Source organism: Nocardioides nematodiphilus, assembly GCF_020216525.1.
Lineage (GTDB): Bacteria > Actinomycetota > Actinomycetes > Propionibacteriales > Nocardioidaceae > Nocardioides > Nocardioides nematodiphilus.
This window is the reverse complement of sequence record NZ_JAIWOY010000011.1, coordinates 1-57,671: the sequence shown is the minus strand read 5'-3', so window position 1 is coordinate 57,671 and position 57,671 is coordinate 1. Positions and strand designations below refer to the sequence as shown.

Here is a 57,671-nt window from a genome sequence, read left to right as displayed (position 1 = left end):
TGGTCACCCTGGTCCTCTCCCCCGAGAACGGGTGGTCCTGGGTGCTCGCGATCGTCGGCCTCACGGTCACGATCCGCGCCCTGCTGATCCCGCTCTTCGTCAAGCAGATCAAGTCCTCGCGCAACATGCAGCTCATCCAGCCCAAGGTGAAGGAGCTGCAGAAGAAGTACGGCCACGACCGTGAGCGTCTCGCCCAGGAGACGATGAAGCTGTACAAGGACACGGGTACCAACCCGTTCGCCTCGTGCCTGCCGCTCCTGATCCAGATGCCGATCTTCCTGGTGCTCTTCCGCCTGGTGAACAAGGCCGCGCACAACGAGGCCAAGGGCTTCCTCTCGGTCGCCGACGTGCACCACTTCGCCGACGCGAAGATCTTCGGCGCCCGCCTGGCCGACACCTTCAACGGCACCCACGACACCTCGGTCCGCGTCCTCGCGGCCGTCCTCGTCGTGGCGATGTGTGCCACCACCTTCTTCACCCAGCGTCAGCTGATGGCGAAGAACATGCCCGCCGAGGCCATGCAGGGCCAGTACGCGCAGCAGCAGAAGATCCTGCTCTACGTCCTCCCCTTCGTCTTCGCGATCTCCGGCATCGCCTTCCCGATCGCCGCGATGCTCTACTGGACCACCTCCAACGTGTGGACCATGGGCCAGCAGTTCTACGTCATCCGCAACAGCCCGGCTCCCGGCACGCCGGCGGAGAAGGCGAAGCTGGAGCGCGACCGTGAGAAGGCGGCCCGCAAGGCCGCCCGCCACGGTGGCACCGTCGCCAGCGTCGATTCCGCGGACGTGGCGGAGGCGCCCGCCGCGGACGACCGACGCCCGGCTGCTCGTCAGCAGCCGAAGAAGCAGACCCGCAGCCAGCGCAAGAGCAAGTAGCGCTGACCGACCCCCGAGAAGGGATGCATGGATATGACTGAGGAGAAGGTGGCCGCCACCGAGGGCGACCGCGTCAAGCAGCTCGAGCGTGAGGGCGACATCGCCGCCGATTACCTCGAGGAGCTGCTCGACATCGCCGACCTTGACGGCGACCTCGACATGGACGTGGAGGGCGACCGCGCGGCCGTCTCCATCGTCGGTGCCGATCTGTCCCAGCTCGTCGGCCAGCACGGTGAGGTCCTGGACGCGCTCCAGGAGCTCACCCGTCTCGCGGTCTACCGCGAGACCGGCGAGCGCTCACGCCTGATGCTCGACGTCTCGGGCTTCCGGGCCAACCGCCGCTCGACGCTCGAGGCGCTCGCCGCCGAGACCGTCGCCACGGTGAAGGCGTCTGGCGAGCCGGTCTCGCTGAAGCCGATGTCGCCGTTCGAGCGCAAGGTCGTCCACGACGCCGTCGCGGCCGCCGGTCTCACCTCGGAGTCCGAGGGCGCGGAGCCCCGTCGCTACGTCGTGGTGCTCCCCGCCTGATCGACTGAACCACGTTTCACGTGAAACACCCTCCGTGCCTGACGCACGGAGGGTGTTCCTTTGTGCCGGGACGTCATGCGGGCGGTGAGGCGGCTGGGGCCGGTCAGCCTGGGGTGCGCCTGTCGTCGTGGGCCCGATGGCGGTCGCGGAGGGCGGGGCTGGCTGCTCGTTTCGTTCTCGCGACAGATGGCGCCTGCTCCCCTGTCGGTGGTTTCACGTGAAACGGCGGCTGACTGCCGCGACAAACTCGATCCGTCGTCCAGTTCTGCGGCGTCTCCTCGTCGCAGCGGGTCGACGACTACGGCTCGTTTGAGCATTGAGGGCGGTACGGCAGCGTCACATTGGCCTCGGGTGTCTCCGAGCGCCGATGAGTCGGGCTCCCCTAGGCATCGTTTCAGGTGAAACCCAGGTGCCGCCTCATGGACCTCTGGCAACGCCCTCTCGTCGCCGCGACCTGCCGAGCCGCCGGTGGAGTCCGATTCCTACGCAGGTGGTCCCTCGCATCCGTCGTCTGTCGGCGCGGATCCCCGTACATCCGGTGCGCTCAGGCTCCAGCTGGCTGCGGCGTCGTTTCACGTGAAACGGCTGGGCGCTCCATGGGCTGCGCATTCTTCCGCCGCCTCCTCGCCCGGCGCCCGGAAGACACGGAAGGTCATGGCCCGGGAATCCTGCACCGATCGCCCGCGACGAATGCGCGACGGCGTGTCGAGGTGGCTTGCTTCGCGTGAAGACGCTCCACGTCCAGGGCACGCCGTCGCACGCGGAGAAGCCACGCCTCTGTGACGACGGCCGTGATGAGAGCCGCGTGTCGCCCGACGTCACCCTGCACCGAGGTGGCTGGGCGCAGTCCTATGGACGTTCGGCGCCCGACGAGTCGGCGTTCTCACATCTGCGCCTGACCGGCGCGGCCCCGTCTCGGCCGTACCGTGACGGCCACATAGTCTCTTCTCTATGAGCGACGTTTCACGTGAAACGCCCCCCATGCCCGACGTGGCACGGAAGGTGTTCCAGCCCGACCGGCTGCCCCTGGCGGAGGCCTACACCGAGTTGCTGGCGACGGAGGGCGTCGTGCGCGGGCTGATCGGTCCCCGCGAGGCTCCGCGGCTGTGGGACCGCCATATCCTCAACTGTGCGGTCCTGGGAGAGCTCCTTCCCGAGAACGCCACGGTGGCCGACATCGGCTCCGGTGCCGGCCTCCCCGGCCTGGTGCTGGCTATCCATCGCCCCGACCTGCGGATGACCCTCATCGAGCCGTTGCTGCGACGCACGACGTTCCTCACCGAGGTGGTCGAGCAGCTCGGCCTCGACAACGTCGAGGTCGTCCGCGGCCGCGCGGATCTGCTGCACGGCAAGCGCACCTTCGAGGTCGTCACCTCCCGCGCGGTGGCACCCCTGGGCCGCCTGCTCGAGTGGTCGATGCCGTTGGTCGCCGCCCCCGGAGCGCTGGTGGCGATGAAGGGCTCATCGATCACCACGGAGATCGAGGAGGTCCGTGAGGTGCTCGATGCGTTCGGCTGCGCGGAGCCCACGATCAGCACGCTCGGGGAAGGCCTGCTCGAGGAGACCACCCTCGCCGTACGAGTGGCGTGGGCTGATCCGACGAAGGTAGGTTTGACGTCTGTGCCTGCTGCGGTGCGGCGCCGGCAAGGGGCCAGCCAGGGCGGCAAGCAGAAGGCCCGTACGAAGCGGAGGAAGAACACGTGACCGAGGGCATCACCCACGACGACTCGGAGTCTCCAGTGTCGACGTCCCCAGAGTTTTCCACCGGTTCTGACCAGGTGTCTGAGCGTGACTATCCACAGGATGGCGCTGTTTCTCCACAGGACGGGACCCGCGCGGGGGAGGCCGATGTTTCACGTGAAACCGGCGCGGCCGCCTTCCGGGTACGCACCGCCGCGGACCTGGCCGACTACGCGGAGGTGATCGCCGACGAGGCGACGCCGCTCGCGCGCGCCACCGAGAACACGATCCTCGCGCGGCAGGCCTCCCAGGCGCGCCCGCCGATGCCCCGCCCGTCCGCGACCCGCGTGATGGTGGTGGCCAATCAGAAGGGCGGCGTCGGCAAGACGACCTCCACGGTGAACCTCGCCGTCGGCCTCGCGCAGCTCGGCCAGCGCGTCCTGGTCGTCGATCTCGACCCGCAGGGGAACGCCTCCACGGCACTGTCCGTCGAGCACTTCCAGGGCACCCCCGGGACGTACGAGCTCCTCGTCGAGGACGTCGCGCTGAACGACGTCGTCCGGCCCTGTCCCGAGGTCCCGATGGTCGAGGTCGTCCCGGCGACGATCGACCTCGCGGGGGCGGAGATCGAGCTCGTCAGCGTCGTCGCCCGTGAGGGCCGGTTGAAGAAGGCGCTGCTCGGCAGCGGTCGCGTCGGTGACGCATCGATCGGGGAGGAGCGGTGGGACTACGTGCTCATCGACTGCCCGCCGTCGCTCGGCCTGCTGACCCTCAACGCGCTCGTCGCGGGCGCGGAGATGCTGATCCCGATCCAGGCCGAGTACTACGCCCTGGAGGGACTCGGCCAGCTGCTGAAGACGGTCGACATGGTGCGTGCCCACCTCAACCCGGAGCTCGCCGTCTCGACGATCCTGATCACCATGTACGACGCGCGCACCCGCCTCGCCGCTGGTGTCGCCGAGGAGGTCCGCGGTCACTTCGGCGACCAGGTGCTGAAGACCTTCATCCCGCGCTCCGTGCGGGTCTCGGAGGCGCCGTCCTACGGGCAGACCGTGATGACCTACGACCCGGGCTCGCCGGGTGCGCTGAGCTACCTCGAGGCAGCTCGGGAGATCGCCAGGAAGGGGACCGACGCGTGAGCAAGCCGGCACCGAAGCGGGGTCTGGGACGTGGTCTCGGCTCGCTGATCCCGACCGCTGCACCCGAGGTCGACACCGAGTCGGGCGAGCACGCTCAGCGCAACCACACTGTCCGCGATGCGGACTTTGCTCCAGGATCGACGAACGGCACCTCGCCGGACCTGGGACCCACCTACCTCGCGCGAGGCTCTCAGATCGAAGATTCGGGTCTGAGGCCCGTGGAAGGGGCTTACTTCGCTGAGCTGCCGCTGACCTCGATCCGGCCCAATCACGTCCAGCCGCGCAGCGTCTTCGACGAGGAGGCGATGGACGAACTGGTCCATTCCGTCCGCGAGATCGGCGTCCTGCAGCCCGTGGTGGTGCGTGCGGTCGACGGTGGCGAGTTCGAGCTCGTCATGGGAGAGCGTCGTTTCCGCGCCAGTCAGCGTGCCGGCCTGTCGTCGATCCCTGCGATCGTCCGCGAGACCGAGGACACCGACATGCTCCGGGACGCGCTCCTGGAGAACCTGCACCGCAGTCAGCTCAATCCGCTGGAGGAGGCGTCGGCGTACAAGCAGCTGTTGGACGACTTCGGCTGCACCCACGACGAGCTCGCTGCCCGCATCGGTCGCTCGCGCCCGCAGATCAGCAACACGCTGCGGCTCCTCAAGCTGTCGCCGGCCGTGCAGCGACGGGTCGCCGCCGGTGTGCTCTCGGCCGGACACGCCCGGTCCCTGCTCGGCGTGGGCGATGCCGCGCTGCAGGACCAGCTCGCTCAGCGGGTCGTGGCCGAGGGGATCAGCGTCCGCGGCCTGGAGGAGATCGTCGCCCTGCGCGAGATCGACGGCGAGAAGCAGCCCAAGCGCCGCTCGGCCCGCCTCAAGGGCCCGGCCCCCGAGCTCAATACCTTCGCCGACCGACTCGCGGATCGCTTCGAGACCAGCGTCAAGGTCGACATGGGCCGGGCGAAGGGGAAGATCACCGTCGAGTTCGCCACCCTCGAGGACCTGCAGCGGATCGTGGAGATCATGGATCCGCGAAATCGCAGCGACAAAGTGATCTAACGATGAAGAGATAAGTCGACAAAGTATGGAGGCCGGGCGCAGCGCGCCCGGCCTTCGTCGTCTCTGCTGGTCCATGGCCGCGTAGCCGCCGAGGTGCGAGTCGGCGCATCGCGACGCCAGGACGTCAGGGCGTAGGACGTCATCCGATCCGCGTCCAGCCGCCCCCGGACGGACGGCAGCACCGGCGATGTGCCGGCCAAGCCCCGGAAAAGTTCTGTGAGAGCGATTTTGAGCGAGGTGCCGGAATCACGAAACGACCCCGATTCCTCAGAATCGCGGCCGTTTCGGGGCTTCAGCGCCCGTCGGACGTCAGGCGGGCGTGCCCCAGTGCGGAGCAAGGCGCAGGACGTCCCGGGTCACTGGGTGTCGGTGCTCGGGGTCTCGTTGCCCATCGGGAGGGTGTCGAGCCGCTCGGTGGCGCCGAAGGTGGCGCGCAGCTCCATCTCCTCCTCGATCACCCCGGCGAGACGGCGGACGCCCTCGCGGATCCGCTCGGGTGTGGGGTAGCAGAACGAGAGGCGCATGGCCGAGGAGCCGAAGCCGTCGGCGAAGAACGCGGTGCCCGGCACGTACGCGACGCGGGCGGTGACCGCGCGCGGGAGCATCGCCTTGGCGTTGATGCCCTGGGGGAGCGTCATCCAGACGTAGAAGCCGCCGGCCGGGACGTTCCAGTGGCAGCCCGCGGGCATCATGTCGTTGAGCGCGCTGATCATCGCGTCGCGGCGCTCGCGGTACATCTCGCGGAACTGCTTGATCTGGCCCTGCCAGTCGTGCTGCGCCAGGTACGCCCCGATGGCCATCTGGCTGAACTGCGGCGGGCACAGCGTCGCGCTCTCCTGGGCGAGCACCAGCTTCTCGCGGACGGTGTGCGGCGCGAGCGCCCACCCGACCCGGAAGCCCGGCGCGAACGTCTTGGAGAACGAGCCGAGATAGATGATGTTCTCGCTCGAGATCGAGCGCAGCGCCGGCATCGGGTCGGCGTCGAAGCCGAGCAGGCCGTACGGGTTGTCCTCGAGGATGAGGACGCCCTCCTCCTCACAGATCTGCACGATCTCGTGACGGCGCTCCAGCGACATCGTCACGCCGGCCGGGTTGTGGAAGTTGGGGATCGTGTAGAGGAACTTGATCTTCTTGCCGGCCGCGCGGGTGCCCGCGATCGCGGCGCGCAGCGCGTCCGGGATGAGGCCGTCGGCGTCCATCTCGGCGTGCACGACGTCGCACTGGTAGGAGCGGAAGACGCCCAGGGCGCCGACGTATGAGGGCGCCTCGCAGATGATCACGTCGCCCGGGTCGCAGAAGATGCGGGTCACCAGATCGACGGCCTGCTGGGAGCCGACGGTCACGACGACGTCGTCGGGGTGGGCGTCGATGTCCTCGAGGCGCATCACCTCGGTGATCTGCTCGCGCAGCTCGAGCATGCCCTGGCCGGAGCCGTACTGCATGGCGACGGTGCCGTGATCGCGGACCACGCCGTCGATGGCGCCACTGACGACGTCGAGGGGGAGACCCGAGATGTTGGGCATGCCACCGGCGAGGGAGACGACCTCAGGCCGGGACGCCACGGCGAAGAGAGCTCGGATCTCGGACTGGGTCATCCCGGCCGTGCGCGCGGCGTAGCGGTCGACATACGGGTCGAGTCGAGTGCTGCTGCTGCGCGTGGTGGGAGAAGTGTCCATGATCGTCCTAGCATGAAGGATGTCACACCTGTTCGCATCTCCACAGACCGACCCGGCGGAGTGAGATGTCACGCAAAGTCCTGCCCTTGACACTGGACCGGCTCGCCGAGCTGAGTGCCCCGTGCCGCTCCTGCCTGTTCTGGGAGCTCGATCCCGTACGGCGCGACCGGGTGCCGCCCGCCGAGCGCGCGGCGGTCAAGGAGGCGTGGGTCAGCGAGGTGCTGCGGGAGTGGGGCTCCTGCGGTCGGGTCGCGGTGGTCGACGACCGCGTCGTCGGCTACCTCATCTACGTCCCGGCCCGGTTCGCGCCGGGAGCCGAGTCCTTCCCGACGGCTCCGGTCTCCGAGGACGCCGTCCTGCTCACCACCGTGTGGCTGGAGCCGGCGTACGCGGGCGGTGGGCTCGGGCGGATGCTCGTCCAGGGGATGGCGCGTGACCTCATCCTGCGCGGCGGCGTGAAGGCAGTGGAGGCGTTCGGCGACGTGGGTCCGCTCAGTGGCCTGAACGGGTCACGGTGCGCGGCGCCGGCGGAGTTCCTCGCGCACGTCGGGTTCAAGACGCACCGCGCCCACCCCACCGCCCCGCGGCTGCGGATGGAGCTCTCCAGTGCCATCACGTGGCGGGACGCGGCCTTGGAGAAGGTGCTGGGCGTGGTCCGTCCACGTCGGCACGTGCCGCATCCGGCGCCGGCGAGACGGACCCACTGACATGCAGAAGCGGCCCCCACCGAAGTGAGGGCCGCTTCCGTCTCGAGCGGTGTGGAGATCAGCCGAGGAAGGCGGCCAGCTCGTTGAGCAGGGCGGCCTTCGGCTTCGCGCCGACGATCGACTTCACGACCTCGCCGTTCTGGTAGACGTTGATCGTCGGGATGCCCGTGACGCGGTAGTTGGACGGCGTCACCGGGTTCTCGTCGACGTTCATCTTCAGGAAGGTGACCTTGTCGCTGTGCTCGCTGGCGATCTCGTTGAGGATCGGAGCGACCTGGCGGCACGGGCCGCACCACTCTGCCCAGAAGTCGACCAGGACGGGCTTGTCGGACTTGAGGACCGTGGCGTCGAACTCGGCGTCGGTCACGGCGGAGATGTTGTCAGCCATGGGGTCACCTTTCATGTGATGAGTTGCTGAAGTCTGTTGGTAGAACAGGCGGCGTACGGGATCTGTTCCCGGCGCGTCACTGGATCAGGCGTTGGCGAGCGCCGCGACGTTGTGGTGCTCGAGGTCGCCGAGGAAGCGCTCCGCGTCGAGGGCCGCGGCGCAGCCGGAGCCGGCGGCGGTGATCGCCTGGCGGTACGTGTGGTCGACCAGGTCACCGCAGGCGAAGACACCCGGGATGTTGGTGGCCGTGCCCGCAGGAGCGCCACCGGAGACGTTCGGGCCGACGACGACGTAGCCCTCGGCGTCGAGCTCGACCTGGCCCTTGACGACCTCCGAGCGGGGGTCGTGGCCGATGGCGATGAAGACGCCGGCGGCCTCGAGCTCGCGCTTCTCACCGGTCACCGTGTCGACGACCGTCAGCGACTCGACGGAGTCGGTGCCGTTGAAGGACTCGATCGCGGAGTTCCACTGGATCTCTAGCTTCGGGTCGTTGAAGGCGCGCTCCTGCATGATCTTGGAGGCGCGCAGCTCCTCGCGGCGTACGAGCAGCGTCACCGACGAGCCGAAGCGGGTGAGGAAGGTGGCCTCCTCGACGGCGGAGTCGCCGCCGCCGACGACGACGATCGGCTTCTGGCGGAAGAAGAACCCGTCGCAGGTCGCGCACCAGGAGACGCCGCGACCCGACAGCTCGTCCTCACGGGGCAGGCCGAGCTTGCGGTAGCCCGAGCCCATCGCCAGGATCACGGACTTGGCGTAGTGGGTCTCGGTGGCGGTCTTGACGATCTTGATCTCGCCGGACAGGTCGACCTCGACGACGTCGTCGGGGATGAGCTCGGCGCCGAAGCGCTCGGCCTGGGCCCGCATGTTGTCCATCAGCTCGGGACCCATGATGCCGTCACGGAAGCCCGGGAAGTTCTCCACCTCGGTGGTGTTCATCAGCGCACCGCCGGCGGTCACCGACCCCTCGAAGATGAGCGGGTTGAGCTCCGCGCGCGCGGCGTAGACGGCTGCGGTGTAACCAGCCGGGCCGGAGCCGATGATGATGACGTTGCGGGGCTCGGTGGGCGAGCTGGTCATGGATGGACTCCCTGGATCGGTGACGCTTCGAGAACCGATCGTAGGCGACAAAGATTCCCGCCCCTGCCGGTTCAGTCGACCTGAGATCCGATGCGTGTGCCGGTGGCGCCGATCTCGGCGACGGAGCCGCGGTAGCCGTCACCGACGTGGGGCAGCGAGGTCAGCCAGACGACGAGGTAGCGACCGGCTACGTTGTGCAGCGGCACGTGCTGCTCGGGCGACGTCACGGTGACGCGTGCAGCCGCCTTGAGGCCGTTCGGGGTGGTCGGCCTGGTGTCGGTGACGTACAGCGAGACGTCGGTAGGGCCGCCGTCGACGGTGAGGGTCGCGGTGGCGAGCGCGTACGTGCGCTTGAGGTCGATCACCAGGCCCACGCCGCTCTTGAGCGCGGGCGGCGCGTCGCCGAGCTGGTCGGTGTAGGTACTGGTGTGCCAGGCGGTTCCGGGACGGCCGTCGACGGCGAGGTGGGCGTCCTCGGGGTACTCGTCCGGCGGGTCGCCGAACGGGTCGAAGTCGGTGGCGGTGAGGTTCGTGATCGGCGAGGCCGCGGTCCCGGTCCCGGTCCCGGTCGGGCTGTCGGTCGCGCCGGGTCGCCGGGGACCGTCGTCGGTCGCCTGGCGCACGATCAGCGCGACCGAGACGACGACCAGGAGCACCACGAAGCCCACCGCGTACGGGAGCCAGCGGCTGCGCGGCGGCTCGTCGTGATCGGGAGCCGGGGTGCGGATCGCACCGGTACGCGGCGGCGAGTCGTCGACCCACGGCCAGAACTCGATCGGGTCGCCGCCACCGGCCGCGCCCGCCGTCGAGACCGCGTCGCGCGGGGTGTGTGGCTCGTCGGCGAAGAGGGGCTTGGGCGCCGGCGGGTCCAACGGGGGTGGCGGCGGGGCGGGGACGTCGCGCGGGCGGTGCCAGCTGTCGTCGTCCTCGAAGGAGGGGAGGCCGTGCTGGGTGGCGTCGCCCTCGTCGTGGGCGCCTCCGGCACCGCCGCCGGCAGCGGCGGCCGCCTCGGCGTCACTCATCGGCCCGGCGATCCGGGTCGCGTCGCCGGTGGCCAGGTCGGTGCCCGGCTCGATGATCGGATGGCCGGCGGGCGCGGGCGCCGTTCCAGCCGCAGACCCAGAGGACGCGGCCCCGCCGACGGCCGGGCTCGCTCCGGTGGGATAGGAGATCACCCCGATCGGGCCGGTCCCCGGGCTGAGCCGGCCGCGCTCGTTGGGCAGCTCGGAGAGGTCCGGCGGCTCCCCGACGAACTCCATCAGCCGGTCGTGCAGGTAGCGGGCGTCGAGCGCCGGGGTGGAGTGTCGGCCGTGGGCGTCCGGGTTGAGCGCCAGCTCGCACAGCTCGTCGAGCACGCGCGGCACCCCGGCGCGCACCTGGCGCGGGCGCAGCGGGTGGCCGCCGCTCAACGGCGTCGCCGGTACGGAGGAAGGGGTCGTGCCCGGCCACGTACCGGTGAGGCAGGCGGTGAGGATCCCGGCCAGGGCCGTGTCGTCCTCGGCGGCCGAGCCCTCGGGCAGCCCGTACAGCGCCGCCTCGACGGCGAAGCCGATGACCCGCACCGCGCCGGCCTCGTCGATGAGCACGTTCTCCGGGTTGAGCCGGCCGTGCGCGTAGCCCAGGTGGTGGGCCTTGGCGAGCGTCGCGGCGACCTGCGCGGTGATCCACGCGGCACGCTCCGCCGAGAGCGGCCCGGAGCGGGCCAGCAGGATGTCGAGGGAGGAGCCGCGGCCCCACTCGTTGACGACGTACGAGATGCCCTCACGGCTCTCCGCGTCGAGCACGCGCAGCAGCCGCTGGTCGGCGATCGACGCCGAGGCGCGGGCGGCGGCCATCAGCCTGGGCGCGCGCGGGTCGTCGGCGTCGAGGACGTGGACCGCGACCGGGCGTCCGAGGATGCTGTCGTGGGCCAGCCAGAACCGGCCGTGCTCGGTCTCGCTGAGCAGGTCGGCCAGCCGGTAGCGCCCCGCAAGGACGTCGCCGGGCCGATGCACGCTCATGAGCCGAGAGTAGTCATGACCGGCCAAGGCGGGCGGCCAGCGTGCGGATGAATCCGGTCAGCTCGGTGATCCGCAGGAGTCGGGCGCCGACGAAGATCAGGCCGAGGTCCACGCCGCCGACCACGGCGGACTTGATCGCGGCCAGCAGCCAGGTGCGGTCGGGCCAGACGTGGTCGAAGCCGCGGCCGAGGATCCACGCGGTCGTGGTCGCGACGGCCGTGACCAGCAGCATCCGGATGAGGAAGCGGATCAGGAGGTCGGTGCGCAGCGGCCCGATCCGGCGGTCGAGGCGGGTGTAGGCGTTGATCGAGCCGACGAAGTACGCCAGTCCCCAGGCGGCGGCCAGCGCGGGCGCGGTGTGCGCCGGGGAGACGTGCCCGACCAGCAGCACCGCGGCCAGGACGTTCACGCCGGCGACCAGGCACTGCATCCAGAACACGGTCTTGTTGCGCTCGAGGGCGTAGAAGCCGCGCAGCAGCACGTACTGCAGGGTGAAGAAGAAGAGCCCGGGCCCGAAGATCGCGATCGTCGGGCCGTACTTGTGGAACTGGTCGGCCGAGGCGCCGAAGCCGAAGAGCACGTGGCCCAGGTCCGCGGACAGCACCGGCAGCAGGGCGGCGAAGGGCAGCACGATCGCGATCGAGGAGCGCAGCGTGCGCATCACCGCGTACGCGAAGCCCCGCGGGTCGAGCGCGACCACCCGCGCCGACAGGGTGGGCAGGATCGCGGTCGCCAGCGAGACCGTGATGATCGAGTGCGGCACCTGCGTGAGCAGGAACGAGTTGGAGTAGATCGTGTAGCCGGTGCCGTGCTTGCCGGAGGCGTGCTCGCCGGTGCCGCCGGTGGCCAGCGCGGTGATGACGAGGTACGCGGCCTGGTTGACGATCACGAACAGGACCGTCCAGATGCCCAGGCTGAACGTGTGCCCCAGTCCGCTGTTGCGGAAGTCGAAGCGCGGCCGGAAGTGGAAGCCGGCGGCTCGCAGGAACGGCAGCAGGATGAGGAACTGCAGCGCGATGCCGGCCGTGGAGCCGAGTCCGAGCAGCTGCTCCTCGGCACGGGTGTAGTCACCGACGCCGGAGGCGCCGAACTGCAGGATGAAGGTGACCAGCACGGCCACCGAGACGATGTTGTTGGCGATCGGCGCCCACATCATCGGACCGAAGCTGCCGCGCGCGTTGAGCACCTGTCCGACCAGCACGAACATGCCGTAGAAGAACACCTGCGGCAGGCAGTAGCGGGCGAACGCGATCGCGCTCGCCGTCTCGGAGTCGGTGTGGCCGTGGAAGTAGAGGTGGATCAGCAGCGGCGCCGCGGCCACCAGGATCACGGTGACCGCCCCGAGGAAGACAGTGGCGAGCGTGACGATCCGTTGGGTGTACGCCTCACCGCCGTCGTCGTCCTGCTTGATCGCGCGGACCAGCTGCGGCACCAGCACGGCGTTGAAGACGCCGCCGGCCAGCAGGATGTAGAGCATGTTGGGGATCGTGTTGGCGACGTTGAAGACGTCGGCGCGGCCCACCGAGCCGATGGCGGCGGCGAGCAGCGCGGCGCGCACGAAGCCCGACAGCCGGGAGAAGAGCGTCCCGACCGCCATCACCGCGCTGGCGCTGCCGAGCCCGCCGTACGAACGGCGCTCGCGGCGCGCGACCCGCTTGCCGCTCACGGGGCCTCCACCGCCGGGCCGCCGCGCAGGCGGTTGCGGATCCGGCGGACCAGTCGCACCACGATGGCGGCGAAGAGCAGGCCGAGGCCGCCGCCGATGAAGAGCCAGATGATCCGGCTGACCTGGGCCGCCCGGATCGGGAACGCGTCCTGCGAGCCGAGCGGCTTGCCGTCGATGGTGGTGAGCCGCAGGACGACGTGGTGGATGCCGTTGGCGTGCGCGGTCGCGCTCAGCAGCACGCCGGCGCTGCGCCCGGCCGGGATCTCGAGGCGCCCCGAGCCGCCGACGGTGAGCTCACCGTCGGTGATCGCCTTGACCTTGACCTGGACCGGCTGATCGAGGTGGTTGACCACGGTGGCGTTGAACTTGCCGTGGTCGCTGGCCAGCGTCACGGACGGCGGGGCCGTGACCGTGATCGAGTGCAGCTGGGACTCGATCACCGCGCGGCTGCGGTCGGCGGCGGTGCCGGAGGCACCGTTCCCGCCCCGAGCGGTGTACGAGGCGCTGGTCAGCGCGTCGTCGAGCACCACGGCGGCGACCGCGTCGTTGTGCGGCAGCACGCTCTGCAGCGTCGTGCCGCTCGCGCGCAGCGCGGAGACCGCGTGGAAGACGGTGGGCGGCAGCTCCGCGCCGAGCTCGGCGTCCGGGTAGTGCAGCCGCGCCGGGTCGACGTCCCGCTCGATCACCGGCTCGACCGCGCTCGTGACCGTGGTCAGGTCGAGCCAGGGCAGGTCGAGGCCGTTGAAGAGATCCGTGCCGGCAGCACCGGCATCGGCGCCCGCCGACCAGTCGAAGGGCAGCACGGCCAGCACCGGCGCGCCGCTCGCGAGCCGCATCGAGGCCTGCGCGAGCAGCTCCTGGCGCATCGGCACCGGGCTCACCTGCCGACCCGGTGTCGGGCCGCCGGCGGCGACGAGTGAGGAGGTGGTGAAGACCGTACGGCCGGCGATCGTGGCCACCGGCGGCGCGCCGCCGCTGATCGCGCGGTCGCTGAGCAGCAGCGGCGTGGTCGACTCGCCGAGCCGGATCGCGTCGGGCTGCACGTACCCGGTGGTGGGCACGTCGAGGGGGAGCGCGGTGATGCCGAGCGCGCTGAGGGCGGCGGCGCCACGGTCACGGGCGACGGCGTAGAGCCCCGGGTCGTTGCGGGCGGCGGCGGAGAGGTCGAGGTCCCCGTACGGGAGGGCGTAGACCGCGGGGCTCTGCTTCAGGACCGGCAGCAGGTGGGCCAGCCAGGCCTTCGCCGGCGCGGTGGCGGCGGTCGGGTCGACGGTGCGCGCCAGCGAGCGGCTGACCGTCGCGGTGTGGGTGGGGCTCGGGGACTGCGTGGGGGTGCCGCCCTTGCCGCCCTGCTCGCTGCCGTCGGTCGGGGCGATGCTGCGCGGCGCGTTGCCGTCGGCGAGCTGCTTGACCGCGTCGATGAGCGCGGGGTCGATCAGCCAGGAGACCTGGTGGCCGCCGGCGAAGTCGAGCAGGTCCCACAGCCGTCCGCCGGGGGCGAGCTCGCGGGCCCAGTGGGCCACCGAGGCCACGCTGCCGTCGGGCTGGCGCAGGACCCGTTGGCGCAGCGGCACCACGATCGCGGCGCGGACGGGGTGCTTGACGTGTCCCGGCCGGGCGACGAGCGGGAGGAACGTACGGGCGCGGCCGTCGGCCAGGCCGTCGCGGGCGCCGTCGGCGCTGGTGCCGAGCACCTGGACGCCGAACCAGTAGACGCCGGACGCGGTGGGCGGGCCGAACGTGTCGCCGTGCAGGTCGGCGCGCGGGATCGCGATCTCGAAGTCGGCGCTGGCGCCCGGGGCCAGGTCCGGCAGGGTGGCGAACTCGCCGTAGGTGGTGATCCGCTCGATGCCGCCCTGGGCGCTCGGGTCCGAGATCGCGGCCTCGGCGAGCTCGGTCTCGGTGGTCAGCGGCGTGCTGCCGATGAAGGCGTAGACGTTGAGCGACTGCCAGGTCTGGGTGTCGTCGTTGGTCACCGTGCCGGCGACCCGGACGGTGCCGCGGGCAGGGTCGTCCTTCAGCGTCGAGGGGGTCAATCGATCGATCGAGACGCTGAGCGGGTCGGCGTCAGCGGCCGCGGTCGCTGCGTCCGTGCGGTGCACGACGGCCTGTGCGGGGCCGGCGGTGGCGACCGCGGCGAGGGGCAGCAGGGCACCGAGGAGCAGTGCCAGTGCGGTCGGTGCCGACGCCCACGCAGGGACGGTACGGCGAGACGGCATGGGTGTGACGATATCGGGCTGACCATGCGGTCCTCATAAACTGTGGACTCATGTCCGCAAGCACGTTCGCCCCGCTCTCCATCGTCGAGGTGCAGCGCCGGGTCGACGCCGAGCTGGACCGGCTCGCGCCCGTGCTCGATCCGCTCGCCGCGCTCTTCGCGGACGCCGGCCACGAGCTGGCGCTGGTCGGCGGCCCGGTGCGAGACGCGATGCTCGGGCGCGCGGTCAACGACCTCGACTTCACCACGTCCGCGCTGCCGGACGAGACCGAGCGGCTGCTCAAGACCTGGTCCAAGGCGACGTGGGACATGGGCCGCGACTTCGGCACCATCGGCGCCCGCGCCCCGATGAAGGTGAGCGGCGGCGACCAGCTCGACGTCGAGATCACCACGTACCGCTCCGAGGCCTACGACCCGGACTCGCGCAAGCCGGTCGTGGAGTACGGCGACAACCTCGCCGGGGACCTCGGGCGGCGCGACTTCACCGTCAACGCTATGGCCGTACGCCTGGCCGGTCCCGGCGGGGTGGCGCGGCAGGTGGAGGACCCGTATGGCGGGGTGATCGATCTGGCCCACGGCGTGCTCCGCACGCCGGGCGCTCCGGAGATGTCCTTCTCCGACGACCCGCTGCGGATGATGCGTGCCGCGCGCTTCGCCGCGCAGCTCGGCTTCACCGTGGACCCGGCGGTGGTGTCCGCGATGACCGACATGGCCGGCCGCATCGGGATCATCTCCGCCGAGCGGGTGCGCGACGAGCTGGTCAAGCTGATCTGCGCGCCGTCGCCGCGCCTGGGCCTGACGCTGCTCGTCGAGACCGGGATCGCCGCCATCGTGCTGCCCGAGCTGCCGGCGCTGAAGCTGGAGAGCGACGAGCACCACCGGCACAAGGACGTCTTCGAGCACAGCCTGACCGTGCTGGAGCAGGCGATCGACCTCGAGCCGCGGCTGGCCGCCGCCGGCGTCTCGGAGGGCCCCGACTTCGTCAGCCGCTTCGCGGCGCTGATGCACGACGTCGGCAAGCCGCGTACCCGCCGCTTCGTCGAGGGCGGTGTCGTCACCTTCCACCACCACGACGTGGTCGGCGCCAAGATCGCGCGCAAGCGGATGAAGGAGCTGCGCTTCTCCAACGACGAGATCGACGCGGTCTGCCAGCTGATCGAGCTGCACCTGCGCTTCCACGGCTACGGCACCGGCGAGTGGACCGACTCCGCCGTGCGCCGTTACGTCCGCGACGCGGGCGACCAGCTCGAGCGGCTGCACATCCTCACCCGCGCCGACTGCACCACCCGCAATCGCAAGAAGGCCGAGCGGCTCGCCCGTACCTACGACGCGCTCGAGGAGCGGATCGGCCGCCTGGCCGAGGAGGAGGAGCTCGGCGCCATGCGTCCGGCTCTCAACGGCGATCAGATCATGGCGCTGCTCGGTCTCAAGCCGGGCCGCGAGGTCGGCGAGGCGTACAAGTTCCTGCTCGAGCTGCGGATGGACGAGGGCGTGCTGTCGGAGGACGACGCGGCCGCGCGGCTGCGCACGTGGTGGAGCGCACGGGATTGAGGCTGGCCGTCGAGGCTACTCGTCAGTAGGTTGGCCCGCATGACTGACTCTCCCGATCTCACCGCCGAGACCACCATCGCGGCCACGCCGGCGACGGTCTGGTCGCTGGTCAGCGACCCGACCCGCATGCCGAAGTGGTCGCCGCAGGTCGTCCGCACGGTCGTCCTGCCGGCGCCGGCCCGCCTGGGCAGCCGGATGATCAACCTGAACAAGAAGGGCCTCAAGCGCTGGCCGACCACCGGCAAGATCGTGCGCTTCGACGCCGAGCGCGAGATCGCCTTCCGGATCACCGAGAACCGCACGATCTGGTCCTTCGAGCTCGAGCCCACCGCCGACGGCGGCACCAAGGTCACTCACCGCCGCCGCGCCCCCGAGGGCATCTCGACGCTCTCGAACGTCCTGGTCGGCGCGCTGCTCGGTGGTCAGGAGCCGTTCCGCGCCGACCTCGAGCAGGGCATGTCTCAGACGCTCTCGCGGATCAAGTCCGAGGCCGAGTCCGCCTGATCACCGTCGGCGGGTGACGACCCGGCGCTGCGTCGGCCGAGCGTCGGCATGCAGAGGAACGCCTCGGCGCGCAGCGCCGCCGTCGTCACCCGCGGCAGGTCGGCGGGCGTACGGAAGACGATGAACCGCGGCACCCACTCGGGCTGGTACTTCGCGTTGGCGCGGTAGAGCGACTCGATCTGCCAGAACCGCGACGCCCAGAGCAGGACCCCGCGCCACAGCCGCTGCACCGGGCCGGCGCCGAGGCGCTCGCCGCGGGCGAAGACGGAGCGGAAGACCGCGAAGTTGAGCGAGACCCGGTCGACGCCGAGGTCGGGGGCGGCGGCCATCAGCCCGGCGACCATCGTCTCGACGACGCCGTTCTCGGTGCCGCGGCTGCGGCGCATCAGATCCAGCGAGAGGCCGTCGGGGCCCCAGGGGACCAGGTGCAGGAGCCCGATCACCCCCTGAGGGCCGGACGCGGTGACCAGCACCGAGTCGGCGTCGGTCGGATCGCCGAAGCGGCCCAGCGCCATCGAGAAGCCGCGCTCCACGGCGCCGTCACGCCATGCGTCGGCGAGCGCGCGCAGCTCCTCGACGCGACCGGCGTCGAGGTCGCGCATCCGCTCGACCGTGATGGAGACGCCGGCGCGCTCGCACCGCGCCACCGCCTGACGTACGCCGCGCATCGAGCGGCCGCTGAGCGTGAACCCGTCGGCGCGGATGATGGCCTCGTCGCCGATCTCGAGGCACTCCAGCCCGGCGCGGTGGAAGGCGGTCGCGCCGCGCTCGCTGGAGCCGAGGGCGGCGGGCGTCCAGCCGTACGCCTTGGCCTCGTCGAGCCAGGCCTCGATCGCCTCCCCCCACGCGGTGGGGTCGCCGATGGGGTCGCCGCCGGCGAGGCTGACGCCGCCGATGACGCGGTAGCTGATCGCCGCGCGCCCGCAGGACGGGAAGACGACGGAGCGGTCGTCGCGCAGGGCGAAGTAGCCGAGCGAGTCGAGCCAGCCCCACCGGGCCAGCAGTGCGCGCACCCGTCCCTGCTCGTCGGCGTCGAGCCGGTGCGGGCCACCGGCGGGTCGCAGCGCGGCCAGGGTGGCGACGAGGAGGACGGCCGCGCCGAGCACCAGCAGCGCGATCGCGGACTGCTCGTACTCGCCGGTGCTGACGAAGGCGACCGGGCCGGGGACGCCGATGAGCCCGAGGTACGCCTGGGCGAGCCGGGCGAGGGTGCCTGTGCCGGCGGCCTCGCCGGCGTCGTCGAGGACCAGCCAGAGGAAGCCGAGCGCACCGGCGATCAGCGGGCCCAGGGTGAGGACGGTGACGACCCGGGCGAGGGAGCGGGGGTCGGGCCGGGCGGAGAACTCCCGGCGTGAGCGCAGCAGCAGCGCGGTGAGGCCGACGCACATCAGCGCCTCCTCGACGTCGAGGCCCTTGACCAGGTGCAGCACGGAGGCGATCGCGGCCAGGATGGTGGCGAGCAGCCAGGCGCGGAACTTGCCGCGGCGCAGCCCGCCGCTGAGCACGATCAGGATCGTGCCGATCGCGGCCGCGCCGGTGGTCGCCGCCGCCGGGAAGATGTCGGGGATCATCTCCTGCACCAGGTGCAGGCGGCCGTGGAACGCGGGGAGCAGCGCGGACGCGACCGACACCGCCCCGACGGTCAGCACGAGCCGGCTGATCCACCGTGGGGTGTGCAAGGCGGCCAGAACGCGTCGTACCCAGGTCGTCACGTGTGGATCGTAGTCTCCGCGAGCGCAACGCACCCTGATCGTGCGGCGGTCGAGCCTCGGCACCCCCTTCGGACCACCCGTCGCCTCGACGCTTCGCGTCGCGCTCGCTCGGTCGCCTAGGCTTGGCGGGTTATGGATCAGCAGCCGGAGCGTTCGTGGGCGCGAGACCTGGGCGGGATGCTCGGTGATCTCGAGGAGCGCTCCTCGCGTACGGGCGCCGCGGCCGTGCCGCTGGCGCTGCAGATCGAGTACAAGGCCGTCGAGAGCCGCTGGTCGACCGCGTCCGGGATCCTGCCGATCCGCCCGCTGCAGTGGGGCGGCAAGGGCTGGATCTCCTCCGGTGTCGGCTGGAACGACATGCAGAGCTCGATGCGCCACGCCGCCGAGCTCGACTCCGCCCAGGTCGCGGTGCTCGCCGATCTCGCCTCCTCGTTCGTGCGCGGGTACGGCCAGCAGAACCCCAACCTGCTCAGCCTCGGCCCGTCGCTGTGGTCGCTGCTGCGCCGGATGCGCGAGGCCGGCATCGAGCTGGTCCCCGGCCCCGGCATCGGCGCGATCGTCGTCATCGAGGAGCCGCTCGCGATCGAGGCCGACCTGATCGCGGACCCCGACGCCCCCGCCGGCGAGGGCGACCTGTCCGTACGCCTCGGCCTCACGTACGAGGGTCTGCGCTGGCCCGGCGTCGGCCGCGAGATCACCGCGATCGGCGAGCCGGCCCACGGGGTCGCGCTGCTGCACCGACCCGACGGCGACCACGGCCTGACGACCGGCCGCACCCTGGTGCTGGCGCCGCTGAGCGACGCGCTTCCGCTGTCGATGCAGCGTCGGCTCAACGCCGCGCCGGTCGTCATCCCTGCCGCCGAGCGCGCCGAGTTCGAGACCGAGTACCTCCCCCGCCTGCGCCGCCAGCTGCCCACCGCCTCCAGCGACAAGTCCTTCGAGCTGCCCGAGATCACCCCGCCGCGCCTGCGACTGACGGTCGCCTGGACCGGCACCCGCGCCGACACCTCCTGGGCGTGGGCCTACGGCACCGGGAGCGGCGCGACCGCCTTCGGCATCGACTCCCGCGACGGCATCGGGTCGGTCCGCGAGCCCGAGGCCGAGACCGAGCTCCTCGCCGCGCTCACCCTCCCGCCGAGCGCCGACGCGGCACTGCGCGACGAGCACGGCGCGCTGCTGCCGGCCCGCTCCTGGACCGACGGCGACCTGGTCCGCTTCGTCGACCAGCTCCTCCCGTCCCTCCAGCACGCGGCCGACCTCGGCGAGTTCGAGCTCGACGAGAGCGGGGAGCGGCTCGACTTCCGCGCCGCGCTGAGCGCGCCGGAGGTGAGCTTCGAGCAGGCCGACGGCGACGGTGGCGACCTGGCGAGCGACCGCGACTGGCTCGATCTCAGGATCACGATCACCGTCGACGGCGAGCCGCTCGCGCTGAAGGACGTCCTGACCGCGCTCACCACCGGCGCGGCCGTCGTCTTCACCGCCTCGGGGCGCCACCTGCCCTCCGACCACCCGGGTCTGGCCCAGCTCGCCGAGCTGGTCGCCGACGCCGGCCAGCTGGTCGACCAGCCCGTCGACGGACTGCGGGTCGGCCGCTACGACCTGGCGCTGTGGGCCGAGCTCGAGGAGCTCGGCGTCGTCGACAACCAGGTCGCCGCCTGGGCCCGTACGGCCCGCGCGCTGCGCGACTTCGAGGGCCTGCCCGACGCGCAGCTCGACGGCCTCGTCTCCACCCCGCGGCCCTACCAGGCCGACGGCATCCGCTGGCTCTCCTATCTGTGGGAGAACGGGCTGGGCGGGATCCTGGCCGACGACATGGGTCTGGGCAAGACGCTCCAGACGCTGGCCCTGATCGCGCACGCGCGCTCCGAGGGCGCCGGTCCGTTCCTGGTGGTCGCTCCGACCAGCGTGCTCAGCACGTGGGTCAGCGAGGCCGCCCGGCACACCCCCGGCCTGACCGCCCGCGCCGTGCTGGCCTCCGCCGCGCGTCGCGAGGAGAGCCTGGCCGACATCTACGACGGCGCCGACATCGTGGTCACCTCGTACACGCTCTTCCGGCTCGAGGCCGACGCCTACCGCGAGCTGTCGTGGGGCGGGCTGGTGCTCGACGAGGCGCACACGGTGAAGAACCACCAGGGCAAGACCTATCAGGAGGTACGCCGCCTCGACGTGCCGTTCCGCCTGGCGCTGACCGGCACGCCGTTCGAGAACCGGCTGATGGAGCTGTGGAGCCTGCTCTCCATCGTCGCGCCAGGGCTCTACGCCTCCCCGAAGCGGTTCACCCAGCAGGTGGTGCGCCCGGTCGAGCAGCAGGGCGACGAGAAGTCACTGGCCCGCTTCCGCCGCCGGATCCGGCCCTTCCTGCTGCGCCGCACCAAGGAGCTCGTCGCCGCGGACCTGCCGCCGAAGCAGGAGCAGATCCTCGAGATCGCCCTCGAGCCGAAGCACCGCCGGATCTACGACACCCAGCTGCAGCGCGAGCGGCAGACCGTCCTCGGCCTGGTCGACGACTTCCAGCGCAACCGGATCGCGATCTTCGGAGCGCTCACCCGGCTGCGCCAGCTCAGCCTCGACCCGGCGCTGGTCGACAAGGCGCACGAGGGCGTCGGCTCGGCCAAGCTCGACGTGCTCGTCGAGCACCTCCACGAGCTCGCCGCCGAGGGTCACCGGGCGCTGGTCTTCTCGACGTTCACCACCTACCTCAAGCGTGTCCAGGCCCGCCTCGACGAGGAGGGCATCGAGACGGTCTACCTCGACGGCCGTACCCGCAACCGGCCCGCGGTGATCGACTCGTTCAAGAACGGTGACCAGCCGGCGTTCCTGATCAGCCTCAAGGCCGGCGGCTCCGGCCTGACGCTCACCGAGGCCGACTACGTCTTCGTCCTCGACCCGTGGTGGAACCCGGCCGCCGAGGCCCAGGCCATCGACCGCGCCCACCGCATCGGCCAGCAGCGCCACGTGATGGCGTACCGGCTCGTCTCGGCCGGCACCATCGAGGAGAAGGTGATGGCGCTCAAGGAGTCGAAGGCCGAGCTCTTTGCGCAGGTCCTCGATGGCGACGGCGCGATGGCCACGGCCATCGGCGCCGAGGACGTGCGCGCCCTCTTCGACTGATGGCTCACCGCCGCAGGTGGAATCGGTAGTCCCCGGTGGGCAGCCTGCTCTGTGCGTATCTGGGGTCGTGGGCGCGCTGGTGGTGGAAACCGCAGTAGAGGAGGCCGTCCTTGATGTCGGTCATCCCGCCTCGGCTCCACGGCGTGAGGTGGTGGGCGTCGCACCAGGCCGCCGGCACCGTGCAGCCCTCGGCGCGGCAGGTCTTGTCTCGCACCCACATCGCCTTGCGCTGCGACGGGCTGAACAGCCGCTGCGTGCGACCCAGGTCCAGAACCCTGCCGTCGCCGCCCAGGACCATCGGGATGATCCCGGCCTCGCACGCGATCCGGCGCGTCTCGGTGGCCGACAGCAGGGTGTCGGTGCCGACCAGCTCGGCCACCCCGACCTCGCGTCGCAGCTGCTCCAGGCCGATGGTGACCACCACGCTGGTGGTGACCCCACCGTGCTTGGGAAGCGTCGTGGGGTCGATCCGCTCCAGCATCGCGCCGAGGGCCTCGGCCATCAGCTTGTCGTTGCGGACCCGCAGCCCTTCGGCGTTGAGGGCGGCGACCCGGGGCTGGGTGAAGGACTCCAGCAGGGTCTTGAGCCGCACGCCGATCGCGTCTGGGACCAGGGCCTGGATCCGGGTGGTGCCGTCGCCCATCTGTCGGATCGAGAGACGGGCGCGGTCCGCGGCGTCCTGCTCCAGGCGTAGGAGCGCGCGGGCCTCGGCGGCCTCACCGGCCTCGGGGTCGATGACGGCGAGGATCGTGCGGCCGAGGCGGCGCAGCTGGGAGGGGGTGAACGTCTCGGCCCACTCACACAGCTGCTTCTCGGCGAGCACCACGTCCTCGCCGGTAGCTTCCTCGGGCAGCTCGTCCAGGGCACGGACGATGACCTCAGCATGCTCCTCAGTGAAGGCGCCAGCCGCGAGACCGGCGCGGACGACCTCCCAGCGCTCCAGCGCCCGGGACAGCCGATACTCGCGGCGGGCATGGACCGGGTCGTACGCGCCGGACGCGACCAGCATCGCCCCCACGTCACGGGCGCACTCCTCGTCAGCCACATCAGAGGCGGCGGCCTCGATCCGCAGCAAGAGCTCGGCGACCTGGCTCTTCACTCGCACCAGCTCCAGGATCGCGGCCCGCTTGTCCGCGGTGGACAGGAACACCGGGTTGGCATCGGCAGCGCTCGTGACCGCAGCACGAAGCCCGCTGACGGCCTCCATGATCCGATGCATCACAACCACCCCGAGACGAGCGAGAGGAGAAGCTTTCTCCCTGTCTACACGCGACCACTGACAGTTTCGGGAGGATGCTTTTGGTTGGAAGGTGATCACACGCATGGTGGCCCGACGGCGCTGTGCCCGGCGCTGGGACGTGACCAAGACACTCGACCGGCACCCGCTGTGCCGCTCATCTCTTCAAAAGGGTGGCTGGGACCGCCGCTTCCAGTACGCAACTGGCTCACAGGCGGCCGCCACGCGATCGTGCGGGTGGCGACGCGGCGGGCGCCGAACGCCCCTCAGCCGGCAGAATTCGTTGGCTCAGGGTCGATGAGGTGCGCGGCCCAGAAAGGATCGTCGCGCCAGTCCTCAGGAATCCCCATTCCCCTCAGCGGTAGATGCGGATGCTCCTCGAGCAGATCGCTGAGTCGCCGAGCCCAGCTGCTGCGAGGCGAGATCGTGTTCAGGATCGATTGCAGGGATACGAGGACGGGGTAAAGCCTCTTGCCGCGCCAGCTCTTGAGCACCGTGTCGTCGTCCAGCCAGGAGACCGCGGCCGACGCGGGCAGCGCGGGATAGACGCCCAAACCGACGTTCCATAGCCGCCCATGGTGCGCACAGATGTTCCGTACGCGGACGTAGGTCCGGAGCCACGAGTCGAGGAGTGCGGTGTTGAGGCCCAACACTGACGCGATCGCCGTCTTGTCGGAGCGGCGCTGCAGGTTGCGGATCAGCCGGTCCAACGCGCCGATCGTCAGGGTTTCGACCATCAGCCATGACGGTGGCAGCTCCGGGTCGCCGTAGGTTGTCAGATAGTGCTCCAGAGCCGAACGAAAGACGAGATGGTCGCCGGTGCCCTCCGCTGCCCGCCGGAGTTGCTCATCGCAGCTCTCACGGACGCCCTTGAGGAACCGACCGTGGTCCCTGGGCTTCTGGAAGTGGCGCGCGTCGGCGTACCAGTGCGGGTCGTCGTAGGTGACCGACATGTGATCAGTCAGCGCGCTGCGGACGGCGACCGCGACACGCTCGAGCGCATCCAAGACGAGAAGGCGCAAGGCGCGGTCGAATACGTAAAGATCAAGCACATCGTCAAACGCCACGCCAGGACGGAAGGTGTGCTCACTGCCTGGAACCTGGAAGGGGATCGTGTACGGCGACAGCCGGTAGTAGCCGATGTGCCGGAGGTATCGCTCGGCACGGCCCGGGTCAGGGACGTCCAGACCGCGCTCGGTCAACCGCTGCACAAGCTGGCCGTGGGTGAGCGGTGGCTTTGCATAACGCTCGGTTCCGCGGGAGCGCTGGGTCTGGGCCACGGAGGATCTCTATCACCTAGGCAAGAAAAATCCCCCTAGTGCGCATCGTGGAGAGGCGAGGGGGATGTAGTGCTCAAGACGATAGCGGTCGATCGACCGCGGCGACAAGAACACGCCCGGCGGTAGCGTCTGAGTTCTACGACAGGTCAACGCGTCGGCCCACCCGGCGCGGATAGCCGGCGCAGATGCCTGCCGCCGTCAGCGCAGCGGTACCGATGACAACTGTACGGTGACGTCCACGTAGCCGTGGGCGCGCAGGAGGTCCTCGATGAGTCCTACGTGTTCGCGCGCGTGCTTCGGGCCGAGCGTGACGGAGCGCAGTGGCAGAGGTGCCGCTTGTTCGGCGGGGAGGACCTGTGCTGGCCTCCAGCCTTCGGGTGGCACTCCCAGTGGCAGGTAGCTCACGATGCCAGCGGCACTCGCCCGATACCGGATGTGCTTGCTCCCGGCATCGAACGTTGCGACGACCCGCCGCTCGTGCTCGCCGGAGAAGCCCGGCGACTTCACTTGGTGCGCCAGTGTCGCGAGATCGCGCTGTGCAGCCATCTCGAGGCCAGCGACGTAGTCGTAATCGTCATCGACCATGTCGAGAGGCTCCTGGTCGAGTTGGAGCCCAAGCCGCTCGACGGTTTCACGAACTGGCCCGTCGCTGTAGATGGCGTCGGCCCACGGGGTGATCTCGTTGAAGTCGCCGATACTGACGAGCCGGGATGCTGTGGTTCCAACCCGACCTACGGCCTCGAGGCGCCGCGTGACGCCGAGCTCCAAGGAATAGCCGTAGCCGTTGGACCCGTAGCGGTCCCACTGAGATGCGTCGTCGCCTCGAGTCGAGCCGCTCAGGACGAACACGCGATGCTGAGCGTGGGCCGGATCGATCTCTCGCAGGAACTCGGTTCCAGGGCTGCTGGGCAGCTCATCCAGCACCTCTCGGATCGCCGCCCAGCCCTGGGTGACCTCCGCGCGGTCGTTCAGGCCGGCGGCCGAAGAAGCCCACAACGCGTGGCTGCTGACGATGCCGAGCAGGCCATGGCTGTCGGTGTAGTGGAAGATCGATTCAGTCGTCCGGCCGTGGTTCATCCGACTCCCTATCCTGCTGCTGCGGTGAGCGTCAGGTTAAATGGGTGTGGTTCCCGGAGCGCGGTGGGCACGGCACACCCCAGCGCCGCAGTACGACCGAACGCGGGCACGGAGATGGTGTCGTCAGCGGAATGAGCGGAAGCCATCCGCCCCTCGCTAGGAAGCGGGTGGTCCGTAGCGACGCGCTGGTTGAGGTGCGGGCCGTGGGGTCGAGCGGCAGTTGAGGTGCGAGCGAAGCGATCGACGAAGCCCCAGCTTCCTGTGGCGACCCTGGCAACCGACGCTCGCCCGACATAAGCGACGCCTGTGAATGTGAAGATTCATGCATTTTGGGGAAGTTGGCCACAAAAAGTCCTCATGTCCTCGCGCGACGTGGGAACTTCACGAACATCACGGCAGAAAACGCGTAACCCCTGGGTGACGACCCCGTTGTGAGGTCGCGACCGGACCCAGCTCGGTCTTTTTTGCATGTGCACTGGATCACGCGCAAGAAGGCAACGCCGCTGCTCGCGAGTCCCTAACTTTCGAGGCAATGAGGTTTCCCTTTGCCTTCGGACATTCGTGTCTGTCCGCCGGGGTTCCTCTTCATAACCCGGAAGGATTCATAGAATGACTCGCAGCGGCATCAAGCGGGGCCTGGCCATCTCGGCCGTCTCCGCTCTCTCCATCGTCGGCCTCCCGGCCGCCGCCCACGCAGCTACCGACCCCGGTTACTCCGGCGTCTCGGAGACCGTCTCGGCCACGACGACTGGCGCGTTCCAGTACGTCACGGTGACCGGCAAGGTCACCCCGAAGACCGGCGTCGACATGACCGCGGGCAACACCATCACCGTCACGCTCTCCGAGCCCCTGGCCGCGGGCACCACGAAGGTCGGCACCGCCGCCTTCGACGTCCAGGACGACATTGCCGGCGCGGCCGTCACCGCTACGTCGGGTGGCACGCAGACCGCTGGCACCGTCGCTGCTGGCGGCGAGACGGTCTCCGGCGTCTACAAGGTAGTGGTGGACAAGGACGGGAACTTCAAGTTCCGCGTCGGTGCCGCCGACGCCGGCGCGCTGAAGATCACCACGGGTGACGCGAGCGTTGGCGGTTCGACCAACAACACCGTCACCGTCTCTGCGCTGTCCTCGGGCGCCGCTTCGGTCAAGAAGGTTGTCGTCGCTCCCAGCTCCGTCAACCAGTACGACACGGACGCGGCTCCGACCTACACCGCGACTGCGCTCGACGTTAACGGCCTGCCGGTTCCCGGCGTCGCGATCGACGCGACCCTCAACGGCGCTGACGTGACCGACAACAACACCACCAGCGCTGCCTTCGGCACCGTCGGCCAGCAGGACTTCACGATCGCGGAGTCGGGTGCCGGCAAGACCGACGCCATCGTTTTCTACGTGGACGCTCCCGCCAGCACGAAGGTCGGTTACGACGCTGCGGACCCGCAGGCCGCCGTCACCGCCAAGTTCACCACGGCTCCGGTTGTCGGCACGGATGTGGACGCGGCGAAGACCGCTGCCAGCCTGACCGCCGACTCGGCCCTCCCGGCTGACAAGGCCGCGGTGTCGATCCCGGTCAGCTTCACGCTGCTCAAGGCCGACGGCAAGACCGTCGTTCCGAACGCCTCGGTGCGCCTGACCTACACCGTTGCCGGTGTTTCCACCCCCGTCGTCGTCCAGGCGGACGCCGCGGGCAAGGTTTCCTACAGCGTTCCGGTCACGGCCGACCAGGCTGTCGCCGGCACCACGGTGTCCGTCGCTGCGTCGATCTCCACCACCAAGACCGGTGCCCTCGGTGCGAACACGACGCTGTTCACCGCCACCCAGGTCGCGCACTTCGACGCGCGCAACGTGTACGTGTCCTCGAACGGCTCCGCTGCGGCGACCGCGACGGCCGACGTTTACGTGACCGCCGGCGGCCCCGTCAGCATCCCGCTGGCCGTCGCCGACCAGTTCGGCAAGCCGGTTGCCTCTGGCACCCTGGCCTACAGCCTGACGCACGCCACCACGGACCGTGGTAACGACGTCGCTCCGGGTACCCCGAAGTCGATCGCGATCTCCAACGGTGTCGCGACGATCTCGTACACCGACCTGGACAAGAACGGCGCGGTCAACACCGACCTGGACACCATCACCATCAGCGACCCGTTCGGTGTCCTCGGTGCTGCCCCGAACGGTGCCCTGACGATCAAGGTTCACTACCTGAAGTCGGTCACCCCGGACGCCACCAACACCAAGTTCGGTGACATCGACCTCACCGGCCTGGCTGCCAAGGGCTTCGCCTACACCGCTGCTGCCGGCAACTACGACAACGTCGACCCGAACGCAGCAGCTGCCGCTGGCAAGCCGACCGTCGGTGCTGTCGTCTCGGCCGACCCGGCGAAGCTCGTCGCTGGCACCAACGGCGCTGGTGCCGCTGGCGTGGCTCCTCTGCTCGGCGCTGCCGACCTCGGCTACAACGTCCGCGCGATGAGCTCGGACGCGTCCCCGGTCGCCATCCCGGGCGCTTCTGTGACCTACTCCGCCCCGGGTGGTGTCCTCATCGACGCCCAGACCGGCACCGCCGCCCTCGGCAGCATCACGATCAAGACCGACTCCAACGGTGACGCTCCGGTGATCCTCACCGCGGTCAAGGCTGGCGTTGTCACGCTGACCGCGACCTCGGGCGGCTTCGTCCACGCGTTCAACCCCGTTTCCTTCGACGCCGACCTCGCGTACAACCTCTCGCCGGTGGCGTCGAACCCGACCTCGATCGTTCCGGGTGACACCGCGAAGTTCCTCTTCACGGTTACCGACCAGTTCGGCAACCCGATTTACGGTTCGGGTGCCGACGGCATCAACCCGAACTTCACGGGTGCGAACCTGAACACCGACTGGGACGTCTCGACCGGCCTGGCGAGCCAGCCCGGCACGATCACCAACGGCTCGGGTATCGACTCGCACAGCCAGTTCAACGTGCAGGTCTCGACGACCTCCAACGAGTCGGGTGCTGGCAGCCTGGTTGTGAAGCCGGTCACGCACGGCGGTACCACCGGCTGGCAGGCCACGGCCTACAAGCCGACCGGTGCCCCGGCCGCGCTCTCCGCGCTGCTGAGCAGCTTCACTGACCCGGCCGGCGCCGGCGTCACGCAGGCTTTCAAGGTTGCTGCTGAGGGTCCGACCGCCGCCGAGCAGAAGCTCGTCGCGGACACGGCCAAGCTGGCCACGGACAAGGCTGCGCTCGCGTCGGCCACGTCCAAGCTGGCGAAGGCCAAGGCCACCCTGGCCAAGGACAAGAAGGCCGTCAAGCACGCCAAGGGTCACAAGAAGGCCCAGCTGAAGAAGGCCATCAAGAAGCTCAAGAAGGCGATCTCCGCTGACAAGAAGGCCGTCTCGGCTGCCACCAGCGCCGTCACCGCCGACAACAAGGCCATTGCCGCCGACAAGGCTGCTATCGCCGCCGGCAAGTGAGCCCCCGTCTGACTGAGTGAGACCCTCTGGGGCTGCGCCTAGCGCGTGGCCCCAGAGGCTCGCCAGATCAGACAACTTCCCATACACGGGACCACAGACGCGGTCCGGAGCGTGTGTGTGCTGCCGCTGCGGCACACACGCTCCGGACCGCCTGGGCCATTCTGGAGTATCCAGAATGGTTTCTTTTGCATTTCCGGAAGATCTGAGCATGCAGCAGCGGCGCGTCGGACGACCCCGACAGGCGCTGGGAGACCGGTTCTAGCGCCTCAGGCCTCGACGCGAGCGCCGTTGGAGCGCCACCAGGTGGCCATCCTCTGGGCGCGCTCATCGAGCTTCTTCGTGCCGGTGGGGCGCAGGGTGTCGAGCATGCCGAGCATGCCGAGGGCGTGCACGGTGGCGTCGACCATCTCGGGTGAGTCCTGCAGGGCGCTCACCCGCGCCAGGTCCGCCCGCGACAGCGGATCACGCTGACCCGCGAGGGCCGCGGTGATCTCGGCGCGGCGGCGGGTGTCGCGCGCCGACTCCGCGATGTGGAGCAGCTTCGCGCCGTCCTGGGCCTGGAGGAAGTGCGCCATCCGGGCGGCAGCACGGCCGGCCGGATCGTTCGTCTTCAGGTTGCGACCGGCGAGATCGAGCGCGGCGTTGGCCAACCCGAGGCGGTAGGGCGAGGCGTCGAGGACGCCGTACGCGGCCCTGATGCGCCGGGCCGTGGGGTGGAAGAGCGCGTCCGCGGTCAGCGAGACGAGCATGGCGTCGGGCTCGCCGTCCCAGCCGCCGTGACGGCCGTGGAGCGCAGCCTGAGCCGCGGCCGCGAGGCCCGCCGCGATGCTCCGCTCGGCGGCGCTGACCAGGATCGGCTCGGCCGTCCCGAGGTTGGCCAGATGCGCTCTGAACTGGGCGGATGCCTCCGGCAGCTGCTCGGCCAGGGCCAGCAGCGAGCGATCGCGGGGCAGCTCCTCGAGCAGCTGCACCAGCGCCTTCTCGAGTGTCGCCAGCTCCTGGCGGGTGCGCGGCTCGTCGCCGGCGTGGCGGATCGCGACGTCGATCGCGCCCATCCGCACCGGCAGCGCGCCGGTGGTGCACAGGCGCAGCATGAGGTTCCAGGCGCGCGGGCCCTGGAGCGAGGCGAGCAGGCGGACGGCGCCCTCGCGGCGGCGTACCCGGTCGTCGAGCACCAGCGCGCCGACCGAGCGTACGAAGTGCGGCTGGGCGGCCGGGTGGGCGGCGAGCCGGGTCGCGGCGACGGTGCGCGCGACGTACGCGGTGCCGGTGGCGCGCGCCTGCTCGCTCAGCAGCTGGCTGGTCAGCTGCGCCCAGTCACTGGCGCGCAGGTAGACCTCGCGGTCCGAGGCGAGCTCGTCGGTGAGCTCCATCCACTCCGGCCCCGTGGCGTTGCCCGCGAGCATCGCCGAGATCAGCCGGTCGAACTCGGCGGCGCTCTTCTGATGCTTGCGCCGCTGCGGCTCGGGGTCGATCTCCAGCCCGATGGCAGCGCGCAACGAGTGCGGGTCGAGGTCGAGGATCTCCTCGTACGCCCGGATCGCGTCGGGCGGCACGCTCGAGGCGCCCGACTCCCAGCGCGACAGCTTGGACTCGTCGCACGACACGCCCTGGTCCGCGAGCGCGGCGAGGAAGTCGCGCCGGTGCGCGTAGGCGCCGTCGAGGCGCAGCATCCGATTGATGCCCAGCAGCCACGCCAGCCGCGGGCGCTGCTCGGGCACCGATGCCGAGGCAGCGGTCAGGTCGGTGGGGGCCCGGTAGGGGCGGCCCATCCGTCGCTGCGCTCGGGGGTCCGTCTTCTCTGTCATCGCCTCGACCGGGAGCGGCTCAGACCGCGACCCGGGCGCCGGTACGCCGCCACCACTCGGCCGCCGACAGCACGTGTGCGGGCACCTCCTGGGTGGCGAGCAGGTCCGTCAGGCCGTGCATCCCGAGGACGTAGAGGCCCGCGTCGGTCTGCTGCTCGGTCGACCACGGGTGGCTGTGGCGCAGCACGTCATCGATGTGGGCGTCGTGCAGCTCGGGGACGTGGCCCAGTGCGACCATCGCCGCAGCCTGGACCTCCTGGGTCCGCGCGACCGGCGCGCGCAGCACGTGGTCGGTCTCGGCCGGGGTGATGGCGAAGCGGAGCAGCTCGGCGGCACGGCGCGCGACCAGCGGGTCGTCGGCGTTGAGCAGGCCGGCGGCCGCGGCACCGATGCCCGCGGCGTACGGGCTCGAGGCGAGCAGGACCGCGGAGCGGTGACGACGCTCCGAGTGGGCGTGGAAGAGGGCCTCGCGGACCAGGCGCTCCAGCATCGGGTCGGGAGCATCGCCCACCATCGGGGCGCTCTCCTGGGCCGACGCGGTGACGCCGGCGGCGATCAGGCTCGCGGTCGCCGGGGAGGTCAAGGTGGCGTGGTCGAGCAGGAACTGGTGCTGCAGGGGCTCGCCGATCGCCTTGAGGACGCGCTCGCGCGCGTCGGCGTCGAGGTAGCGGAGCAGGTCCGCGTGGAGGCTGCTCTCGGAGCCCTCGGTGCTGTTGCCCAGGAGGTCGATGAGGCCGTTCTCCAGGGCCGCGTTGAGGCCCTCGCTCCAGGTGTTGGCGGCCTGCATGGACCCGATCGCGCGGGCGGCGCCGTTCTGCAGGTCGGCGTCGCCGCTGGCGAGCAGGCCGAGCGCGAGGAACCGGCCGCCTGCGCTGGGCGACTGGGCGAGCGCGGCGATGACGTCGTCGACCCGGACCGCGTGCGGGTCGGTGACGTACTGCCCGATCGCGGCGATCACGTCGTTGTGCGCCATCGGGTGCGCGATCAGCTGGTGCAGCGCGGCCAGCCGGGCGGTGTAGGCGACGCCCACCGACCGGGAGAGCTCACTGATCAGCTGGGTGGCCAGGGAGCGCCACAGCACCGAGCGCAGGTAGATCGCCGGGTGTGCGGCCAGCTCGCTGGTGAGCCGGACCCAGTAGTCGCCGCCACAGGTATCGCCGCCGAGCACGCGCTCCACCAGGGAGTCGAGCGTGCGCTCCGCGGCGGCAGGGTCCTCGGTCGGGGTGGGGGCGGCCGAGGAGCCGATCAGGAGGGTGACGGTGGAGCGGAGCTGCTGGGCCGGCAGGCCGAGGATCTCCTCGTACGCCTGCACGATCACGGGCGAGAGGGAGCCGGCGCCGGACTCCCAGCGCGAGAGCTTGGTGTTGTCGACCTTGAGGCCGCGAGCGATCAGCTCGGGCAGGAACTCCTGCCGGTTGGCGTACGCGCCATCGGCGTAGAGCATCCGCGCGGTGCCGAGCAGCCAGGCGGTGCGGGCACCGGTCCCGCCAGTGACGCTGGACCACGGGGAACTGTCCAGCGGCGGACGGTACGGACGGCCACGGCCGCGCGACATCGACGCCCGCTCCACTCGCCCTGCTTTCCCCACTGACGGCACAACCCTTTAACGGTGGCGGCTACCCGTGGGTCACTCACCCTTCTTGCACGAGGTTAAGACGCTATGCAAGAAATGTTTGGAGCGGGGCGAGAATGGGGATATCCGGGACGTCCCGGTCTAGTGCGGTCCGGGTGTCTGTGAATTCGCCCAGAATCCGGACAAGTGGTGAGTGAATTGCCGAATCACCGCTCGGTGGCATAAAGGGCGGCGCCGATCGCGCCGGCGTTATTGCGCAATTCCGCCGGGACGATCCTGGTGCGCAGACGCAGCAGCGGGAGGAATTCGGCAGCCTGCTTGGAGACGCCGCCGCCGACGACGATCAGGTCGGGCGTGAACAGCTTCTCCACCGCGGAGTAGTAGCGCTGCAGGCGGCGGGCCCAGTCCTTCCAGGAGAGCTCCTCGCGCTCGCGGGCGGAGTTGGCGGCGCGCTTCTCGGCGTCGTGGCCGTCGATCTCGAGGTGGCCGAGCTCGGAGTTGGGGATGAGGACGCCGTTGTGGATCATCGCCGAGCCGATGCCGGTGCCCAGGGTGGTGACGATGACCAGGCCCTTCACGTCGCGCGCGGCGCCGTACCGGACCTCCGCGAGGCCGGCGGCGTCGGCGTCGTTGACGACGTGCACCTCGCGGCCGGTGGCGCGGGTGAAGAGGGTGTCGGCGTCGGTGCCGATCCAGTCGCGGTCGATGTTGGCGGCCGTCTGGACCACGCCGTGGCTGACCACGCCCGGGACGGTGACGCCGACCGGGCCGGTGTTGTCGGGGAAGGCGGCGAGCAGGTCGACGAAGACCGCAGCGACGTTGTTGGGCGTCGACTTGTCCGGCGTCTTGATCCGCACCCGCTCCTGGGAGAAGCGGCCGATCGCAAGGTCCACGGGGGCACCCTTGATGCCCGTGCCGCCGAAGTCGATGCCGAAGGCGTTGCTCGTCGTCATGGGCACATGATGCCCCTCCCGTACCCTGGGATCGATGAGGGGGAGGCGGATGGGGAGGCTCGGGCTCGGCGCTGCGCTGGGCGCTGTCGCCGTCCTCGCGGCCGGGTGCGGAGCGGGGGATCCCGGTGCTGGCCCGACCGCCGCCCCGGGTGCTGCGTCGTCGTCATCGTCGTCCTCGTCGTCGGTCTCCGCGACCGGGGCGGCGACGTCCGCCGCCGCGGTGCCGGTGGCTGATCCCGCCCATGCCGTACCGGCTCCCGGGCCGCGCAGCGGCGAGCTGCACTCGGCCGACATCCTGGTCCGCTCCAAGACCACGCTCACCGACGCGCAGGTGAAGGCGATCGGCGCGGTGCACGGCGTCACCGGCACCGAGCAGCTCTCCATCGGCGAGGCCTCGATCGAGGACCAGCTGCTCAACGTCGTGGCCGTCGACCCGGGGACCTATCGCAACTACACGCCGCTGAAGTCGGCCGACGCGACCGTGGTCTGGGACCGGGTCGCAGGCGGTGAGCTCGCGGTGAACCCCGCCCTGAAGAAGCGGCTGCCGCCGGATGCGAAGGGCTTCTGGCGGATGGGGTCGGCCTCGGACGCTCCGGAGATCCACGTCGGCGCCTGGGCCGCGCAGGTCCCGGGCCTGGTCGACGCGGTGGTCAACGACGCCTGGGGCAAGGCGCTGGGGATGACCCCGGACAACGCGGTGATCATCTCGACCGCGATCACCTCGCCCGAGCGGGTGGTGAAGCCGCTCAAGCGGCTGCTCGGCTCCTCGGCCTCCATCCAGCGGCTCGACGTGGTCGCACGCGAGGGCCTCGACCCGCGCGCCCCACAGTTCGCCAACGTCGTCGGTACGGTCGCGCAGGCGGTCGGGCACTACACGTACGGCGTGCTCGGTGGCGGGATGATCGCACCCGACCCGGCGTGGGTCGCCTCGCACATCGTCACCGACACGGTGCCGATCCTGGGCCGGGTGACGTGCAACCGGATGCTCTTCCCGCAGCTCAAGGCGGCCCTGGCGGAAGTGCAGGCGCGCGATCTGGCCTCGACGATCCACTCGACGGCGGGCTGCTACTACCCGCGCTTCATCGCCGGGACCTCGTCGCTGTCCAACCACGCCTTCGGGCTCGCGATCGACATCAACGCCCCGGAGAACGGGCGCGGTACCGCCGGGCAGATGGACCGGTCGGTGGTGCAGATCTTCGAGAAGTGGGGCTTCACGTGGGGTGGCACCTGGCACTACACGGACCCGATGCACTTCGAGATGAACCGGATCGTCACCCCCGGGTGACGATCCGGTCCACCTGATCGGTCAGTCCCTGTTGTCCAGGTCGACCTGCTGGACCTGGATGCTCTTGGTGGGCACGCACAGCGCCCAGACCTTCAGCGTGCCGGTGTAGTTGCCGTTGCCGAGCACGATCCAGCCGTCGAGGCGGTTCGCCTTCGGTGCGTTCGTGTTCCAGTCCATCCGGCCCGGGAACGACGAGCTGACCGCGAAGCCGGTGGGCGACTGCGAGTCCACCGTGCTGCCCTGGACGCCACCGGCGATCGCGGTGTAGGTCTGCGAGAGGGTGTCGTCGTCGGCGCAGGCGACCGTTGCCGAGCCGCCACCGCCGCCGAGGTAGTTCTCGACGCGGTAGACAGCGCCGGCGAGTCCGTTCGCACCGGGAGCACCGATCGCGCCCGGAGTGCCGGGCGCTCCGGGCGCTCCGGGCGCGCCGGCGTCGCCCTTGTCGCCCTTCAGTCCTTCAGGCCCCCGCGGTCCGGTGGCTCCCGCCTGCGGGGTGTTGGTGGCGCCGTCGCCGAGCGAGCCGGCGACGCCGGGGGCGAGGTCCTCGAGTCCGATACTTCCGTCCTTGATGGAGGTGCCGTTGACCGCGTTCTTGGCGAGGTCCTTGCCGGTGATCGAGTGGTTCTTGATGTCGTGGCCGGTGACCTGGCCAGCGGCGTACGCGCCGACGCCACCACCCACGATGAGGGAGGCGGTGACCGCGGCGACGGTCGGGGTGAGGGAGCGGAGGATGTTCATACGGTGACTCCAGGCGGGTCGGAAGGTCCCGAGACGGACCACCCCTCAACGAGCCGGAGGTAAAACGGGTCACGTGTCCTCAGCGTGCGGTCCAGACCATGACCCGCTTGGGGGGTGGGCCGCTAGGGTCGGATGCGTGACCACTCTCGATGACGCCCGCGAGGGCATGGATCTGTCGATCCGAGCGCAGGACGACCTCTTCGGCCATGTCAACGGCACCTGGCTGCGGGAGTACGAGATCCCGGCGGACAAGGCCAGCGCGGGCGCCTTCACGGTGCTCGTCGACGAGGCCGAGGCGCAGGTGCGCGAGATCATCGAGGGCGCGCCGGAGGGCTCGCGGATCGGTGACCTCTACGCGAGCTTCATGGACACGGCCGCGGTGGACGCCGCCGGCGTCGAGCCGATCAAGCCGCTGGTCGCGGCGGTCGAGGGTCTGCGCGACGTGGGCGACCTGGCGGCGTTCCTGGGCGAGTTCGAGCGGATCGGCGGGCACGGGCTCTTCGGTGGCTACGTCAACACCGACGACAAGGACTCCTCGCGCTACATCTTCAACCTGCTCCAGGGCGGTCTCGGGCTGCCCGACGAGTCGTACTACCGCGACGAGAAGTTCGCCGAGATCCGGGAGAAGTACGTCGACTACCTGACCCGCCTCTTCGAGCTCGGCGGCGTCGCGGAGGCGCGCACGGCCGCGGAGACCGTGCTGGCGATCGACACCAAGATCGCGCTGGGTCACTGGGAGCGGGCCGAGACGCGTGACCGGCAGAAGACGTACAACCTGATGACGCTGGCCGAGCTGCGCTCGCTGGCCCCGGCGTTCGACTGGGACGCGTACGTCACGAACCTGTCGGGCGCGAAGCTCGCGGCCGACGCCGTGCTGGGCGAGGTCGTCGTGCGGCAGCCGTCGTTCTTCTCCCACCTGTCCGGTGTGCTCGAGGAGACCCCGGTCGAGGAGTGGCGCTCGTGGCTGCTGGCGCACGTGCTGCGCTGGTCCGCCGCCTACCTGACCGACGACTTCGTCGAGACCAACTTCGACTTCTACGGCCGCACCCTCAACGGCACGCCCGAGCTGCGCGAGCGGTGGAAGCGCGGCGTCGCGCTGGTCGAGGGCGTCGTCGGCGAGGAGGTCGGCGAGACGTACGTCGCGCGGCACTTCCCGCCCGCCTCGAAGGCGATGATGGACGAGCTGGTGGCGAACCTGCTGGCCGCGTACCGGGTCTCGATCGAGGCGCTCGACTGGATGAGCGAGGAGACCAAGCAGCGGGCCTTCACCAAGCTGGAGAAGTTCACGCCGAAGATCGGCTACCCGAAGACGTTCCGCGACTACTCCGCGCTGGTGGTGCGCCGCGACGACCTGATCGCGAACGTGCAGGCCGCCTCCGTCTTCGAGACCGACCGCCAGCTGGGCAAGCTCGGCGGCCCGGTCGACCGCGACGAGTGGCACATGCTGCCGCAGACCGTGAACGCGTACTACAACCCCGGCACCAACGAGATCTGCTTCCCCGCGGGCATCCTGCAGAAGCCGTTCTTCTCGCCCGAGGCGACGCTGGCGGAGAACTACGGCGGCATCGGCGCGGTGATCGGCCACGAGATCGGCCACGGCTTCGACGATCAGGGCTCGCAGTACGACGGCGACGGCAACATGGAGAACTGGTGGACCGACGCCGACCGGGCCGCCTTCGAGGTGAAGACCAAGGCGCTGATCGAGCAGTACGACGGCTTCGAGCTGCGCGACCTGCCCGGTGAGAAGGTCAACGGCTCGCTTACCGTCGGCGAGAACATCGGCGACCTCGGTGGCCTGACGATCGCGTACAAGGCCTTCCTGCTCGCCCAGCCCGACGCGACCGACGACGACAAGCGCTCGCTGTTCCTCAACTGGTCCTACGTCTGGCGCGGCAAGCGTCGCCCCGAGCAGCTCCAGCAGCTGCTCGCCGTCGACCCGCACTCGCCGGCGGAGTTCCGGGCCAACATCGTGCGCAACCTCAACGAGTTCCACGAGCTCTTCGAGACGACGGAGAGCGACGCGCTGTGGCTCGACCCGGAGGCGCGCGTCGGCATCTGGTGACGGCGAGTTGGTAGTTGTGACCGCCGAGTCTGTGGTTGTGGTGAGCCACAGTTGCAGACTCGGCGGTTATTTCTACAAACTCGGCGGCGGGGTGTCAGGACTGGGTGGCCAGCGTCAACGGGAAGACCGCCGCGGCGCCGGCGGCACGGATGGCCTTGCTCGCCAGGGTGACCGTCCAGCCCGTGGTGACCTGGTCGTCGACCAGCAGGACATGCGCCCCCGGCGGGATCTCAGCCCGCAGGGCCGAGCGGCGGGAGACCGCGGCCACCCGCTGGGCCGAGTTGGCGGCGCCGGCGCCGGGCGGGACGCTCGGGTCGACCAGTGCGTACGTGCCGACGATCGGACGCTGCAGGTAGCGGGAGAGCCCGTTGGCCAGGTCGGCGACCAGGGCGCCGCGGGTCGCCGACTCGACCAGGACGATCGCGTCGACCGGAGGCCGCCAGTCGCCGAGGATCTCGATGACGGCGCGGGCCAGGTTGACCGGCACCGTCTCCGGCGCCTCGGTCCGGAAGAGCTCGCGCAGCGCCTGACCGTGGCCGAGGTCGGTGAGCCGGGCGATCGCGCGACCGGGCTCGGCGGCGTCGGCGATCTTGCCGCGCAGGTCGATCCCGAGGTTGGGCAGTGCCTGGGGCCACATCTTGCGCGGCTCGAGCACGACGCCGGGGCGGGCCAGTCGGGCGCCGGCCTCCTCGATGGCGGCCTCGGAGATCGTGGTCGCGAGCGTGAGGCCGCCGCAGTTGTCACAGCGACCGCAGTCGACGGCCTCGGGGTCGTCCAGCTGCTCGCGCAGGTAGCGCATCCGGCACTCGTCGGTCGTCAGGTAGGTCAACATCGCCTGCTGCTCGCTGGCCCGCGCCTCAGCAACCCGGGCGTAGCGATCGGCTTCGTAGGTCCATGGCTGGCCGGTCGACTCCCACCCGCCCTGCACCCGTCGGACGGCGCCGTCCACGTCGAGGACCTTCAGCATCGTCTCGAGCCGGTTGCGGCCCAGCTCGACGTACGACTCCAGCGTCGGCGTCGACATCGGCCGGCCGGCCTCGGCGAGCACCTCGAGGGTGCGGCGTACGAGCTCTTCGCGCGGGAACGCGAGCGAGGCGAAGTAGGCCCAGATGTCACGATCCTCCACGCCGGGCAGCAGCACCACCGAGGCGTCCTCGATCGTGCCGCGGCCCGCACGGCCGACCTGCTGGTAGTAGGCGACCGGGGAGGACGGGGCGCCGAGGTTGACCACGAAGCCGAGCGCAGCGTCGAAGCCCATCCCGAGGGCGCTGGTCGCGATCAACGCCTTGATCCGGCCGGCGGCGAGGTCGGCCTCGAGGGCCTGACGCTCGGTGGTCTCGGTCTGCCCGGAGTACGCGGCGACGTGGTGCCCGCGCGAGCGCAGGTAGTCAGCGACCTCCTGGGTGGCCGCGACGGTGAGGCAGTAGACGATGCCCGAGCCGGGCTGCTCGTTGAGGTGATCGGCCAGCCAGGCGAGACGCTGCTCGATGGTGGGCAGCCGGACCACGCCGAGGCGCAGGGACTCGCGGTCGAGCGAGCCGCGCAGCACCAGGACGCCGCTGAGCCCATCGGGCGCCTCCGGCGGGGCCAGCTGCTCCGCAACATCGCCGGTCACGCGGGCATTGGCGGTCGCGGTGGTGGCCAGCACCGGGATGCCGGCGGGCAGCTCGTGCAGCAGGGTGCGGATGCGGCGGTAGTCGGGGCGGAAGTCGTGGCCCCAGTCGGAGATGCAGTGCGCCTCGTCGATGACCAGCAGGCCACAGGTGGCGGCGAGCCGGGGCAGGACCGCGTCGCGGAAGCCGGGGTTGTTGAGCCGCTCGGGTGAGACGAGCAGGACGTCGATCTCGCCGGCCTGGACGCCCGCCTCGATCTTGGACCAGTCCTCGATGTTGGTGGAGTTGATCGTCGCGGCCCGGATCCCGGCGCGCTCGGCGGCCTCGATCTGGTTGCGCATCAGCGCGAGCAGCGGGGAGATGATCACCGTCGGCCCCGCACCCTGCGAGCGCAGCAGCAGGGTGGCGACGAAGTAGACGGCCGACTTGCCCCAGCCGGTCTTCTGCACCACCAGCGCCCGGCTGTGCTGCTCCACGAGAGCCGAGATCGCACTCCACTGGTCCTCACGCAGCTGTGCGTCGTCGCGGCCCACCAGGGCCTGGAGGAAGCCTTCAGCCGTCTGCCGCAGAGTGCTCATGCCCTGTGTCTATCAGCCAGCCCCGACATCGCCGAGTTCCGCAGAAATGACGATCGAGTCTGCAGCTGTGGCTCACCACAACTGCAGACTCGACGGTCGGGTTCGCGAGCTCCGTCAGTGCATGGCGATCGGCTGGCCGGTCGACTCGGTCTTGCTGCGGGGCAGGAAGAAGGCCGGGATGAGGCAGCAGCCGACCAGGATCGCAGCCACGAGGTAGACGCCGGCGAAGGCATCGCCCATGTCGACGTTGGCGCGGGCGAGGAGATCGGGCACGGCCGACGGGTCGAGGCCGAGCTTCTCCGCGGCCGCGGCCAGGATGCTCGGGTCCTTGCTCCCGTTGGTGGCAGCCGCCAGCTTGGTGCTGTCGGTGATGGCGTCGCTGCTGTTGAACGCCGCGGTGAGCAGCACCGAGAACAGGGCGGTGCCGGCCGAGGCGGCAACCTGCTGGGTGATGTTCATCAGCGTCGAGCCACGGGCGATGTTGTGGTCGCTCAGCGTCGCCAGCGCGGCCGAGAAGACCGGCATCATCGTGGCACCCATGCCGAAGCCCATCACGACGAAGGCGATCAGGAAGTACCAGTACGGGGTGTCGGTGCCGGTGAAGGCGAGCATGCCCATCCCGAAGGTGTCGAGCACCAGACCGGTCAGCACGACCTTGCCCGGGCCCATCTTGTCGGCCAGGACGCCGGCGATCGGCATGGTGATCATCGCGCCGAAGCCCTGCGGGGCGATCGCCCAGCCCGACTTCACCGGCGAGTAGCCGCGCACCTCCTGGAAGTAGAGCGTGAACAGCAGCGAGGCACCGAAGAACGCCATCGCGAAGAGCGCCATCGTGATGACCGCGATCGTCATGTGGCTGTCCTTGAACAGGCGCAGCTCGACCAGCGGGTGGATGTTCTTCTTGCGCAGCGCCCACGGGACGAACGCGGCGACCAGCACGATGCCGAGCAGGGTGGCGACGACGACCTCGGCGGTCCAGATCGTGCCGTGCTCCTCCTTCGCGGCGGGGATGGAGGAGATGCCGTAGAGCAGTGAGGCCAGACCCGGCGAGAGGAGCAGCATGCCGACGAAGTCGAAGCTCTCCGAGGGGGAGACGTCGTCCTGCGGCAGGGCGAGCCAGGCGTAGACCAGCGCCGCGATGCCGATCGGCAGGTTGATCAGGAAGATCCAGTGCCACGAGGCGACGTCGATCAGCCAGCCCCCGAGGATCGGGCCGAAGATCGGGCCGAGCAGCATCGGGATGCCGAGGACGGCCATCACGCGACCGACGCGGTCCTGGCCGGCGGCCCGGGTCAGGATCGTCATCCCCAGCGGCATCAGCATGCCGCCGCCGAGACCCTGCAGGACGCGGTACGTGACCAGCAGCGACAGCGATCCGGCCGTCGAGCAGAGCACCGAGCCCAGCACGAACAGCAGGATGGCGAGCATGTAGAGACGCTTGGTGCCGAAGCGGTCGGCGGCCCACCCGGTCAGCGGGATCACCGCGGCGAGAGCGAGCGTGTAGCCGGTCATCGTCCAGGCGACCTGGGCGGTGGTGGCGTGGAACTGCTCCTGGAAGGTCCGCAGCGCGACGCCGACGACGGTGATGTCGAGGATCGACATGATCGATCCGAGGACGACGACGCCGGCGATGATGAAGACGCGGGCGTCGAGCTTCTCGGAGGCTTCCGATGCCTCGGGTGCAATCTCTGTGGTCACCGGAAGAGCCTAGGTGGGACCACCGACAGTCTTCGATTCATTAAACGTCGACCTGTTCGTGATCGCTCTCACACAGCCGCCCGGCGACCGCTCGCGCGGCCGCCGGGCTGGCTGTTGTTCAGTTCCTACGGTCGATCAGGCGCCGGGGATCACCTGACCGGCGTCGACGGTGAAGGTGCTCGTCGACTCCGTGCTGGCGTTGCCGACGGCGTCCGTCTGGCTGACCGTGACGGTGTACGTACCGTCAGCCAGCGGCTCGCTCGGCGTGACGCTCCAGGCACCGCCCTCCTCGACGGTCGGGGGCTCGAGCGGGATCGAGGTGTCGTCCGAGCCCGTGAGCGTGACGACGAGATCACGGTCTCCGGCACCGGTGCCGGAGATGGTGGGCGTGGTCTCCGTGACCGTGCTGTCGTCCTCAGGCGAGGCGATGCTCGGTGCCGCGGGCGCCTGGGTGTCGACGGTGAAGGTCTTCGACGCCTCGCTGGTGTTGCCCGCCGCGTCCGACTCCGTGGCCGTGACCGTGTACTCGCCGTCCGCCAGCGCGGTGGGCGTCACCTGCCACGTGCCGTTGGTGACCGCAGGTGTGAACGACTGGTCGTTGTCGCTCGTGGTGCCCGCCCGGTGAAGGGTCACCGTGACGGTGTCGCCGTCCTCGGCGACGCTGCCGTTGATGGGCGGCGTGGTGTTGCCGCCCACCCCGATGTCGCTGACCTGCCCGATGGTCGGCGGTTGCGGAGCCGCCGTGTCGACGGTGAACGTGACCGTCGCGGCCTCGCTGGTGTTGCCCGCCTTGTCGGTCTGGGTGACGGTGAGGGTGTGCGGACCCGCGGTGAAGTCCTCGCTCGGGGTGAAGACCCAGTGGCCGTCCGCGCTGATCTCGGCATTTCCAAGAGCGGTGTCTTCCTCTGTGACGGTCACGGTGGCACCAGCCTCGGCACCGTCGCCGCTGATCAGCGGGCGAGCGTTGTTCGTCGGGCCGCTGACCGAGTCGTCGATGGTGAGAACGCCCGGAACGTCGGCGTCGACCTTGAACTGCACGGCGTCCGTCGTCGTGCTCGCACCTCCGCTGGTGGTCTGGGTGGCGGTGGCGGTGTAGTCGCCCGTGTTGAGGGCGTCACCAGGCCCGCCCTGGACCTCCCACTTCCCGTCGTCGTGCACGATCGTCTGCAGGGTAAGGACTGGCGTGGTCTGGACAGGCGAGATGTCGCTCAGAGCGCCGGCCACCTCGCCGGACGACGGTTGGTTCACCGTGACGGGCGTTGAAGCGGTCACGTTGACGGTGATGTCCGCGCCCGGCTTGCCGGTGCCCTTGAACGTGGGACGGGCCGTCGTGACGGCGTCGGTGCCCGGGCTGGTGATGGCAAGGCTCGGCGTGACGACGCCCCCACCCCCGGTGCCGCCGGTGCCGCCACCGTCGCCCGGAGGCGTGGTCGTGCCGCCACCGTCACCCGGAGGCGTGGTCGTACCCCCGCCGTCGCCCGGAGGGGTCGTCGTGGTCGGCGGCTTCGTCGGGTCGGTGCCCGCGGTGACCTCGGTGCCGTCCTTGACTCCGTCACCGTCCGAGTCGCTCTTCGTCGGGTCGCTCTTGTACTTGGTGACCTCGTCGCCGTCCTTCAACCCGTCGTGGTCGGAGTCGGCGCTCTTCGGGCTGGTGCCCAGCTGGACCTCGCGGCCGTCCTTGAGGCCGTCGTGATCCGTGTCGGCGGACCGGGGATTCGTCCCCAGCTTCACCTCGCGACCGTCCTTGAGACCGTCGTGGTCGGAGTCGCCGGCCTTCGGGTTCAGGCCCTTCTTGTACTCCTGGCGGTTCGTCAGCCCGTCGTGGTCCGCGTCGGCCTTGCCGTTGGCGCGGTTGGGGTTGAGGCCGTGGCGCTTCTCCCAGCCGTTGGGCAGACCGTCGTGGTCGCGGTCATGGAAGCGGTGGTGCGAGTGCGCCCGGGCGTGGGCCTGCGGAGTGTCCGCGTGGGCGGCCGAGGTGACCAGCGGCGCGGCCGAGGTCAGGGCCAGGGCGGAGATCGAGATCAGGGCTCGTAGTGAGCGTGTAGAAGGAGCGTGCATCGGGTGTCTACCTCCGAGAATCGGTTGACGTACCCGCGTGGCGATCAGGAGAGGCCGTCAGCGTCCCCATGAAGCGTCGCGGCTCTTTACCCTGACTCCCGTACCCGATCCTCGCCGAGGTATCAGTCCCATTCGGATCAGCGGCGGATGCGCACCGCGGACGAGGTGAAGGTCACGGGCGCGTGCCCGGCGGCCGTCGCGTTGACGATGTACCGGATCCGGTGGTGACGCCAGCCGCGCCTGACCCGCAGCCGCGCGCCCGCGGCCACCGGGTGCCCGTCGACCAGCCAGGTCACCGTCACGCGCGAGCCCGGCGTGAAGGTCCCGTACGAGGCGCGCAGGGTGCGTCGCACGCGCGCCTTGCCACGGATCCTCACCAGGCCGCGGTGGCTCACCGGGGAGAGCGTGGCGCTGACCGGCGAGGACGTGCGCTTCGCGGCGTACGGCATCAGGCTGGCCAGGCCGCGCGGCGTGCCGAGACCCGTCGGGCCGTCCCAGCCGGGGCCGGCGCTGCACAGGTGCAGCGCATCAGTGGCAGGACAGCCCCGCGCGGGCGTGCCGGCGGTCACGTCGATGAACGCCGCCGCGTCAGCCTTCGCACGCGCGTAGATGTCGAAGGGGCGCGTGTGATTGCCCGCCTGGGCGTACATCCCGGCGATCAGCGGAGCGGACAGTGAGGTGCCGCCGGAGGGATACCAGGGACCGCCGCTGTAGCCCGAGTGGTACATCGCGAACCCGTCGGCAAGGGCTGAGATGTCGGCGGTGGCGCGGGTGTTGCCGCAGGCCGCCCTGGCGTTGGCGTTCACGGCCTGGAACGTGGGCATCGTGGCCCAGCCGGAGCAGCCCGAGGAGGAGCCGCCGGCGTTGGGGGCGAACGACTGCGTCGGGTCGTCCGAGTCGCCCCAGGCCTGTTGCGTCCAGGCTGCGCCGTCGTAGGACGCGACCGTGCCGCCGGCAGCGACGACGTGTGGTGAGCTGGCCGGATAGTTGGTGCACGAGTGGGTGTCGCCGGCGCCGACGGTGGCGGCGAGCCCGCACGTCACACCGTCGGTCGGGTCGTTCGTCGCCCAGCCGAGGTCCCCCGTGGCGGCGACGAAGGTGACGCCCGGGTAGTCGTTGAAGATGCCCTCGGTGGACGTCAGGTCGTCGCTGGTGAAGCCGTCGTCGCTGGTGCCCCACGACATGGAGACGTAGTCGGCGAGCGTGGCTGCGGTCTTGGTGGCCTCGTCGGTGTCGTTGCTGTAGGTGGAGTCGGCCTCCACGACCACGATCCTGCAGGCCGGGCACGAGGCCGCCACGGCCTCGACGTCCATGATCGTCTCCCAGTCCCACTGGTCGAGGGAGGCCCTGCGGCTCGGCACCCTGCGCGAGCCGTCCTGGCCGACGATCGTCAGGCAGCCGTCGGCGGTGCCGCACGTGCCGAGGCCGTACGCGCTGCGATAGGCGGCGAGATCGCTCGCGATGGTCGAGGTGTGGTCCGCCTCGATCACCGCCACGGTCGGTCCGGTGCCGACGGGCACCGTGGCGGGGATCGCCGGGAGGTCGTACATCGCCGCGATGTCCTGCGGGCCCCATCCGCCCGGCGAAGCCGTCGTGGCGAACGCCCGCATCCCGGAGGCGGATGGAGATCGCGGGGCGCTCACGCGGATGAAGCAGTGCACCTGACCCGGCTGGACTGCGACATCCGCGCACGTCGAGGGAGCGGCGGTGCCGGCGGCGACCACCGGGGCAGGGACGACGAGGAGGGCGGCCGCCAGCGCGAGCGCGCCGACGGACAGGGCCCTCGTCCGGAGGGTGTCGAGCATGTGGAGGAAGTTCGTCCGAGATGTGTGAGGAGGGGTCAGCCGACGAGCGAGGCGATCGCCTTGAGGACGCGCGGGTCCTCGGGCTCGGTGCGCGGTCCGAAGCGCTGCACCACCGTGCCGTCGGCGTCGACGAGGAACTTCTCGAAGTTCCAGGTGATGTCGCCGGCCTGGCCGGTCTCGGCCTCCGGCGCGCGGGTGAGCTCGTCGTAGATCGCGTGCCGGCCCTCGCCGTTGACCTCGATCTTCTCGCTGAGCGGGAAGGTCACGCCGTACGTGGCGGAGCAGAACTCGGCGATCTCCTCCGAGGTGCCCGGCTCCTGGCCCATGAACTGGTTGCACGGGAAGCCGACCACCGCGAGCCCGGGCTGGGACTCGGCGATCCGCTCGAGCCCGGCGTACTGCGGGGTCAGACCGCACTTGGAGGCCACGTTGACCAGCAGCGCGGGCCGGCCACCGGTCAGCTCGCCCAGGGTGGAGGGGGTCCCGTCAAGGCGGGCGATGGAGGCGTCGAGGATGCTCACCCCCTGAGAGTAATCACGGATCCTGAGAGTGTCGGTGTCCTCGTCTAGGTTCGCTCCATGAGCGCCCTCTACTCCCTCACCGACGCGGCGGTCTTCCGACCGGCGACGCCGGCGCGCGAGAGCGTGGTGGAGCTGGGCGGGCGGGTGACGGTCGCGCTGCCGATCACCGCCGCGATCCCGGTGCTCAGCAAGGCGCATCGGCGCGAGGACCTGCACCCCTCGGTCGCGTTGCTCGTCGGCTCGGTCGTGCTCGGGCTGCGGCTCGTCGCCGCCGGCCGGATCGAGCCCGCCGAGGGCGAGGTGCCGTCGTGGCGCGCGGTCGTCTCCGGCGAGGACGCCGAGCGGGTCGCCTTGCTGGCCGAGGCGCGCGCGTACGAGGGCGTGGACGCGATCGCCGCCGAGGAGACCGTGCGCGGCGTGCTCGACGCCGTGGCCGATGCGATGCCGCGCGCGGCGCCGGTGGCGCGCAGCGCCCGTACGGTCGTGACGCGGCCCGCGGTGGCGCTCGAGACGCCCTTCCAGGACCGGCTCAAGGCGCGGCTGGCGCGACACGTCTCCGCGCCCGCGGGGGCCAAGCTGCCCCAGCGGGTGACGATCTCGCTGCGCGTCGAGGCTGACGAGGAGGAGCTGGTCGGCGGCTCGATCCGGCTGGTCCCGCAGGCCCACGACGTGGCCGACCCGCTGCACGTCGTCGACGTCGACCGGCTGTGGCGCGAGACCTGGGAGGAGCACGGGTTCGGCGACCGGGCGCGGACGCACGCGAATGTCGCGCTGCGAGCCGCGGCCGAGGCGTGGCCGGTGCTGTGGCGGCTGGTCGACCTGCCGGTCCCCGACGAGATCACCCTCGACGGCGACGAGCTCGCGGGGCTGCTGGAGGACGGCGTCGAGGCACTGCGCGCGATCGGCGTCGACGTGCTCTGGCCGCGCTCGCTGTCGGGCGAGCTGACCGCGCGGGTCGTGGTCGACCGCTCCGGGCAGGGCGGTCATGAGGACCTGATGCAGGACAGCCTCTTCGGGGCCGAGCAGACGTGCGCCTTCCGCTGGCAGCTCGCCGTCGACGGCTCGGAGCTCACCGAGGACGAGATGGAGCAGCTCGCCGCCGCGGCCGCCCCGGTGCTCAAGCTGCGCGGCTCGTGGACGGTGGTCCATCCGAGCCTGACCAAGAAGGCCCGCAAGCGGCTGCTGAAGAAGGTGTCCGGCACCGAGGCGCTCGCCACCGCGTTGACCGGGCTGCTGCCCGACGCGGTCGCCGCGAAGCTCGCAGACGCGGACGCCGCCGGGGGCGTCGATCTTGATCAGGTCCTCGTCGGCGCCTCCATCGGGAGGCTGCGCGATCGGGTCGCGAGTGTCGTCGACGCTCCGCTGATCGAGGTCCCCGAGGCGCTGCAGGCGTCCCTGCGTGACTACCAGCGCCGTGGCCTGACCTGGCTGGCGGCACTGACCGAGCTCGGTCTCGGAGGGTGTCTGGCCGACGACATGGGGCTGGGCAAGACGATCACGCTGATCGCGCTGCACCTGCAGCGGGGCGGGGGGCCGACGCTGGTGGTCTGCCCGGCGAGTCTGCTGGGCAACTGGGAGGCCGAGATCGCGCGCTTCGCGCCCGGCACGGACGTGCGGCGCTTCCACGGCACCGAGCGGGAGCTCGCCGGGGTGGAGGGTGGGTTCGTCCTGACCACGTACGGGACGATGCGGCGCGACGCCGCGGCGCTGGCCGCCGTGCCGTGGGACCTCGTCGTCGCCGACGAGGCCCAGCACCTGAAGAACGCCGCGTCCGCCACCGCCAAGGCCATCCGTACGATCCCCTCGACCGCGCGGGTCGCGCTCACCGGCACGCCGGTGGAGAACGACCTGACCGAGCTCTGGGCCATCCTCGACTGGTGCGTCCCCGGGCTGCTCGGCAGCCGGCTCGCCTTCCGGCGCGCGTGGGCCAGCCAGATCGAGGCCAACGTCGACCCGGCGATGACCGCCCGCTTCGCCGCGCTGATCGCGCCCTTCCTGCTGCGCCGGCGCAAGGCCGATCCGGGCATCGCCCCGGAGCTGCCGCCGAAGACCGAGACCGACCACATCCTGTCGCTGACCCGCGAGCAGACGGTGCTCTACGAGGCGTACGTCCGCGACACGATGGAGCGGATCGCGCGCGCCGACCCGATCATGCGCCGCGGCCTGGTGCTGATGCTGCTGACCGGTCTCAAGCAGATCTGCAACCACCCCGCGCAGTTCCTCAAGCAGTCGACGGGCAAGCTCGCCGGCCGCAGCCAGAAGATCGACCTTCTCGACGAGGTGCTCGAGACGGTGATCGCCGAGGACGGCGCGGTGCTGGTCTTCACCCAGTACGTCGCGATGGCGCGGCTGCTCGAGGCGCACTGGGCGGCGAGCGGGGTCGAGCACCAGTTCCTGCACGGCGGCACGCCGGTGCGCGAGCGCGAGCGGATGGTGGCGCGCTTCCAGGCCGGCGAGGTGCCCGTGTTCCTGCTGTCGCTCAAGGCCGGGGGCGTCGGGCTCAACCTGACCCGTGCCGACCACGTCGTCCACGTGGACCGCTGGTGGAACCCCGCCGTCGAGGACCAGGCCACCGACCGCGCCTACCGAATCGGGCAGACCAAGCCGGTGCAGGTGCACCGGCTCGTCACCCGCGGCACGGTCGAGGAGAAGGTCGCCGAGCTGCTCGGCCGCAAGCGTGCGCTCGCCGACGCCGTCCTGGGCCAGGGCGAGGCGGCGTTGACCGAGCTGAGCGACGATGAGCTGCGGGATCTGGTGAGCCTGCGATGACCGGGTCGCTGGTCTTCCTCGCCGAGCCGCACAAGCGGATCCTGCGCAAGCTGAAGAGCTGGTGGGGGCGCGGCTTCTGGAGCGGCGTCGAGGAGCTCGCCGACGACGAGTCCCAGATCGTCCAGGCCCGCGCCCTGGCCCGCTCCGGGCGGATCGGCGGCCTGGTCGTCGACGCCGGCCGGCTGGCCGCCGGGGTGGCCGAGGAGGCCGGGATCTGGACGGTCACGATCACCGTCCCCGTCTGGGGCGTGGACGAGCACGCCGGCTTCGTGGTGGTCGCGAGCGGGCGCGCCGCGGTGATCCTGTCGGGCCGGCTGACCGACGACCTGGCCGAGCACGCCGAGGAGGCCGGCGTCGCGATCGTGCCCGACAGCAGCGAGCTGGTCGCCACCTGCAGCTGCCCCACCTGGCAGCGGATGAGCCGCACCGGCGGGGTCTGCGAGCACGCGCTGGGGGTCCTGGTGCAGGTCGCCGACCTGATCGATCAGGACCCGCTGGTCCTGCTGCACCTTCGCGGTGTGACCCGCGACGAGCTCGAGGTGCTGCGCGCGCCGACCGAGCCCGATCCCGTACGGGATGCGCCGCAGGCCGACGAGATCGACCTCGCGCTGGAGGCCGCGGTCCGTGCCGCCCAGCTGCTCGAGGATGCCGAGATCGACTGAGTGCCCGGGAGCGGGTCAGGCGTGCGAGCGCGGCGAGCGGCGGACGAACAGCAGCCCGAGCAGCCCGATGATCACCAGCGCGACACCCGGTGCCGCGACCCGACGCAGACGCGCGGGCGATCCGGTCAACGGCTTGCCGAACGTCACCGTCGGCGGAGCCAGCGCGGCCTCGACCTGCGGCTGCAGCATCGCGACGTTGTGGGACGACGGCAAGGCCGCGGGGGCCAGCCAGTCCTGCGCGCGGCTGCGCAGGAAGAGCAGGTACGTGGTGCCGACGCTGAAGTCCGACAGGTGGCAGCTGTTCGGCTGCGGCATCACCTTGATGCTGCTCGGCGGGCTCCCCTTGAACGCGGTCAGCACCCGCGCCCGGTAGCGCGCGGCCGATCCCGCGTCGGGCCGCAGCCGCTTGAGGATCTTCACCGTCACGACCGCCTCGGCGGTGCCCACCGCTTCCGGCACGGTGGCGGTCGGGGACAGGCACTGCGCGGCCGCGGCCGGCTGCGTCACCCCGCCGCCGAGCAGCACCAGGGCGCTCAGCAGGGTGACGAGCAGGCTCGTGAGCAGGCGACGCATGCCCCCATCGAACCAGATCACCCCCGAGGGGTCATAGGCGCAGCGATCTAGAGCGCGAAGACCTCGGCCAGCGTGCGCGCCACGCCGTCCTCCTCGTGCGAGGGCGCGACGTTGCCGGCGGCCTCGCGGGCCTCCGGGTGCGCGTCCGCCATCGCGAACGACGTGCCGGCCCATTGCAGCATCGCGATGTCGTTGGGCATGTCGCCGAAGGCGATCACGTCCTCGGCGGCGACCCCGAGCGAGCCGGCGACCGAGGCGAGCGTCGAGGCCTTGGTGACCCCGTACGCGCTGATCTCCAGCAGCGCGAACGACGACGAGTGCGTGACCGTGGCCAACTCGCCCACCGCTGAGATCGCGCGCTTCCAGTAGACGTCGGGGTCGAGCTCGCGGTGCAGCGATAGCAGCTTGAGCATCGGCGAGGAGACGAGCTCACCCAGCGGCATCCGCGGCAGGGCCTCGCGTCCGGGGGCGTCGGGGAAGTCGGGCTCCATCGCGAAGCCCGTCTCCCGCTCAGCGCCGAAGACGGAGCCCGGCAGCGCCTCCTGGAGCAGCGAGACGACCTCCGCCGACTCCGAGGCACCCAGCGCGTACGAGGTGCGGGCGACCTGGGCGGCGACGTCCCACACCATCGCCCCGTTGGAGACGATCGCCAGACCGTGCGAGCCGACGTGCTCGAACAGCGGCATCGTCCAGCGCAGCGGACGCCCGGTCACGAAGATCACCGGCACCCCGCGCTCCTCGAGCGCGACCAGCACGTCCCGGGTGTACGGCGAGACGGTCCCGTCCTTGCGGACGAGCGTCCCGTCCAGGTCGGTGGCTACGAGCTGAGGCATCCGGGCGGGTGTCACGAGGTTCATTGTGTCCTCCGGCTGGTGAGCGCGATCTCCGCGGACCGCTCGTGCCGCATCCGTCAGGTCACGCGCCGGCGCGGACCATCACCAGCTCGCCGTCGGGCGTGGCGCCGCGCAGCTGGGTGAAGCCGCACTTGGCCGCCACCCGCAGCGACGCCTTGTTCTCCGGCTCGATCGACGCCCGTACGGTCACCTCCGGGCCGATCGCGTCCAGCATCGCGCGCAGCGACTCGGTCGCGAAGCCCCAGCCCCACGCGTCGCGCACCAGGCCGTAGCCCACCTCCAGCTCGCCCGCCTCGTCCGGCGGCCCGAAGAACCCGATCGAGCCGAGCACGGTCACGCCGCGCACGATCGAGCGAGGGCCGTACGGGTCGCCGTCGTGCCACAGCGTCGAGGCGTCCTGGTCGTCGCGACGGGGGAACTCCGGATGCCACTCGCCGAGCGCGCCGTCGTCGGGCGTACGGCGACCGAGGCGGATGGCGGCGACGTCGGCGGCGGTCCACAGCGGCAGCACGAGCCGCTCGGTGCGCAACGGCGTGAGGTCCAGCGTCATCGGGGCACCCGCACCAGGAGTCGGGCGTGCAGGCAGGTCATCCGCATCTCGCGGCCCTCGCCGACCGTGTCGCCGTCGAGCTGGCGCGGGGTGTCGCGGTCGGCACGTACGACGATCGACTGTCCGCGCATGCGGTTGACCAGGTCGTCGGTCTCGGGTCGCTTCGTGAGCACCCGGAAGGCCAGCGGCAGCCACGACCAGAAGCGCTGCGGGTAGAGCAGCACGACGTCGATGAGCCCGTCGTCGATCAGGGCGTCGGGGAGCAGCGGCATGCCGGCGGTCAGGGTGCCCACGTTGCCGACCACGATGGTGCGGGCGCGGTGCTTGGTGAACTCGCCACCGTCGACGGAGATCTGCACCTTCACGGCCGGGAACATCAGGGCCTTGAGCGCGGACAGGACGTACGCGATCCAGCCGACCCGCTTCTTCAGGTCCTCGTTGACACCGTCCATGATCGCGGCGTCGAAGCCCATCCCGGCCATCACCAGGAAGTGGCTGTCGTCCATGCCGTCGCCGGAGACCTCGACCATGTCGACGGCCCGGTCCTGGCCGGTCAGCGCGACGTCGATCGCGGCGCGCAGGTAGAGCGGGATGGCCAGGTTGCGGGCCAGCAGGTTGCCGGTGCCGGCCGGGATGATGCCGACGGGGATGCCGGTGCCGGCGAGCTCGGCGCAGACCTCGCGGACGGTGCCGTCGCCGCCGCAGACCATCACCAGGTCGGCGCCGGCGACCGACGCGGCGGCTGCCATGCCCGTCCCGCTGTCGTCGGGCTCGGTCAGGTGCCAGACCGGCTCGTTCCAGCCGGCCTCGACCGCCATCGCGGTCACGATCGCCTGGAACTGGCCGACCGACTCGACCTTGATCGGATTGAGCACGACGTGCAGCCTGCGGCCGGTCGGCACGGTCTGCACCAGCGGACGGGCGTTGATCGCGTGCGACACGGGGAGCGGCGAGTAGAGCGCGAAGCCGACCAGCACGAGCCCGGCGCCGATCAGCAGGCCGCCGACCACATCGGTGACGTGGTGGCGCCCCAGGATGAGCCGGTCCGTCGCGATGGCCGCGGCGAGGAGCACCGACACCGTGACGAGCAGCCGGCGCAGGGGCGCCTTGCGGATGAAGATCAGCGCGAGCGACGCGGTGATGCCGAAGAACACGGCCGCGTGCAGAGAGTGCCCGCTGGGGAAGGCGAGTCCCGAGTACGTCGGGCCGGGGTCGACCTGCCACGACGGGCGCGGCCGGTCGATGAGGTGCTTGAGGCCCTGGTTCACCGCGAGCGAGGCCACGCTGACGCCCATCGCCCAGATCGCGGCGCGGCGATAGCCCTTGACGGCCAGCGCGACCACCAGGATCAGGGTGTAGATCAGGAACGGCAGGAACTCGAACGCGGTCTCGACCCAGCGGGCGAGGTGGTAGAACGGCCCGCTGCTGACGACGAGCGGCTCGCCCACCGCCCGGTCGAAGCCATCGGGCGCACCGGTGGCGACCACGATCGCCAACACCACGCCGAGGCCGAGGCAGGCGAGCCCGGCAGGCAGGGCTTGGGAGTCTTTGAAGCGGCGGTCCGGCACGGGCGACAGAATACGGGTGACCGGCGCCCCGACCCTCCGCGTCGCGGCTCCCGCGCTCGCGCAGCGCCCGATCTCGTGCCGCGCTCGCTCGGTCGCCTAGGCTGCCCCTCGTGATCGACCCGCGCATCCTCCGTGACGAGCCCGACCGAGTCCGCGCCTCCCAGCGCAAGCGTGGCGCGAGCGAGTCGCTCGTCGACGGCGCGCTGGCCGCCGACCAGGCCCGCCGCGCCTCGATCGCCACGTTCGAGGAGCTGCGCGCCGAGCAGAAGGCGCTCGGCAAGCAGGTCGCGCAGGCCAAGGGCCCCGATGCCGCCGAGATGAAGGCCGAGCTTCTCGCCCGGACCAAGGCCGTCGCCGCGCAGGTCAAGGAGGCCGAGGCCGCCCAGCGTGAGGCCGAGGACGCCTGGACCACCGCGCTCAAGCAGATCCGCAACATCGCCGCCGACGAGACCCCGGCCGGCGGCGAGGACGACTTCGTCGTCCTGGAGACCGTCGGCACGCCGCGCGACTTCGCGGCCGAGGGCTTCGAGCCGCGCGATCACGTCGAGCTCGGCAAGCTGCTCGGCGCGATCGACCTCGAGCGTGGCGCCAAGGTCGCCGGCTCGCGCTTCTACTTCCTCACCGGCGTCGGCGCCGAGCTGGAGTTCGCGCTGATCAACCTCGCGATGGAGCAGGCCCGCGAGGCCGGCTTCATCCCGGTGATCGCGCCGGCGCTCGCCCGTCCCGAGGCGATGGCCGGTACGGGATTCCTCGACCAGGTCGACGACGGCGTCTACAAGATCGAGGGCGACGACCTCTACCTGGTCGGCACCTCGGAGGTGCCACTGGCCGCGTACCACTCCGACGAGATCCTCGACACCGACTTCCTCCCGCGCCGCTACGCCGGGTACTCCTCCTGCTTCCGCAAGGAGGCCGGCTCGGCCGGCAAGGACACCCAGGGCATCATCCGCGTCCACCAGTTCGAGAAGGTGGAGATGTTCGTCTACACCTCGCTCGAGGACGCTGCCGCCGAGCACGAGCGGCTGCTGCAGTGGGAGAAGGACTTCCTCGACAAGCTCGAGCTGGCCTACCAGGTCATCGACGTCGCCGCCGGCGACCTCGGCCCGTCGGCCGTACGGAAGTTCGACTGCGAGGCGTGGATCCCGACCCAGGGCAAGTACCGCGAGCTCACCTCGGCCTCCAACTGCACCGACTTCCAGGCGCGCCGGCTCAACATCCGCCAGCGCGGCGCCGAGGGCGAGTCCAACCGCCCGGTCGCCACGCTCAACGGGACGCTGACCGCGATCACCCGCGCGATCGTCGCCGTCCTGGAGACCCACCAGCAGCCCGACGGCTCGGTCCGCGTCCCGAAGGCGCTGCAGAAGTGGCTCGGTCGCGAGGTGCTCACCCCCATCGCCTGATAGACACAGGCCATGGTCCGCACTACCGCACGCCTCCCCGACACCGGGTGGATCCCGAAGGTCATCGCGCTCGACATCGACGGCACCCTGCTCAAGTGGGAGGAGGGCACCGGCGCGTCCTCCGAGGTGATGTCGGCGGCGGTGATCGAGGCGGTCGGGCGCGCGTACGACGCGGGGGCGTACATCGTGCTCGCCTCCGGGCGCAGCCCGCACGGCATGACGAAGATCGCCGACATGCTCGGGCTGCCGCGCGAGGCCGACGAGCGGCTCTGGATCGTGGCGTCGAACGGCGCGGTGGTGCTGCGCTACCCGCCGCTGGACGTGGTGCACGAGGAGCTCTTCGACGCCGGCCCGGCGGTGCGCGCGATCCTCGCCGAGCAGCCGTCGGCGCTGGTCGCGGTCGAGGAGCGCGGCGTGGGCTACAAGCTCAACGACCACTTCCCGCCCGGTGAGCTGACCGGCACGATGACGCTCGCAGCGGTCGAGGACCTGATCAAGGACCCGGTCTCGCGTGTCATCATCCGCAACCCCGAGGCCAGCGCCGAGGACTTCCTCGAGATGGGCCGCCGCCTGGGGTTGCAGGGCATCTCGTACGTGGTCGGGTGGACGGCCTGGCTCGACCTCATGCCCATCGGGGTCTCGAAGGCCTCCGGCCTCGCGCACGTGGTGACCCAGCTCGGCCTGGAGCCGCAGGACTGCCTCGCGATCGGCGACGGTCGCAACGACCTGGAGATGTTCGACTGGGTCGGCCGTGCGGTCGCGATGGGCCAGGCGGTCACCGACGTCCGCGAGGCCGCCGACGCGGTCACGCTCCCGGTCGACCAGGACGGCGCCGCCGTCGAGATCAGCCGCTGGTTCTGATCCCGGGGATCACCGGCGGAGCTGGCCCAGCGCCTGCTCCTCCTCGGGGGAGAGCTGCACCTCGCAGCGCCAGGCGCTGATGGTCTTGGCGTACGAGCGGGCGTCGTTGCGCCCGTGGATGCTGGTCAGCAGCACGCCGTCGCCGGCGTCGTCGGCGAGCGCCAGGGACCAGGACAGGTGGCCGCCCATGTCGCCGAAGGCGTCGTAGCGCACGATCGCCAGGTGACGCAGCGCCTGGGCGCTCTCGAGGCGCAGGGCGGCGACCTCCTGGCGCAGGCCGAGGACGTCCTCGGGCAGGGGCGCCGCGCCGGAGCGCGTGCGGGTGCGGGCGTCGAGCCGCTCCTTCCACAGCAGGCCCGCCAGAGCGAGGGCGGCGAGGGCGACGACGAGACTCAGGGCAGCCAGCACGAGCATCGACTCTAGACTCACCCCGTGCCTCAGCCTCGACGCATCGCCTATCAGGGCGAGCCCGGTTCCAACTCCCACATGGTGTGCCAGCGGGAGTACCCCGAGCTGGAGTCGGTGCCGTGCGCCTCCTTCGAGGACGTCTTCGCCGCGGTCGAGGGGATCGACGGGGCCGAGCCGACCGCCGACCTCGCGATGATCCCGATCGACAACTCGCTCGCCGGCCGGGTCGCGGACATCCACCACTTCCTGCCGGGCTCGAGCCTGCACATCATCGCCGAGCACTTCCTGCGCATCCGGTTCCACCTGATGGCGCTGCCGGGCGTCGCCCTGGAGGACGTACGGACCGTGCACAGTCACGTGCACGCGCTCGGCCAGTGCCGCAAGGTCATCCGCGAGCACGGCCTGACGCCGGTGATCTCCGGCGACACCGCCGGCGCCGCGCGGGAGATCGCCGAGGCCGGCGACCCGACGATGGCGGCGATCTCGCCGCCGATGGCCGCCTCGATCTACGGGCTCGACGTGCTCGCCGAGGACATCGAGGACGAGGACCACAACACCACCCGCTTCGTGGTGCTCTCGCGCGAGTTCGTCCAGGCGCCCGCCGGCAACGGCCCGGTCGTCACGTCGTTCATCTTCAACGTGCGCAACATCCCGGCGGCGCTCTACAAGGCGCTCGGCGGCTTCGCGACCAACGGCGTGAACATGACCAAGCTGGAGTCGTACATGGTCGGCGGCCACTTCACCGCCACCCAGTTCCTCGCCGAGGTCGACGGGCACCCCGACGACATCGGGCTCAAGCACGCGCTCGAGGAGCTGGCGTTCTTCACCACCGACGTGAAGATCCTCGGCGTGTATCCGGCCAGTCCCGAGCGCGCCTGAGCCCCGGCTACGCGGCGTCGGGCGAGGGGCCCATCAGCCAGAAGACGCCGCCCTGCGGGTCGGTGACCCCGGCCAGACGCCCCACATCCGGTACGTCGAAGGCCGGCGCGAGGACCGTGCCGCCGAGGGACTCCGCCTTGGCGATCGCCGCGGTGACGTCGGAGACGTTGAAGTAGACGTTCCAGTGCGGCGGGATGCCCTCCATCATCGGCGGCATCGCCCCGCCGACGGCACGCCCGTCGACGTTGAGCGTCCGGTACGACGCGATACCGGAGCCCTCCGGCATCGGGGAGTCCTCCCAGGTCACGCCGAGGATCGCCGAGTAGAACGCGGTCGCCTTGTCGAGGTCGGGCGAGATCAGCTCGTTCCAGATCGGTGTGCCAGGCTCGTTCGCCCGCTCGGTGCCGATCACGCTCCGTGCCTGCCAGAGGTTGACCCGGGCACCCGTCGGATCCTGGATCGAGGCCATCCGGCCCAGGTCCATGACGTCGAACGGCCCGGCCTCGACCTTCCCGCCCGCCCCGTCCACAGCACCGGCGACCGCGTCGAGGTCGGTCGCCGCGAGGTAGACGCCCCAGAAGGCGGGATGACCGGCCAGCTCCGGCATCTGGCCGGAGATGCCGGCGACGCGGGCGCCGTCCAGGGCGGCGGTGGCGTACGTCTCGCCGTTCTCGCCGACCGGCATCGAGGTGAGGGTCCAACCGAACAGGTCGCCGTAGAAGGCCTGGGAGGCGCCCTGATCGGGCGTCATGAGCTCCACATAGCAGGGGGTGCCCTGCGCGTACGTGTCGAAGGTCGGCATGGCCCCAGTCCACACCAGCGTCCCCGTGCCGACAATGGGGAGAAGGTGAACTTCCGCCCCTAAAGTTCGCACGTGGATATCGGTCTTCTCGCGCTCGCCTTCGTCTCGATCTTCGTCGTCGAGCTGCCGGACAAGACCTTCCTGGCGACCCTGGTGCTGGCCACCAAGTACCGCCCGCTCTTCGTCTGGATCGGCGTGGGTCTCGCCTTCGCGGTGCAGACGCTCATCGCGGTCGCCGTCGGCCGGGTCGCGACCCTGTTGCCCGCGGACCTGGTGCACACCATCGCCGCTCTGATGTTCCTCGCCGGTGCGGTGATCCTCTTCCGCGAGGGCCGTGCCGCCGCCAAGGAGGCGGTCGAGGGTGCCGAGACCGAGGACGAGTTCGCCGAGAAGGCCAAGCCGGCCACCGGGATGCGCCAGATCTTCGCGTCCTTCATGGTGCTCTTCGCCGCCGAGTGGGGCGACCTGTCGCAGCTGCTGACCATCTCGTTGGTCGCCAGGAACCACCACCCGGTCTCGATCTTCATCGGCGCGCTGGGTGCGCTGCTGGTGGTCAGCGGCCTGGCGGTCGTGGTCGGCAAGCAGCTGCTCAAGTGGATCTCGCTGCACGTGCTGCACTTCGCCGGCGCGGCGATCTGCCTGGCGCTCGGCGTCTACACGCTGGTCGAGGTCCTCTCCTAGCTGTGATGTCCAGTCAGGTTGTTCAAGCGGCTGATGGGTGGGAGGCCTCCGGCTGCTGA

At 70.7% G+C, this 57,671-nt stretch carries 43 protein-coding genes (1 of these 43 running past the window's edge); 18 read left to right on the top strand and 25 right to left on the bottom strand.

Annotation, left to right across the window (positions count from 1 at the left end):
• The 5 genes from yidC to KSO98_RS15970 form a co-directional block, all read left to right on the top strand.
• On the top strand, positions 1–878 hold the 3' portion of the coding sequence (gene yidC, locus KSO98_RS15990) for a membrane protein insertase YidC (RefSeq protein WP_225286688.1). It extends 76 nt beyond the left edge of the window; 878 of the gene's 954 nt are visible here — the last part of the coding sequence; the start codon falls outside the window, past its left edge; its stop codon occupies positions 876–878.
• A gap of 33 nt (positions 879–911) precedes the next feature.
• On the top strand, positions 912–1,406 hold the full coding sequence (locus KSO98_RS15985) for a Jag family protein (RefSeq protein WP_225286751.1): 495 nt from the start codon (positions 912–914) through the stop codon (positions 1,404–1,406).
• Between the two features lie 981 nt (positions 1,407–2,387).
• Positions 2,388–3,110 carry a 16S rRNA (guanine(527)-N(7))-methyltransferase RsmG gene (gene rsmG / locus KSO98_RS15980; protein ID WP_225286687.1) on the top strand — a complete coding sequence of 241 codons (723 nt, stop codon included), beginning with the start codon at positions 2,388–2,390 and terminating at the stop codon, positions 3,108–3,110.
• A gap of 74 nt (positions 3,111–3,184) precedes the next feature.
• Positions 3,185–4,225 (top strand): ParA family protein, encoded by a 1,041-nt coding sequence (locus KSO98_RS15975; protein WP_308012781.1) that lies wholly within the window; start codon positions 3,185–3,187, stop codon positions 4,223–4,225.
• Between the two features lie 218 nt (positions 4,226–4,443).
• Positions 4,444–5,268: a ParB/RepB/Spo0J family partition protein gene (locus KSO98_RS15970; RefSeq protein WP_308012780.1), complete on the top strand. Its 825-nt coding sequence runs from the start codon at positions 4,444–4,446 to the stop codon at positions 5,266–5,268.
• Between the two features lie 356 nt (positions 5,269–5,624).
• Here the strand turns inward: KSO98_RS15970 and KSO98_RS15965 are convergent, their stop codons facing one another.
• Positions 5,625–6,944 (bottom strand): aminotransferase-like domain-containing protein, encoded by a 1,320-nt coding sequence (locus KSO98_RS15965; protein WP_225286686.1) that lies wholly within the window; start codon positions 6,942–6,944, stop codon positions 5,625–5,627.
• A gap of 86 nt (positions 6,945–7,030) precedes the next feature.
• Between KSO98_RS15965 and KSO98_RS15960 the strand changes: the two genes are divergently transcribed.
• Complete coding sequence (locus KSO98_RS15960; RefSeq protein ID WP_225286683.1) at positions 7,031–7,651, top strand: GNAT family N-acetyltransferase; 621 nt, start codon at positions 7,031–7,033, stop codon at positions 7,649–7,651.
• Between the two features lie 58 nt (positions 7,652–7,709).
• Here KSO98_RS15960 and trxA read toward each other — a convergent pair whose 3' ends face one another.
• The 5 genes from trxA to KSO98_RS15935 all read right to left on the bottom strand — a co-directional run bounded on the left by trxA (position 7,710) and on the right by KSO98_RS15935 (position 15,001).
• Positions 7,710–8,039: a thioredoxin gene (gene trxA, locus KSO98_RS15955; protein WP_225286682.1), complete on the bottom strand. Its 330-nt coding sequence runs from the start codon at positions 8,037–8,039 to the stop codon at positions 7,710–7,712.
• A gap of 84 nt (positions 8,040–8,123) precedes the next feature.
• Entirely contained in the window at positions 8,124–9,116 is a 993-nt protein-coding gene (trxB, locus tag KSO98_RS15950; protein WP_225286681.1) for a thioredoxin-disulfide reductase, read from the bottom strand.
• 71 nt (positions 9,117–9,187) lie between these two features.
• Positions 9,188–11,116: a protein kinase family protein gene (locus tag KSO98_RS15945; protein ID WP_225286680.1), complete on the bottom strand. Its 1,929-nt coding sequence runs from the start codon at positions 11,114–11,116 to the stop codon at positions 9,188–9,190.
• 13 nt (positions 11,117–11,129) lie between these two features.
• Positions 11,130–12,782, bottom strand: a complete 1,653-nt coding sequence (murJ, locus tag KSO98_RS15940) for a murein biosynthesis integral membrane protein MurJ (protein WP_225286678.1) — start codon at positions 12,780–12,782, stop codon at positions 11,130–11,132.
• Entirely contained in the window at positions 12,779–15,001 is a 2,223-nt protein-coding gene (locus KSO98_RS15935) for a DUF6049 family protein (protein ID WP_225286677.1), read from the bottom strand. The genes murJ and KSO98_RS15935 overlap by 4 nt, the downstream gene beginning before the upstream one ends.
• Before the next feature lie 50 nt (positions 15,002–15,051).
• On the opposite strand from KSO98_RS15935, the gene KSO98_RS15930 reads away from it, so the two are divergent.
• Both KSO98_RS15930 and KSO98_RS15925 read left to right on the top strand, forming a co-directional pair.
• The gene (locus KSO98_RS15930) at positions 15,052–16,551 is read left to right on the top strand and encodes a CCA tRNA nucleotidyltransferase (RefSeq protein WP_225286676.1); all 1,500 of its coding nucleotides are present in this window, start codon (positions 15,052–15,054) and stop codon (positions 16,549–16,551) included.
• A 39-nt stretch (positions 16,552–16,590) separates the two neighbouring features.
• Positions 16,591–17,055: an SRPBCC family protein gene (locus tag KSO98_RS15925; RefSeq protein ID WP_225286675.1), complete on the top strand. Its 465-nt coding sequence runs from the start codon at positions 16,591–16,593 to the stop codon at positions 17,053–17,055.
• Here the strand turns inward: KSO98_RS15925 and KSO98_RS15920 are convergent.
• Complete coding sequence (locus KSO98_RS15920; protein WP_225286674.1) at positions 17,013–18,767, bottom strand: phosphatidylglycerol lysyltransferase domain-containing protein; 1,755 nt, start codon at positions 18,765–18,767, stop codon at positions 17,013–17,015. The two genes, KSO98_RS15925 and KSO98_RS15920, sit on opposite strands and share 43 nt — an antisense overlap.
• Positions 18,768–18,899: 132 nt before the next feature.
• Here KSO98_RS15920 and KSO98_RS15915 point away from each other — a divergent pair, with 132 nt between their 5' ends.
• Complete coding sequence (locus KSO98_RS15915; protein ID WP_225286673.1) at positions 18,900–21,878, top strand: DEAD/DEAH box helicase; 2,979 nt, start codon at positions 18,900–18,902, stop codon at positions 21,876–21,878.
• 4 nt (positions 21,879–21,882) lie between these two features.
• On the opposite strand, the gene KSO98_RS15910 is transcribed toward KSO98_RS15915, so the two are convergent.
• From KSO98_RS15910 to KSO98_RS15900, 3 genes are all read right to left on the bottom strand, one after another.
• A complete protein-coding gene (locus KSO98_RS15910; RefSeq protein ID WP_225286672.1) occupies positions 21,883–23,097 on the bottom strand; it encodes an HNH endonuclease signature motif containing protein in 1,215 nt (404 codons plus the stop codon).
• A gap of 284 nt (positions 23,098–23,381) precedes the next feature.
• Positions 23,382–24,395 (bottom strand): Abi family protein, encoded by a 1,014-nt coding sequence (locus tag KSO98_RS15905; protein ID WP_225286671.1) that lies wholly within the window; start codon positions 24,393–24,395, stop codon positions 23,382–23,384.
• A 198-nt stretch (positions 24,396–24,593) separates the two neighbouring features.
• Positions 24,594–25,472: a hypothetical protein gene (locus tag KSO98_RS15900; protein WP_225286670.1), complete on the bottom strand. Its 879-nt coding sequence runs from the start codon at positions 25,470–25,472 to the stop codon at positions 24,594–24,596.
• Positions 25,473–26,081: 609 nt separating this feature from the next.
• Between KSO98_RS15900 and KSO98_RS15895 the strand changes: the two genes are divergently transcribed.
• Positions 26,082–28,913: a beta strand repeat-containing protein gene (locus tag KSO98_RS15895; protein WP_225286669.1), complete on the top strand. Its 2,832-nt coding sequence runs from the start codon at positions 26,082–26,084 to the stop codon at positions 28,911–28,913.
• A gap of 266 nt (positions 28,914–29,179) precedes the next feature.
• Here the strand turns inward: KSO98_RS15895 and KSO98_RS15890 are convergent, their stop codons facing one another.
• From KSO98_RS15890 to ppgK, 3 genes are all read right to left on the bottom strand, one after another.
• On the bottom strand, positions 29,180–30,721 hold the full coding sequence (locus KSO98_RS15890) for a hypothetical protein (protein ID WP_225286668.1): 1,542 nt from the start codon (positions 30,719–30,721) through the stop codon (positions 29,180–29,182).
• 19 nt (positions 30,722–30,740) lie between these two features.
• Positions 30,741–32,276 carry a hypothetical protein gene (locus tag KSO98_RS15885; RefSeq protein WP_225286667.1) on the bottom strand — a complete coding sequence of 512 codons (1,536 nt, stop codon included), beginning with the start codon at positions 32,274–32,276 and terminating at the stop codon, positions 30,741–30,743.
• A gap of 224 nt (positions 32,277–32,500) precedes the next feature.
• Positions 32,501–33,247 (bottom strand): polyphosphate--glucose phosphotransferase, encoded by a 747-nt coding sequence (gene ppgK / locus KSO98_RS15880; RefSeq protein WP_225286666.1) that lies wholly within the window; start codon positions 33,245–33,247, stop codon positions 32,501–32,503.
• A 34-nt stretch (positions 33,248–33,281) separates the two neighbouring features.
• On the opposite strand from ppgK, the gene KSO98_RS15875 reads away from it, so the two are divergent.
• A complete protein-coding gene (locus tag KSO98_RS15875) occupies positions 33,282–34,532 on the top strand; it encodes a M15 family metallopeptidase (RefSeq protein ID WP_225286665.1) in 1,251 nt (416 codons plus the stop codon).
• 21 nt (positions 34,533–34,553) lie between these two features.
• On the opposite strand, the gene KSO98_RS15870 is transcribed toward KSO98_RS15875, so the two are convergent.
• Positions 34,554–35,270: a hypothetical protein gene (locus KSO98_RS15870; RefSeq protein WP_225286664.1), complete on the bottom strand. Its 717-nt coding sequence runs from the start codon at positions 35,268–35,270 to the stop codon at positions 34,554–34,556.
• Positions 35,271–35,406: 136 nt separating this feature from the next.
• Between KSO98_RS15870 and KSO98_RS15865 the strand changes: the two genes are divergently transcribed.
• The gene (locus KSO98_RS15865) at positions 35,407–37,332 is read left to right on the top strand and encodes a M13 family metallopeptidase (protein ID WP_308012778.1); all 1,926 of its coding nucleotides are present in this window, start codon (positions 35,407–35,409) and stop codon (positions 37,330–37,332) included.
• A 94-nt stretch (positions 37,333–37,426) separates the two neighbouring features.
• Here the strand turns inward: KSO98_RS15865 and KSO98_RS15860 are convergent, their stop codons facing one another.
• From KSO98_RS15860 to KSO98_RS15840, 5 genes are all read right to left on the bottom strand, one after another.
• Positions 37,427–39,523: a RecQ family ATP-dependent DNA helicase gene (locus tag KSO98_RS15860; protein ID WP_225286663.1), complete on the bottom strand. Its 2,097-nt coding sequence runs from the start codon at positions 39,521–39,523 to the stop codon at positions 37,427–37,429.
• Between the two features lie 114 nt (positions 39,524–39,637).
• Entirely contained in the window at positions 39,638–41,221 is a 1,584-nt protein-coding gene (locus KSO98_RS15855; protein ID WP_225286662.1) for a DHA2 family efflux MFS transporter permease subunit, read from the bottom strand.
• A 135-nt stretch (positions 41,222–41,356) separates the two neighbouring features.
• A complete protein-coding gene (locus KSO98_RS15850) occupies positions 41,357–43,279 on the bottom strand; it encodes an Ig-like domain-containing protein (protein ID WP_225286661.1) in 1,923 nt (640 codons plus the stop codon).
• Positions 43,280–43,416: 137 nt separating this feature from the next.
• Positions 43,417–45,084, bottom strand: a complete 1,668-nt coding sequence (locus KSO98_RS15845) for a S53 family peptidase (RefSeq protein ID WP_225286659.1) — start codon at positions 45,082–45,084, stop codon at positions 43,417–43,419.
• Positions 45,085–45,119: 35 nt separating this feature from the next.
• A complete protein-coding gene (locus KSO98_RS15840) occupies positions 45,120–45,605 on the bottom strand; it encodes a glutathione peroxidase (protein WP_308012777.1) in 486 nt (161 codons plus the stop codon).
• A gap of 57 nt (positions 45,606–45,662) precedes the next feature.
• Here KSO98_RS15840 and KSO98_RS15835 point away from each other — a divergent pair, with 57 nt between their 5' ends.
• Positions 45,663–48,374 (top strand): DEAD/DEAH box helicase, encoded by a 2,712-nt coding sequence (locus KSO98_RS15835; RefSeq protein ID WP_225286658.1) that lies wholly within the window; start codon positions 45,663–45,665, stop codon positions 48,372–48,374.
• The gene (locus tag KSO98_RS15830) at positions 48,371–49,036 is read left to right on the top strand and encodes an SWIM zinc finger family protein (RefSeq protein WP_225286657.1); all 666 of its coding nucleotides are present in this window, start codon (positions 48,371–48,373) and stop codon (positions 49,034–49,036) included. The genes KSO98_RS15835 and KSO98_RS15830 overlap by 4 nt, the downstream gene beginning before the upstream one ends.
• A gap of 15 nt (positions 49,037–49,051) precedes the next feature.
• On the opposite strand, the gene KSO98_RS15825 is transcribed toward KSO98_RS15830, so the two are convergent.
• From KSO98_RS15825 to KSO98_RS15810, 4 genes are all read right to left on the bottom strand, one after another.
• Entirely contained in the window at positions 49,052–49,609 is a 558-nt protein-coding gene (locus KSO98_RS15825) for a hypothetical protein (protein ID WP_225286656.1), read from the bottom strand.
• A gap of 47 nt (positions 49,610–49,656) precedes the next feature.
• Complete coding sequence (locus KSO98_RS15820; protein ID WP_225286655.1) at positions 49,657–50,442, bottom strand: HAD family hydrolase; 786 nt, start codon at positions 50,440–50,442, stop codon at positions 49,657–49,659.
• 82 nt (positions 50,443–50,524) lie between these two features.
• Positions 50,525–51,013 (bottom strand): GNAT family N-acetyltransferase, encoded by a 489-nt coding sequence (locus tag KSO98_RS15815; protein ID WP_225286654.1) that lies wholly within the window; start codon positions 51,011–51,013, stop codon positions 50,525–50,527.
• Entirely contained in the window at positions 51,010–52,581 is a 1,572-nt protein-coding gene (locus tag KSO98_RS15810; RefSeq protein ID WP_225286653.1) for a bifunctional phosphatase PAP2/diacylglycerol kinase family protein, read from the bottom strand. Before KSO98_RS15810 ends, KSO98_RS15815 begins: the two co-directional genes overlap by 4 nt.
• Positions 52,582–52,691: 110 nt before the next feature.
• Here KSO98_RS15810 and serS point away from each other — a divergent pair, with 110 nt between their 5' ends.
• On the top strand, positions 52,692–53,981 hold the full coding sequence (gene serS / locus KSO98_RS15805) for a serine--tRNA ligase (RefSeq protein ID WP_225286652.1): 1,290 nt from the start codon (positions 52,692–52,694) through the stop codon (positions 53,979–53,981).
• Positions 53,982–53,993: 12 nt separating this feature from the next.
• On the top strand, positions 53,994–54,842 hold the full coding sequence (locus KSO98_RS15800) for an HAD family hydrolase (RefSeq protein ID WP_225286651.1): 849 nt from the start codon (positions 53,994–53,996) through the stop codon (positions 54,840–54,842).
• Positions 54,843–54,851: 9 nt separating this feature from the next.
• Here the strand turns inward: KSO98_RS15800 and KSO98_RS15795 are convergent, their stop codons facing one another.
• On the bottom strand, positions 54,852–55,256 hold the full coding sequence (locus KSO98_RS15795) for a DUF4446 family protein (protein WP_225286650.1): 405 nt from the start codon (positions 55,254–55,256) through the stop codon (positions 54,852–54,854).
• Between the two features lie 18 nt (positions 55,257–55,274).
• On the opposite strand from KSO98_RS15795, the gene KSO98_RS15790 reads away from it, so the two are divergent.
• Positions 55,275–56,129, top strand: a complete 855-nt coding sequence (locus KSO98_RS15790) for a prephenate dehydratase (protein WP_225286649.1) — start codon at positions 55,275–55,277, stop codon at positions 56,127–56,129.
• A 7-nt stretch (positions 56,130–56,136) separates the two neighbouring features.
• On the opposite strand, the gene KSO98_RS15785 is transcribed toward KSO98_RS15790, so the two are convergent.
• Positions 56,137–56,931 (bottom strand): VOC family protein, encoded by a 795-nt coding sequence (locus KSO98_RS15785; RefSeq protein WP_225286647.1) that lies wholly within the window; start codon positions 56,929–56,931, stop codon positions 56,137–56,139.
• Between the two features lie 72 nt (positions 56,932–57,003).
• Between KSO98_RS15785 and KSO98_RS18995 the strand changes: the two genes are divergently transcribed.
• Positions 57,004–57,612, top strand: a complete 609-nt coding sequence (locus KSO98_RS18995; protein ID WP_225286646.1) for a TMEM165/GDT1 family protein — start codon at positions 57,004–57,006, stop codon at positions 57,610–57,612.
• Positions 57,613–57,671: the final 59 nt, after the last annotated feature.

Coding starts and splice junctions, on each gene's coding strand:
- KSO98_RS15925 (WP_225286675.1), top strand. CDS start 16,591: ATGACTGACTCTCCCGATCTCACCGCCGAGACCACCATCGCGGCCACG.
- KSO98_RS15915 (WP_225286673.1), top strand. CDS start 18,900: ATGGATCAGCAGCCGGAGCGTTCGTGGGCGCGAGACCTGGGCGGGATG.
- ppgK (WP_225286666.1), bottom strand. CDS start 33,247: ATGACGACGAGCAACGCCTTCGGCATCGACTTCGGCGGCACGGGCATC.
- KSO98_RS15845 (WP_225286659.1), bottom strand. CDS start 45,084: ATGCTCGACACCCTCCGGACGAGGGCCCTGTCCGTCGGCGCGCTCGCG.
- KSO98_RS15965 (WP_225286686.1), bottom strand. CDS start 6,944: ATGGACACTTCTCCCACCACGCGCAGCAGCAGCACTCGACTCGACCCG.
- KSO98_RS15895 (WP_225286669.1), top strand. CDS start 26,082: ATGACTCGCAGCGGCATCAAGCGGGGCCTGGCCATCTCGGCCGTCTCC.
- KSO98_RS15885 (WP_225286667.1), bottom strand. CDS start 32,276: ATGTCGCGCGGCCGTGGCCGTCCGTACCGTCCGCCGCTGGACAGTTCC.
- trxA (WP_225286682.1), bottom strand. CDS start 8,039: ATGGCTGACAACATCTCCGCCGTGACCGACGCCGAGTTCGACGCCACG.
- KSO98_RS15985 (WP_225286751.1), top strand. CDS start 912: ATGACTGAGGAGAAGGTGGCCGCCACCGAGGGCGACCGCGTCAAGCAG.
- trxB (WP_225286681.1), bottom strand. CDS start 9,116: ATGACCAGCTCGCCCACCGAGCCCCGCAACGTCATCATCATCGGCTCC.
- KSO98_RS15875 (WP_225286665.1), top strand. CDS start 33,282: ATGAGGGGGAGGCGGATGGGGAGGCTCGGGCTCGGCGCTGCGCTGGGC.
- KSO98_RS15850 (WP_225286661.1), bottom strand. CDS start 43,279: ATGCACGCTCCTTCTACACGCTCACTACGAGCCCTGATCTCGATCTCC.
- KSO98_RS15800 (WP_225286651.1), top strand. CDS start 53,994: ATGGTCCGCACTACCGCACGCCTCCCCGACACCGGGTGGATCCCGAAG.
- KSO98_RS15785 (WP_225286647.1), bottom strand. CDS start 56,931: ATGCCGACCTTCGACACGTACGCGCAGGGCACCCCCTGCTATGTGGAG.
- KSO98_RS15870 (WP_225286664.1), bottom strand. CDS start 35,270: ATGAACATCCTCCGCTCCCTCACCCCGACCGTCGCCGCGGTCACCGCC.
- KSO98_RS15830 (WP_225286657.1), top strand. CDS start 48,371: ATGACCGGGTCGCTGGTCTTCCTCGCCGAGCCGCACAAGCGGATCCTG.
- KSO98_RS15820 (WP_225286655.1), bottom strand. CDS start 50,442: ATGCCTCAGCTCGTAGCCACCGACCTGGACGGGACGCTCGTCCGCAAG.
- KSO98_RS15890 (WP_225286668.1), bottom strand. CDS start 30,721: ATGACAGAGAAGACGGACCCCCGAGCGCAGCGACGGATGGGCCGCCCC.
- KSO98_RS15835 (WP_225286658.1), top strand. CDS start 45,663: ATGAGCGCCCTCTACTCCCTCACCGACGCGGCGGTCTTCCGACCGGCG.
- KSO98_RS15930 (WP_225286676.1), top strand. CDS start 15,052: ATGTCCGCAAGCACGTTCGCCCCGCTCTCCATCGTCGAGGTGCAGCGC.
- KSO98_RS15945 (WP_225286680.1), bottom strand. CDS start 11,116: ATGAGCGTGCATCGGCCCGGCGACGTCCTTGCGGGGCGCTACCGGCTG.
- KSO98_RS15860 (WP_225286663.1), bottom strand. CDS start 39,523: ATGAGCACTCTGCGGCAGACGGCTGAAGGCTTCCTCCAGGCCCTGGTG.
- KSO98_RS15910 (WP_225286672.1), bottom strand. CDS start 23,097: ATGCATCGGATCATGGAGGCCGTCAGCGGGCTTCGTGCTGCGGTCACG.
- KSO98_RS15815 (WP_225286654.1), bottom strand. CDS start 51,013: ATGACGCTGGACCTCACGCCGTTGCGCACCGAGCGGCTCGTGCTGCCG.
- KSO98_RS15825 (WP_225286656.1), bottom strand. CDS start 49,609: ATGCGTCGCCTGCTCACGAGCCTGCTCGTCACCCTGCTGAGCGCCCTG.
- KSO98_RS15935 (WP_225286677.1), bottom strand. CDS start 15,001: ATGCCGTCTCGCCGTACCGTCCCTGCGTGGGCGTCGGCACCGACCGCA.
- rsmG (WP_225286687.1), top strand. CDS start 2,388: ATGCCCGACGTGGCACGGAAGGTGTTCCAGCCCGACCGGCTGCCCCTG.
- KSO98_RS15900 (WP_225286670.1), bottom strand. CDS start 25,472: ATGAACCACGGCCGGACGACTGAATCGATCTTCCACTACACCGACAGC.
- KSO98_RS15795 (WP_225286650.1), bottom strand. CDS start 55,256: ATGCTCGTGCTGGCTGCCCTGAGTCTCGTCGTCGCCCTCGCCGCCCTC.